This window comes from Pleionea sp. CnH1-48, assembly GCF_024124665.1.
In the GTDB taxonomy this organism is placed as follows: domain Bacteria; phylum Pseudomonadota; class Gammaproteobacteria; order Enterobacterales; family Kangiellaceae; genus JAMXSB01.
In genome coordinates this window covers 230,687-288,357 of record NZ_JAMXSB010000008.1, presented here as the reverse complement: position 1 = coordinate 288,357, position 57,671 = coordinate 230,687, and the positions used below count along the sequence as shown (strand labels likewise).

Below are 57,671 nucleotides of genomic sequence, written 5' to 3'. Positions count from 1 at the left end.
TTATCATCGTGTGATGCCCGATAACGCAAAGAAATATTTGCCCAAGCTGAACTTATCTAAGTATTTTCTAGCGCGTATGTTTCCTTTTATGCGTCACTCTAAAGTGTTGGAGTTTCCTGCTATTACTGCGCTGCCTGGTAGTGATGCGATGTCATATAGCTACATGATGCTTTCTGGGTACAGCGTTAAGAACTATCCTGAGTTGTTTTCTGCTATCGATATTCCTTGCAGCATTTTAGTAGGAGAGAATGACGAAGTTATTGATCACAAGGTACTTGAAACCTTATTCAAATGGTATCTCTCTCCTTCGTTAAAAAAGTCCCTGGTGGTATTGCCCAAAAGCAATCATATGAGCGTTATTTCTGCCAGTGCTACTGAGTTAACTCGTTGGTGCTCAGAGATCAATACCTTATCGACTAAGCAGGAGATGGTTGCATGACAGCTCAAGCATCGATTCCTCAGAACAATAAGCAACAATGCCTATGGCATGAAGCACTAAGCTTGCACTTCTCTACACTAGCCAATGTTGATGAGGACCTGATTTACTGGGGTGACATCACTAATAAAGAGTATTTGCGAAACAAACTGAATTTATCACAGAGTGCCGGGACTGCCATGATATTAGCTGCTGCTTATCAGCAGTGGCAGTCAGCGTGTGTTGAACACATCTTAGGTGATATCTCTTTTGTTATTTATCATGATACTGATGCGACTCTGTTAGTGTTCAGAGGTCGTCAATCGAGCTATCCCATTTATCTAACAAAAAAGAATCAGCAACTCCATCTATCCGATCATATAGCGACATTGTCTGCAAGCCAAGCCGCGAGTGTTGACCCTGAAGCTTTGTTTGAAATGACAACATGGGGCGCAATCACTGGAGGAAAAACCTTATTTAAAGGTATTGAGCAACTGAACATTGGTGATGCTCAAACTTTTAAATTATCAAATTCTTTGGCATCTGATTATAAAGAGTCATTGTCGGTCATACCTTCACATTCATGGCTAGAGCAGCTTGATGAAAATCTTGAAACAGGTGATCTTGAAACTTTAAAAGCTGATCGTTTCGACCATCAGCGCTTGTTTAATCTGTTGCCTGAAATGAGCACGAAAATGGCAATGCCAGTATTTGATGTTGAACAGGTGATGGCCTATTCGGCTGCTATTGAAGAAAACGTCGATGTGGTTTCTAATCTGGGTTGTCAATCCTGGCTAAATACCAGAGTTAATGGCGGTATGGAGTTTTGCTACGATAAGGTGTCCTCAATGCTTCTAAGACACTTTAAAAAACGAGTGCAAGCGGACACTTATCTATCCAAAAAGCGAGAAGAACTGCTCGAACTTTATCGTAAGGAAGAGTCTCCGATACGTTTTGATCAATGGTTTTCGCTTAAATTTCGAGTCCCTGAGTATCAGGCAAACCTACGTGCAGCTTTAGCTTCTTCTGGAAGAGATATTGAATTCGCTGCAAATTCCGTTTCTTGGCAATTGAAAGCATTGTCTGACGATAAGCCTAGCTTGCCTGAGATTTTTCGATGGCGCCTGGATGATGCGCCTATGCAAAATATTTATGAAGCAATGCAACGGCTTTTTTGGCATGCCAGCAAGCCGGGGCTTTCTAGCTTCATTCACCTAGCACCTCCAATGGCTTCCAAAGTTGTGAGAGGAGTAGACGAAAGTCATGTGTTTGTTGATCGCTTTTGTTTAACCATGCTGACTCTGGATTGTTTGTTCCGGTTTAATCAATGGTCGATTGATGAAGTTGTAACTAAAGAGGAAATATCAAATGTCTGAAATAATCGAATCAAATCTTGATGAGTTAAAAGTTCAAGTGGCACAAATGCTCAACAAAGATGAAGTGGATGGAGATACCGCATTGGCAGAGCTGGGTGTTGATTCACTGAATATTGTCGAAGTGATTCTTATCTGTGAGCAGCTTTACCCTGGCGTAATGAATCCTGAGAATCTGGTGTTTGATGAGCATACAACTTTGAAAGAAATGGATGCTCAGCTAATTGAAAATTCTGTAGAGGTATAGGGAGTCTGCTGTGTTAGCAAAAAAAATCCTGTCTTTTGTTGCAATTAGTTTTGTTATTGGAAATACCATTGCCTGGTTATCGGGTGCTGCACCGATTGATTTTGCTCCTGTTCCATTTTCTGAAGCTGATAAGCAAATGAAGACCGAGTTGGATGGTGTATTGTCAGTAGAACCTGATGACGTTGATGCGATGGCATGGTTGGGTTCTTTGTATTCTAACCACAACCATCTCGATGAAGCTGACGCAGTGCTGAGCCGAGCTTTGACTTTGCAGCCTGAAGACCCTCTTGTTCTTGCATTTTATAGTGCAAATCAATCGAAAAAAGCTGGGGCGATGATGGACTTTTCGATGGGGATCTACAAGTTAAATAAGCTTCAAGATGCCATTGATGGACTCAATAAGGCCGTCGAGCTTGCTCCTCAAGATATGTTTGTTCGCATCAGTCGTTTAATTACTTTTGGCTTCCTTGGAGATATTAATAGCGACTTTGATAAAGTCTTTGAGGATGAACAATGGGTCATGGAACATTTGACTGGAAGCAATGTTCAGCTGCCTAATGAAGTGTATCAAAGCGTTTATGTTGCCCTGGCCAATGCCTATAAAGTAAAGGCCGATAGTGGTGAGCAAAGTGCTCTGGTTCGTTCGAAAGACTACTTAAATAAGTTAGAGCCTATTGGTGGATGTCCTGATCTTTCATTAACGGAATGTCAGAAGCTTACACGCGAGCTAGGTAAAAGCTAGAGGTTTATATGCTGGTTGTTGCTGATTCATTATGTAAATACTATTCGCTGGGTGAAAACCAGGTGACTGCGTTAGATAACGTCAGTTTTAGTATTGATAAAGGTGAGTTCGTTGTTATCAAAGGGGCAAGTGGTAGTGGTAAAAGTACTTTGCTCAATATTCTTGGTGCAATGGATGAACCTTGCAAGGGAAGTCTGGCTATTGATGGAGTTGAGCTCAACCAGCTAAACGAACGCCGTCGTTCTCATTTACGTAGAGACCAAATTGGTTTTATTTTTCAGGCTTTTAATTTGATTCCGGTTTTAACCGCGGTAGAAAACGTCGTTTATCCACTTTCTCTTAGCCGAGCAAAAGATGCTAAGGAGCGTGCGATGGACGCTTTGGATAAAGTGGGGCTCAAAGCATTTGCGGCCCATAGACCAGGGCAGTTAAGCGGTGGGCAAATGCAACGGGTGGCAATAGCTCGAGCCATCGTTACCCAGCCTAATATTATTTTGGCGGATGAGCCGACGGCGAATTTAGACTCTGAAACTTCCGCCAACATTATGTTATTGATGGAAGAACTTAATAAACAAAGTGATATCACTTTTATTATCGCGACTCATCATGACTATGTTATGAGTCTTGCCAGCCGAATCATTGAAATGAAAGATGGTCGTATTATCAGTGACCTTCAGCGGCCCAATACATCGGCAAGTCAGTTTGCCTCCGATACTCATGAAAACGAACTAGAGGTGTCATAATGAAAGTTATCCTTCTTTGTATCATTCTTACTTTATGTGCTTCTGTGATTGCTCAGGATATTACCGCTCCTACTCTGATTCCTCAGAGTGAGAAAGAGCAGCTTGCTTTGGTCGACTCGTTTTCACAGGGCAAGCAGCAAGGTCATGTGGATTATCCACTCGAAAAGAAAGTTTTGCTAACCAAAATTGCTCTCGTCACAGCAAATCCAGATGTTAAATTAGAGCAGGCTCAGATGGTTTATGATGAAGCCAAAAGTTTCGCACAGAAACACAAGGAGGACATGGAGGTTAAAGCTGCGTTGGGTTCAATCACCTCTTTCATGACCATTTTTCATTTAAATAATTATGCCAAGATGGCGATCTATTCGCGCAAAGGCACTCGCTTAATGGATTATGCTGTAAAAAAAGCACCCAACCATGTTGGTGTCAGAATGCAACGAGGTGTCTCAAGTGCTGCTATGCCTGCCTTTCTAAATAGAGCTCATCTGGCCGTTGAAGATCTTGAGTTCGTTAAGAAACACTACCCTGTTAAGCAGGCCAATGGCTTCAATGCGTTTATTGACTTTTATCTGGCAACGGCTTACTCAAAGAACAACCAGCTTGATCAGGCAAAAGAGCTGTTGTTGAAAGTCCAAGCGAATGATATTCAGCCATGGTCTGAGCGAGCGAAACAAAAGCTTGCGGAGATATAGTTGTGCTATTGAGTTATAAAATTGCTTTACTGAATGTTTTCCGTAATTATCGCCGTAGCCTTATTACGTTAACAGCGATTGTTTTTGGTTGCGTCAGCCTCGTCGTATTTGGCGGGTTCGTGGCTTCTATGTATGAAGGCATGCGCGAGAACCTTATTCGCTCGCAACTCGGCCACATTCAAATTTATGCCAAAGGTTATAACCAGTTTGGACAAAGTGAGCCAGAAAAATATTTAATTTCTAAACAACAGCTCGACAAAGCAACAGAAATTCTAAACTCTACTCCTGGCATTCTTTTAACTACTGCAAGGTTGAATTTTTCTGGCTTGATCAGCGATGGCAAAAACTCTGTCGCCGTGTTGGGCGAAGGCGTATTAGCCGAAAACGAAGCCTTGCTGAGCTCTGCTATTTCGTTGAAAAAAGGCGAAGATCTGTTTGAGGAAGATGAAAGCGGTGCGCTGTTAGGTGAGGGGTTGTTTGGCTCTTTAGATACTAACACGGGAGAATACTTAACCTTGCTCTCGTCGACCGCAGATGGTGCTATTAACGCAACTGATATTCAGGTCACTGGTGTAATATCGACTGGGATCCGTGATGTCGATAGCCGTCTGGTAAGGGCGAACCTTGCTTTGGTTCAACAGCTCATGTACACCGATAAAGTGACTCGTGTTGTTGTGCTGCTTGAGGATACAGAGTTAACTGATTCAATGATAGCGGAGCTCGAAGTTGCTTTTAATGAGGCAGGCTTGAAATTGGAAATGAAATCCTGGTCTGATCTGGCTGGGTATTATCATGAAGTAGTGAATTTATTTAATGGTGTTTTTGGTTTTATCAAGATCATCGTTCTATTTATTGTTGCTCTTAGCATTTCCAATACGATGTTGATGGCTGTAATGGAGCGTACTCGAGAGATCGGTACTATCCGAGCGATGGGCGGAACGCCAGGAGAAGTGATTCATTTATTTTTGTTAGAGGCTCTTTATCTAGGAGTCTTGGGCAGTATTGCCGGTGTTCTTGTTGGTGCTTTATCTGCTCACCTTATTACTTTGTCTGGATGGATGATGCCTACGCCTCCTGGTAGCAGTCAGGATTTTCCTATTCGAGTCTTTATCGAAACAGAGGTTTTGCTAGAGACGTTGCTATTAGGCGTAGCAATTGCCTTATTATCAAGTTTGTATCCGGCTATTAAAGCATCCCGGTTGCAAATAACAAATGCTTTACGGTTTGCTTAGGAGTTGATATGAAATATGTTTTACCCGTGTTGCTAACCGTGATGAGTGGTTATATAGCAGCAGAGATGAGCGCAGACGAGTTCGTTAAGCATATTGATGGATTTCGCGGTTATCAAGACAAAGGCTTCTCTTTTAGCGTAGTTAATATCAGCTATCGACCCGACAAAGAACCTCGGCAGAATCAGCTGCAAGTGAAAGTGCTTGATGATAAGTCCTTAGTGAAGTTTTTGTCTCCAGCCAGAGAAAAAGGTCGGGCAATGCTTAAAGAGGGAAAGGATATGTGGTTACACATTCCTGGTACTCGCAGAGTCATTCGCGTTGCTCCTGCACAGCGTTTGTTAGGCGAGACAAGTAATGGGGATGTGGTAGGGATTAAACTTCATCAGGACTATAGTGCTAAAGTTCTTGGACCAGCAGAAAATGATAAAGAAGTCGAACTTCTGTTAACGGCTAAAGATAAGAAGTCGCTCTACTATCAAGTTAAGTTTCGCGTTGAAAAGGATGCGCCTTATCGACCTGTGAAAAGTGAGTTTTATTCACTCAGTGGTAAATTGATAAAAACGGCTTTTTATAAAGAGTTTAAGTCCTTTGAAGGCGAAGAGAAGTTACATAAGTTATTGTTGGTCGATCCCATTCAGGAGGGGCGCTACACCTGGATGATGTTCGATAATTATCAAGAGCAGAGTTTGAATGAAAATATTTTTCAGAAAGAGTCATTAACAAGGTTATAAGCTAGATGAGATTCGCCCTATGTTTAGCTTTGCTACCTTCGTATCTGGTAGCACAAGAATTTGATGATCCTTTTGCTGCACCGGATTTTCGGTTGGAAGAAGAAAATAAAGCCGTTGATTTTCAAGCCAATTTATTCGCTTATTGGCAGCGGCAGGAAGTTCGCTCAACTTTGTTTAATCCTGGTTTGATTGATTTTTCTGAACGTGAACGTAAGTATGCTCTGGATGTTCAGTTAGAATCAGAAATATCAAGCCGTATAAAAGGGTATTTTCGTGCTGTCACTGAGCATGGCCAATTCAGTTTGAATCGCCGTTCAGAGAGTCAAGATACTTTGTTAGAAGGTTATATAGAAACCCATTCTGACGATAATAGCTGGTGGTTAACCGTTGGACGCAAGAAGCTTCAATGGGGTAATGGGTTTAATTGGTCTCCTGCTAACCTGATGCAGCCTTATTTTGACCGACCTAGCAGTGATGTGGATAACCTTAAACAATTGAAAGGTTGGGATCTGATTGAAGTTCAGCGCCAATTTGATGGAACCTCTTTATCTTTTTGGGTAGCGAAGGCTCCAGAGTCCATTGAGGGAGACTTTCAGGGAGCTGTTCGTTGGTCGATAGAAGCGCCGATAGATTTGTCACTTATTCTACACAAAGTAGAAGAAGGGGAAATAAACTCAGCCCTTACATGGAGTCATCTATTAGGGGAGGTTACCACTTTACGAGCAGAATGGTCTTATCAAAAACAAAGAGAGCTGCCGCTTTCTACACTATCTGATGAGGTTCAGAATGAAGGCTATCACAAAGCCGTTGTGGGCATGAATTATAGCTTCTCGAACCAATGGAGTTTTGTCGCCGAATATCTTCATAACGAGCATGGATACGATAGCCAAGAGTGGCAAAGTCTTGTTAACGAAACTCAACTAGCCCGTGATAACTATTTGAACGGAGTGGATGTACCTATGTCTCTCCGTTCTTTATTTTCAGCAAATAACATCTTGAGTAATGGTCAGCTGAGACAGCGCTATGCCTTCCTTATGCTGAGTAATACTCAAGTTGATCAGTTTTTTCAATTTCGTGTCAGCAATCAGTTTAATCTGGATGATGATAGTTATTTTTGGCGCGTCGAGTTGTTTCAAAACTGGACTCAGCGTTTTTCCAGTCGGATTGAATATGAAGCTTTTTCGGGATGTGAGTATTGTGAGTTTGGCTTAACACCTTATGAAGATCAGTTACGTTTTGCCGCTTACTATGTTTTTTAATTGGTCTGGTTTATTTTAGAGATACGTAGATTTATGTTAGTACTTGGACGCCCAGAAATCCGTTTTGGCTTCTACTGTTTAAGTGTCATTCTGTTGTACTTATTATGTGTGGGAGTTGAGAGTGACCTTCCTGCCTTAAGCCAGAAAGTCACTGAATATGGGCATTTCTTTTTTATTGGTTTACTGGCGGCAACGGTTGCAAACTCAACCGGAGCGGGTGGTGGCATTATCTTTTTACCTGCCTTCATGGCTTTGGGAGTGACGCCTCAGCAAGCACTTGCTACTAGCTTTGCTATTCAATGTTTTGGTATGACATCGGGTGCCTTGGCCTGGCTGAATTTTTCTCGCAGCGAGTGGGAGAGTCGTCAGAGTCGATGGCATGGATTTAGTGGGATTCTTTTTGTCAGTAGTTTAGGCTCAATTATCGGGCTTGTTTTGGCCCAGCAGTTCATACCGAGTGCGCCATTTAATATTCATGTGTTGTTCTCGGTTTTTTCACTGTTTGTTGGATTTGCTGTTTTATATCGTACGTTACGCTACAAGGAAGAGGGCTTAGGTCGACAGACTGGACTTAGCCATAATGAAAAGGTTGTTTTGTTTTTTATTTCTGTTGCCGGAGGTGCTATCACTGCCTGGTTGTCTATTGGTATTGGAGAAATATTGGCCATTGTTTTATTAAGATTAGGCTATCGAGTCCATATTGCCGTTGCTGCGGCAGTGTGTGTCTCATCCATCAGTGTTTTGACGGGAGTGATTTATCATGCCAATCTCGGTGATGTTATCAACTATAATATCTTGTTGTTTGCTGCTCCTGCGGCAATGATAGGTGGTGCTATTGCTCGGCGTGTTGCTGTTCTTTTGGGGGCTAAACGGCTTAAGATAATGATGGCTTGTTGGATAATTATCAGTGCCATCGTTTATTTATAAAAGTGCCAGGAACAGAAATAAAAAAGCGCCAAAATGGCGCTTTTTTATTGACTGTCATCGTCCCTTAACTTGGGCCAGAGCTTAATGCTTTTGACGATATTGTCTTTGATATGAAGTATTTCCATCGGATAACCAGAAATTCGTAATCCTGTTCCTGACTGTGGAATAGATTCCATATATTCAATGATCAAGCCGTTCAGAGTTTTGGGACCATCGGTAGGAAAATCGAGATCCAAAGCTCTATTTAATTCTCTGATGGTAACGGTTCCATCAATAAGGTAGCTGCCATCATCCTGAGGGTGAATGTCTCTATTGGTGGTTGCGGCAAAGTCAGTGGTGAACTCACCAACGATTTCTTCAAGAATGTCATCAATGGTAACCAATCCTTGAATCTCGCCATATTCATCGACCACCATGCCAATACGTTGCTTATTGCGTTGGAACTTTAGCAGCTGAGTATTAAGTGGAGTGCCTTCTGGAATGTAATAAACAGGAGTAATGTATTCCAGGATGGTTTCTTTGGTAACTTCTTCACGTTCACGATTTAATAGGTTGATGATATGTCGGGCATGGAGCAATCCTTTCACTTCATCAATGCTTTCATCATAAACCGGCAAGCGAGTGTGTTGTGAGTTACAAAGTAGTTTTAAGATATCTTCAAGATCATCGCTTAAATCAATTCCAATAATCTCATTGCGCGGGATCATAATATCTTCTACAGATGCTTTTTCTAGATCCAGAATACTCAGCAACATGGTCTGGTGACGTTTGGGAATGAGGTTGCCAGCTTCGTCTACCACGGTTCGTAATTCGTCTGAACTCAAATGATCATCGCTGGAATCTTCGGGGTGAACACCAAATAGGCGCAGAATACCGTTACACATAAAGTTAACCAGCATCACAATCGGCAGAATCAACTTAAGTAAGGTATAGAGTATGTAAGACGCTGGAAACGCAATTCGCTCTGGATAAACGGCCGCCAGTGTTTTTGGGGTGACTTCTGCAAACAATAAAAATACGATGGTCAGTACTGCTGGTACAACCGCAAGACCCCACTCTCCAAATAAACGCTCCGCGACGGCGGCCGAGATCAATGTAGCGAGGATATTGACCAGATTGTTGCCGATCAAGATGAGTCCAAGTAATCGATCGGGGCGTTTTAGGAGCTTGCTCACAATTTTGGCAGAACGATGGTTATTTTTTTCGAGATGCTTGAGCCTGTATCGGTTCAGGGACATCATGCCGGTTTCGGAGCTGGAGAAAAAAGCGGATAGGAAGATTAAACCAACCAGACTAATGCTTAAGCTGGTTGTTGATATGTCGTCCAAAGAAATTCGAGCCTCATGCTGCTAAACAAAATTCCCTGATTAAGCAGGGCTAAGTATCAATTCTAAAACTAATTTACTGCCAAAGTAACCTAAACATAGCAAAATAAATCCACTGATCGTCCACTTGGCAGCCACCACACCACGCCAGCCTCTTATTTTATGACCAAGAAGCAGCCCTGCGAAGGTTAACCAGGCCATAATAGATAACAAACGCTTATGTAAGGGCTGGCTAGCCATTTCGTCTGCCAAAAACGTGAATGCTGTCAGTAAAGACACACTCATTAATACAAAACCAACCACGAGTAATTTAAATAGTAGAGACTCCAGACTTTGAATCGGCGGGAAATAGGCTGGAATTTGCGTGGGGTGTTTGCGCAGGCTGTGATCGGCATAGGCCAGCATAGATGCTTGAATAGTGGCGAGAAGCATAAACCCTGTTGCTGCTATGGCCGAGAATATATGGGTAAGGCTTGCCCACTGACTTTTTAAATACCAGATGTCCTGGCTCTCGGTAACGAAAGGTAAAACGCTGGCTATGGCACAAACAAAGGCCATCAGGGCAACAATCAGTGGGGATTCGCGTCGTAGAGCATGGTAAATAATCACCATCATGGCTAACCAGGTTGTCATGGACAGCATATTGAAGATGCTTAAGTTTTGACCATCGCTTGCGTCAATTAATCGATACAGCAAGAAACCCTGAGCCAACAACGGAACAAGACACCACAGGTAGAAACTTCGGTTGATAGGATGACGGGCTTTTAGCTGCTTGACGATAAAAAGACCTATTGCGCCAAAGCTGAGTGCGGCGGTCATTCCACTTATCAGTGCCAGATTCAAAGATTTCCCTCGCTGAGCTGGTTTATATTTTTGTCTACTAATGCTTTAGGTCTATAATACCGACCTTTGCAATGTATCATCAATGATTGACTTGTTTAAAATAGGCTTTTAGAAACGTTGCCAGCTACCAAATTGAGTAGTTAGTGTGCCGTTAGTCAATGCCGGGCTTTAAAGTATTAAACTTTGCCCCTATTATGACAAGTTATTATTTCACTAACACTGAATACAATAGAGAGTTCCTTTCTTATGTTTGACAACCTCAGCGAACGTCTTAATCGGGCCGTAAAAAACATCAGCGGTAAAGGACGTATTACCGAAGATAATATCAAAGAGACCCTACGAGAAGTGCGTATGGCACTACTTGAAGCCGACGTTGCACTGCCCGTTGTCAAAGACTTTGTGGCACGTGTTAAAGAACGTGCCCTGGGACAGGAAGTTTCCACAAGCCTATCGCCTGGCCAAGCTTTCATCAAAGTCGTTAACGACGAACTGGTTCATGCGATGGGTGAGGCTAATGATGCCTTGAACCTGTCGGCTCAGCCGCCTGCGATTATCTTGATGGCGGGTTTGCAGGGTGCGGGTAAAACCACCAGTACTGGTAAACTGGCTCGTTATCTTAAAGAGCGCGAGAAAAAGTCGGTCATGGTTGTCAGTGCCGACGTATACCGTCCTGCTGCTATTAAACAGCTAGAAACCGTTGCCGGACAGGTCGGGGTTGAGTTCTTCCCAAGTTCTGCTGATCAGAAGCCCATCGAAATTGCTAATGCAGCTATTGAGCAGGCCAAAAAGAGCTTTGCTGACGTTATTATCGTCGATACCGCGGGTCGTCTGGCGGTTGACGAAGAGATGATGAGCGAGATTAAAGAGCTGCATGCAGCCATCGAGCCTGTCGAAACTCTGTTTGTGGTAGACAGTATGACGGGTCAAGATGCCGCCAATACGGCTAAAGCCTTTAATGATGCATTACCATTGACTGGGGTTATACTGACCAAGGCTGACGGTGATGCTCGTGGTGGTGCTGCGTTATCGATTCGTCATATTACGGGTAAGCCGATTAAATTCATGGGGATTGGCGAAAAGCTCGATGCTCTGGAGCCGTTTTATCCCGATCGTGTAGCTTCGCGTATCTTGGGCATGGGGGATGTACTCTCTCTTATTGAAGAAGTTGAGCGTAAGGTCGATAAGAAAAAGGCCGAAAAACTGGCTCGCAAGGTTATCAAAGGCAAAAACTTTGATTTGGAAGATTTCCGCGAGCAACTGGTACAGATGAAAAGCATGGGTGGTATTGCTGGGATGATGGATAAACTGCCTGGCATGGGGCAGATCCCTGACTCAGCGAAAGCGCAGATTATGAATGACAAGAGCACCGTGCGTATGGAGGCTATTATTAACTCCATGACACCTCATGAGCGCAGACACCCAGACTTGATTAAAGGCTCTAGAAAGCGCCGTATCGCTATGGGCTCAGGTACCGAGATTCAAGATATCAATCGTTTGCTTAAGCAGTTTAAGCAGATGCAAAAAATGATGAAGAAGATGAGTGGCAAAGGCGGCATGATGAAAATGATGCGCGGTATGAAAGGGATGATGCCTCCTGGTGGTGGTTTTCCGCCAATGGGCGGAGGAATGCGTTAGTTATTACTAACTAATAGGCTGATATAGGCAAAAAAACGGCCACTTCCTGCTCATGAGCAAATACTGATCGTATTTTCTTATGAAAAAGGTTTCCAAAAGCTCATTTTGGCGCTAAAATGCGCGTCCTTTGTTTTTAGGGCCATTTTTGCGCCTGTAAGAAAGAATTTAACTCTTGCCTCTTTGGGCAAGCAAATATTGTAAGAGGAGTAGCGACGATGATCGCCATTCGTTTGGCTCGCGGTGGTTCTAAAAAGCGACCATTTTATCAAGTAGTAGTAGCTGACAAAAAAAGCAAGCGTGACGGTCGTTTCATCGAGCGTTTAGGTTTCTTCAACCCTGTTGCTAAAGGTCAGGAAGAATCATTACGTCTAGATATCGAGCGTATTGAATACTGGGTAGGTCAAGGCGCACAGCCAACTGACCGTGTTGCTCAGTTACTTAAGACTTTCCGTAAGCAAGCTGCCGCTTAATTTAGTCTGGTTTATTGCTTACTATGGCCGAAGAAATTGTCAAACTGGGCAAAATTACTTCGGCTTTTGGCGTTAAAGGCTGGGTAAAAATTTTTTCTTATTCAGAACCGCGCCTAAACATCTTGAACTACTCGTCTTGGTTGTTAAAGCAGGATGGGCAATGGAGGACGGTTAAAGTCCTCAACGGGCGTCAGCAGGGCAAGACCATTGCGGCGCAGCTGGAAGGGGTGAGTGATCGTAATCTGGCAGAAGGTTTGTCGGGTGTGACTATCGGTGTTTACGAAAGTCAGCTTCCAGAGTTACAAGATGATGAGTTTTACTGGCGTGATCTTGAAGGCATGTCAGTGATCAATCAAGAGGGTGTTCAGTTCGGCACCGTTACTCACTTGATTGAAACAGGCTCAAATGACGTATTAGTCATTAAAGAGACATCAGAGCAGGCAACGGGGAAAGATCGAAAAGAACGAATGGTTCCTTTTATCCCCGACGTGATTGTTCATGTTAATGCTAAAGAAAGGCAAATCGCTGTAGAGTGGGATGCCGATTTTTAACTTGAGTGAAGGGAGTGCGTTGTGCATTTTGCACTGGTAACGCTGTTTCCTGAGATGTTTCAGGCTATCACCGAGTATGGGGTGACTGGTCGAGCGATTCGCCGCGGTTTGGTTGATGTGAGTTTTGTGAATCCACGAGACTTCACACAAGATAAGCATCGAACCGTTGATGACCGACCTTATGGTGGTGGACCTGGTATGTTGATGCTGGCTGAGCCTTTATCTAAGGCCATACAAGCCGCTAAGTCTCAAGTTGGTAATGATGCTCATGTTGTTTATCTCTCGCCTCAAGGGCGACCCGCTTCACAGCAGGTCATTGAAGAGTTAAAACAGCGCCAAAATCTGGTTTTTGTAGCTGGTCGATATGAAGGTGTCGATGAGCGAGTGATTCAACGAGAAGTTGACGAAGAAGTATCACTGGCCGATTTTGTCTTAAGTGGTGGTGAAATTGCTGCCATGGCTTTGATGGATGGTATCATTCGATTAGAGCCAGATGTGTTGGGTCATAAAGATTCAGCCGTAGAAGATTCGTTTGCAGAGGGTTTGTTAGACCATCCGCATTATACTCGCCCCGAAGTATTCGAAGGCGAGTCAGTACCGGAAGTGTTGATGAGTGGTAATCACGAGTTAATACGCCGGTGGCGCTTAAAGCAGTCACTCGGACGAACCTGGTTAAGGCGTCCCGACATGCTCAGCCAGTTGGAGTTAACCGAAGAGCAACAACGTTTGCTTGATGAATTCCAACGAGAACAGAATTAAGGGTATTTTGTAATACCTATTGTTTTTTTAATTTTCAATTTGTTATCAGGAGTGGGCCATGAGCAAGATCATCGCTGAACTGGAAAAAGAACAAATGAGCAAAGAGAGCCCTACTTTTGGTGCGGGTGACACTTTGGTTATTCAGGTTAAAGTAAAAGACGGCGACCGTGAGCGTCTTCAAGCATTTGAAGGTGTTGTAATTGCTAAGCGTAACCGTGGATTGAATTCTTCATTCACCGTTCGTAAAATTTCTTCAGGTGTTGGTGTTGAGCGTGCTTTCCAAACTTATAGCCCTCTGATCGACAGCATCACAGTTAAGCGTCGTGGTGATGTTAACAAAGCGAAATTGTATTACTTGCGTGAGCGTTCTGGTAAGTCAGCGCGTATCAAAGAGAAGTTAGACAAGTAATATAAACCGTTCAGGTTTAAAAAAAGCGTCATTATGACGCTTTTTTTTTGCTTCAAAATCCATCATTGCTTTATTATAAAAATGAGTTAAAACATTTTTATTAAAAAATAAAAAACGATATACGGACTAAAAATATGCGGATTTTATTATTGTTTGTGGGATTATTAATGCTGACAGCATGTACCACACGCCAAGTCGGCGGTACTTATGTTGGCTCTACCGAGCAGCGTCTGGTTACTTACAGTATCGATAAGTTAGTGGCTCAATTACCAGCCGAAGATTTTGCTGGTTTAGCCGGAAAGAAAGTTTTGTTACGCAGCCACTTTATCGTTGCTAACCAAACTCTCAGTTACGCAGATCAAATGATCAAGCTTGACTTGGCTCGTCGCTTTCAGATCGACTTCGTTGAGCAAAAAGAAGATGCAGAGAGTGAAGTTGATGTATTCTTTACCTCTTTAGGTACTGATAATGACACTTATGGGTTGTCTATTCCTATTGTGAATCTTTCGGATACATCACAAGCTAGCCGAATTGATATATTAGCTGTAGATATGTATCACGGGATTTCTGAATGTTTATATTACATTAAGGATGCGGATACCCAAGAAGTGACTCGAAAAGGTAAGATCCTGGCAAGAGTGAGAACCGATAAATTTGCCACGCCTATCTTTAGCTTTCCGATCTCTAACATCGATTAGGTTTTTGGTCGTTTCAAAATCTGATAGTAAGGGTAAGGCTCGTTGTTCATACGCTTAGAGCAATGGGCCTAATTAAATTGCCCGACATATTCCGAAATAAGCGCTCGTTTCTCTGCATCTTCATCCATAAAGATCACTTTAGTTTGTATGAATTCACAATCAGCCTGATTGTTTGTCGCACTCATAGACTGAATAAAGCCGTTCATACGTAAAACTTTTTTCTCTTCACCCCGCGTAAATTCTAAATCCATTGATACCTGACTTAACAGTTCTGGCATGTAGTCTGAGTACTTAAAAACGCCCAACATACTGGTTAAGTCTAACTTTTTGAGAGCGCACTTTACTTCACCCTCAGAAGTTCGTAACGAAGCGACACCCTTAGGCAGCGGGCCTGAAGGTTTCTTCTTTGCCGGAGCTGGGGATGAAGGCTTGCTGCTTCCCGCAGTTAATACAGCCAAAGAGTCGCCGCCTCGTCCTGTCATAGGTTTTGCAACGGTTGCTGATTCGGGGACTTTCATACCGTGGCGTTTGAGCGCTTTATGAATTTTTTCCAGAAATTGCTTATTGTTAAAAGGCTTTACCAGATAATCGCTGACACCTGACTCAATCGCTTTGACCACAAACTCTTTGTCACCGCGACTGGTCACCATGATAAACGGTGTATTTTTAAAATTGTCTTGCTGACGTGTCCATACCAGTAATTCTTCGCCATTCATTCCTGGCATTTCCCAATCACAGAGAATCAAGTTGATAGGGTGGGTTTTTAAAAGGGTTTTACCTTGTTGGCCATTGCTGGCATCAAAAATTTTGGCTTGTGGGAAATTCTGTCGAATAAACTTTTTTACCAGGTCACGGATCATGGTGGCATCGTCAATAACCGCCACGTTCAAAGTTTGCATTATTTTGCTTCCCCAATTGATTGGTTTTGCTCAAAAAAACTCCAGTCGAAATTGGCTAACTGCATGATGTGAGATAGGTTTGGAGTTCAGTTGGCTATGCCATAGCACAATGTTTGCCTTTCTAATTAGTGTAGACGATATTAGCTGAAATCAGTAAATGTGCCGAAAAAGCAGGCGGAAGGAATAATGTGAGGAAAATAGGGCGTAAAAATAAAAAAAAGCCTGAATAATCAGGCTTATAAAAGCTTAGGTTTAGCACTAAGTCGTGCCAAAACGTAATAACCAAAGCAACACACAAGTTCGACCTAAAGCTCAGCAGAACACTAAGCCAGCACTAGGTTTCTCTAGTAACGGGACTAAGAATATCAATGTAAGCGGCCTCTAATATAGGTAATTAATTAACCAACTGATTGGTAATATTACACTCAATGCGTGTATTTGGGGCTTCATGCCAGAACGCAATCAGCGGGCTTCTCTCGTTGGAGGTGCTGACGAGATGAGTTCCAAATATGTTAGGATGACGTAACTTATTGAGTTTTAGACATATTGCAATGCAAAAGCCTGTTGTCTTCGTTGGATCATTGTAGAGGAGCGTTATGATTGCCACCTTTGTTTGCAACACTCCTATTGGAGCGTTGGGGTTTGTTGTAGAGGATGATTCAATTACTAAAGTTGAGTTTAACTTTGAGGGTGAAGTACTGGACAAAACCAGTGCTCTAAGAAAAGAAACTGAGAATCAGATTCAGGCCTATTTTGATGGACGTTTAAATCACTTTGATTTGCCTTATACGTTAGCGGGTACCGAGTACCAACAGCGAGTGTGGCAAGCGCTCACTCAAATACCTTTGGGCAGTGTTATGACTTATGGTGCGCTTTCAGATCAATTGCAGTCATCAGCTCGGGCAATTGGCGGTGCCTGCCGACGCAATCCTGTACCCGTGATTGTGCCTTGTCATCGTATTGTCAGTGCTTCGGGTATCGGTGGGTTTGCTGGGCAGACAAGCGGCATACTTATCGAAAACAAACAGTGGTTGTTAAACTGGGAAGCGCAGCTGGTAGCCACATGCAGTTAATTGAGCGTTTTTTAGATCACTTATGGATGGAACAGGGACTGAGTGATAATACATTGAGTAGCTATCGAAGCGATTTGGTTAAGTTTGCTCAATGGTTAGAAAAAAGCAGCTCTTCTGATTTATTGAAGGCGTCGTCCGCCGATATTCAAAGATACCTGCAACGGCGTTATCAAAAGGGATTTAGCCCACGTTCCACCGCTCGCTACTTATCCACGGTAAGGCGGTTTTATCAGTTTTATGTGCAAGAAAACCAGCTCGATGAAGATCCCACGCTCATGATCGAGTCACCCAAGCTGGAACGTCCTTTACCTAAAGTGTTGAGTGAATCAGAGACTGAGCTTTTACTCAACAGTCCTGATGCCGAAACCATTATGGGGTGTCGAGACCTTGCAATGCTTGAGCTCATGTACAGTAGTGGATTACGGGTCTCTGAGCTGGTTAACTTAGAGATGAGCCAAATGAGCCTGCGGCAGGGGGTTGTGCGTATCATTGGTAAGGGTGATAAAGAAAGATTGGTTCCAATTGGTGAGCAGGCGCTTGAAGCAGTTGAGCGTTATTTATCGGCATCTCGTCCTGATTTTTTACCAGAGCAAGGAAGCGATGTGGTATTTTTGAGTTCACGTGGAAAGAAGATGACTCGCCAAACCTTTTGGCATCGGGTGAAACACTATGCCCAATTATCAGGGATTTCGACCTCATTGTCTCCGCACACCTTGCGTCACGCATTTGCAACGCATTTGCTGAATAATGGAGCCGATTTGAGAACCTTGCAGTTGCTGCTAGGCCACTCTGATTTATCGACCACGCAAATCTATACCCATATAGCCAAAGAAAGACTAAAAAATTTGCATCAGCAGCATCACCCAAGAGGGTAAAATTGCAGCGTAATTACCAAAAGAATATGTTAGTCTTGGCTTACTATGTAGAACGCATAAATATAGCAATTAGAGTTGTTAAAACATGAAGATATCACAGTTAACAAAATACATTGGGCTAAGTGCTGGCGCTTGCCTGATGGTTGCCTGCAGTGAGGCGACAAATGATGTGGCAAAGGCTGACATCAAACAGGCCAGCGTAGAAAAATCTCAACCTGCTCCAGCAACCTCTACGGATACCGGAGTTTCCGCAAAAGTAGATGCTGAGATTCGTCAGGCTATCACGACCCACCTAGGGCCTGCTCCTATCTCCAAGATAATGCCAAGCAACATGCCTGGTTTTTATGTGGTTGCAGTTCAGAGTCAGCTGATTTACATCAGTGACGACTATAAATACTTATTCCCAGGTCCTCTTCTGGCCGTTGAAGAAGGCAAGTTAGTGAATTTGTCTCGTGCTACTCAAGCCCAAATTGAAAAAGAGCGAGAGCCTGAGCGTGCTAAGCTTCTTGCTGGCGTTGAAGAATCCAACATGGTGGTGTTTAAAGCACCAGAAGAAAAATACGTCGTCAATATCTTTACCGATGTTGATTGCCCTTACTGCCGTAAATTACACCAAGAAATGGACGGCTATTTGAGTCGTGGTATTACCGTGCGTTACTTAGCATTCCCGCGCGCAGGTGTTGGCTCTTCTGCATACAATAAGCTGGTTTCTATCTGGTGTGCGGACGACAAAGCCAGTGCCATGGACGATGCTAAATTGAGCAATAAGTTTGATCCTAAAGAGTGTACCAATCCGGTATCTGATCAATATCACTTGACGCGTCAGCTTGGTCTTACTGGAACACCTGCGATCATTTCGGAAGATGGTTTTCTGATTAGCGGTTTTCTTGAGCCTGAAAAATTATTGAATGCGTTAGAGCAAAATAAGCAGGGATAATTTTACCTGCTTCAGTTCGGAAAAAGCAGAGCAACCACTTTACGTTGCTCTGCTGCTAATATGGCAAAAGTGCGGCATGCGGCTGCTGTTGTCATCGTATCTATAGCCAGCTGATATTGAGCGCAAAAAGGCTCAAGGCTCATCGGCAATAACTGTTGCTTACTACCCGTCCCGGCTAATATCACATCGGGTTCAAGCGCGACGACCTTCTCTAAGCTTTTCGCATCAAGTTGCAAAAATGTCTCTGTTAACCAGTCTGTATAGACAGCGTTTGGGGTCACCACAAGCGGTTGCTGGTAAGTTCTGTCATTGATGTGTAAGCACCCATCTTCAAAACGTTTAATATGGACACTGTGATCACCACTGTCTTGTTGGATCAACATGATTGTTTCCCCCTGAATCCGTTAAGCCAAATATTAAATTCATAGCGCCTGAAGTTGAGCCTCTCGGAGAGAATAAAAGACTTTTGGAGCATCGTCGACCTTATATCTAAAGTATTTTTAAATTGTAGGCAAGGGGAGCACTTGAGCTTAGGCGCATTAAAGGATTAGACCAAGTGCGTACTGCCAACTCCCATGTCGTTTGAAAGATGGCATGGTCTCCCAATGTCTTGAAAGACGACCCTGTATTGCAGCTAACTTGCTGCTACCAAAGGCTATTCTATTAAAAGTATTAGAGGTTGCTCTGATGGACAGAGCCATTATCTGGATTTTGAACCGCTTTATTTTCGACAAAACGAATGATAAGACGTAAGCTATTGAGAGGGACTCATCGTTAGTGTAACTGTAGAGAAAACACCGGATTGCTTGTGTCTTTCATTCTTGTTGGAGCAAAAGGGCTGAAAGCCGGAAGTCGTTAAAACGTTATGAATTACATCATTCGCCATTTGGAATTATTGTTAACAACCGAGGTTGAAGCTGCCAGTAGTTGGCAGCGATTGTTACGCTCATTTCGTGCTATTAAGTCGGTACCTGAGTCAAATTATGATTTAGAGCTGATCGATGAGTATTTTAATCATCTAACGGGCGTTTCTGGCAAACGTTGGTATCGATTAAATTTAATTCAGCAGGTACCCGATCATGCGGGAATTTTGGTGAGCACTGGCCTTAACAGCTATCTCTCAATAGAACAAAATCAATACCTGTTGGAAGCGCTTAATGATTATTACTCTGAGCAAGGCATTCATTTTTATCAGCAGGATCATGACTGGTTTATTGCTTTGCCCGCAGAGAGAAAATTAACCGCTCTAAGTTTTCATGAAATCAGAGGTAGAAACCTGCTGCATGTCTTGCCAGAAGGAAAAGACAGAGTGTGGTGGCATGCTCTGATAACCGAAATGCAGATGTTTTTGAGTCAACAAAATATACAGACTCAACGTTTCTTTAAAGTCAATGGGGTATGGATTGAGAACATCGAGTTTCCTTGTGATCTGGTGCAAACACAAATCAAAGAAACTGATGCCAGCTGGCTGCAAAATATACAGTCCGAGCAAAGCTCATTGTCAGACAACCGACCTGCGGTTTACCTTGAGCATGGATATCAATATTATTGTGATGGTCAGTACGAACGATTGAATGATTGGCTGCTGCAAAAGCAAGCGTTAATCAATGAGTCCATCGCTGAATACCCTGTTGTTCAGGTGTCTGGTGAACATCAATGTTGGTCGTTGTCATCATGGCGACGATATTTTTATCAGTGGTTTAAAGCCTGATTACAAAAGCCATAATGGCTCAATCAATTACAAAGCTATGTTTTATAAAAAAATCAAAAGACGTCCTTCTTATTCTTCCGACTCACTTAATTCGCTTCCACCACTATTGGCCAGGCTTTATGGCAGTCGTGGTGTGGAGAATGTGGAAGAAGTTGATACTGCATTAACTCACTTACTTGATTATCGTAAGTTGAGCCACATAAACGAGGCCGCCGAGGCGGTTGTTGCGATGATTAAGCAACAGCAAAAAGTCATTGTGGTGGGGGACTTTGATGCTGATGGAGCAACCAGTACTGCCTTATTAATGAGAGCTTTGCCTGCTTTGGGTCTTACCTCTCTGAATTATATTGTCCCCAATCGTTTTGAATATGGGTATGGACTATCGGTAGAAATCGTTGAAGAGATCGCAAAAGATGCTCCCGATTGGATCATCACCGTTGATAATGGCATTTGTAATCATGATGGTGTAGCTCGTGCGAAAGAGCTAGGAATTCAAGTGTTGATTACCGACCACCATTTGCCGGCGGAGACTTTGCCTGAGGCAGATATCATTGTGAATCCTAATTTGCAGGGCGATGACTTTGCCAGCAAGTCTTTAGCCGGTGTTGGTGTTGCGTTTTACTTGCTCATTGCCGTGCGTGCGAGTTTACGTGAGCAAGGCTACTTTGATACACATAAAGTAGCAGAGCCAAATTTGGCGAGTTGGCTCGATATCGTCGCCCTTGGTACCGTGGCTGATGTTGTTCCGTTGGATGCTAATAATCGACGCTTAGTCGCTCAGGGTTTGCAAAGGATCCGTCGTGGCCAATGCTGCCCTGGCATTTTGGCTTTGTTAGAAACCGCTAAGCGCAAGCATGAACGGACTGTGGCAACGGATTTAGGATTTGCGGTTGGTCCAAGATTGAATGCTGCCGGGCGTTTAGAAGACATGTCGGTGGGTATTGAGTGTCTTATTACAGACTCAATGGATAAAGCTCGACAATTAGCTTTTGAACTCGATGGCCTTAATCAATATCGCCGAGAAATTGAAGTGGAGATGGTTGATGAAGCGATGGGGGATATTTCTCGTGAGTTAGAACTTGCTGAAAACGAACGCCCATTCTCCCTGTGTTTATATAATGAAGACTGGCACCAAGGTGTTGTTGGGCTCGTTGCTTCTCGTATTAAAGACAAACTGAATCGTCCAGTCATTGTATTTGCTAAAGAGTCCGAAACGCGCCTTAAGGGATCGGGGCGCAGTGTCAGTGGTGTTCATCTTAGAGATGTTCTTGCTAATGTTGCAGCGAAATCTCCTCACCTTTTAACCAAGTTTGGCGGTCATGCAATGGCGGCGGGTTTAAGTATTTCTATTGAACATTTAAATGATTTTCGAAGTGCCTTTGATGCTGAAGTAAAAAGCTGGTTAGGCGAAAAAATGTTTGATGAGCATATTGTGACTGATGGCCGTTTGGAGACACAAGAGTTGACCCTTGATACGGCATTGTTGCTTCGTCAGGCTGGACCTTGGGGGCAATCGTTTCCTGAGCCTTTATTTGATGGTGAGTTCTCTGTTGTTCATCAACGTATTGTTGGACAAAAACATTTGAAACTGGTTTTACAAACAGAACAAAAAGAAAATTTAGACGCTATTTATTTTAATCCGCCAGAACATCATTTAGCACAGTCTTTTGAGCGTGTTGAGCTGGTTTATAAATTAGATGTTAATGAATATATGGGCAATCAGTCTGTACAGATGATTGTTGAGCAATTAGAAGAAAAATAAAAAAAGGGGTCAGGTTAAAGTATTGGGAACATGCCTGACCCAAGTCTCTCGTATCCAGGGATGAGAAAATTAGTAGCCGTAAAGATCTGCGCCTTTTACGCCAAGACTTCTAAACATTTCAATTTGGTTGGGCGATAAACGAATCACAGAGCCTTTGTAAGGACGGCGCATGAAGAACTCTGCGTTAGTTCCGTGGCTTCTGTAGTTACTGTATCGGTTAGAACGATCTTCTCTGCATTGATCATGAGTCGGCTCAAAGCCTAATTTTTTTTCGTAAGCTTTTAAGTAATTAGTGTCGAGTTGTGTTTTTTCTACTCGCTTTAGATCACAATACTCACTAACACTGTATGTGGTATCTCCTGCTAATGCACTACCTGATAACAATGCGATTGCTAATGCTGAAACAACTTTCATTGTATTACTCCTTCAAGTGTAAAAGACAGACTGGAAAAGTCTTTTTAGTGTTATTAAAACTTAGACAGAAGACAAAAACGTTAAGGCTTCATGTCGCGTTGAGTTTTAGTATGGAGGAATATTCTCAATTTGTAATTTGACAAATGTAAATAAAAGTTTGTCGAAGTTTTTTCTGAAAAAGAATGTTACTTCCAGTCATGTTTTGAAACTTATAGCGAAGAAGTGCGTCAGATTTGTTACAAGTTTGGAAGGATTTCTATTGAGTTTATTTATTAAAAACTGATTTTTATTCTGAGTCGAGTTATAGATTCAATCTTTTAAACAAGCGTAAAAAAATGTTTCTTGATGACTCTTCGGTAAGATGAAAGAAAGATACGATGAAAGTGATGAGTTGGCAAGTTTTTCTTTAATGAAGATTTAAATTCAATATTCTTCCAATGAAAAAGCCAACCTATTTAAGATAAATATGTCGAAAGCGACAATCGATACAGTCGTAAAAGGATTTCTATGAGTTATTTTTACGAAGGTTTGTCAGCAACTTCTTGTGATAGGGGCTTGATCAATTCTCCACATAGATCGGAGTCACCTTCCCATTGAAGATCTAGAACCTGCTTTTTATTTTGATTTAATATGGCGCGGCGAACACAAGTGTCTTCGCTGCTATTAATAGGAAGTGTTACTCCCAGGCCACCAAACCAACCTCGACCACTGGTTGATGTGCCGAGCGAAAAGGAAGTTGTGTGCTGGTTATCAATGTTATGCCACTCTACATAAAATCGATTGTCCAGTTCGTATTGTTTGGTTGGCACTCCCCACAGTTGGAGCAACTTAGCAAACTCGAAGGTTTTATACTCAGCCAAGCGCTGATCGACTTCTTGCGGAGAAAAAGAGGCACACCCTGTGAGCACTACTAAAGCAAGTAGTGAAAGTGATTTGTTATAACTTCTAATCAGGACCATGAGAATTGTCCTCCTTTTATGTCGAGAAGATCTGTCGTTATCAGGCTCCATTTTGTACAATAGCGCCTTTTGGCCATAAAGAACAGCCATAGATAAGGGTAGTTATGTTAGAAGTAAACATGATTCGTGAGAAAATCAAAGACTTAGCGTCACGCAGCAGTGCGCTTAGGGGGTACCTTTGACTTCGAAACCAAAAGCGAACGCTTAGTCGAGGTTGAAAAAGAATTAGAGCAGCCTGAGGTTTGGAACGAGCCTGATAAAGCACAGGCCTTGGGTAAAGAGCGGGCCTCACTAGAAATCGTGGTGAATACGTTACAGAACTTGTTTTCGGGCGTTGATGACTGCAGTGAGCTGTTGGATATGGCCGTCGAAGAGAACGACGAGGACAGTGTTCAGGATGTCGAAGACGAGTTGGCTCGGTTAGAAAAAGAGCTAGAGGTATTAGAGTTTAGACGGATGTTTTCGGGCGATATGGACGCAAACAACTGTTATGTGGACATTCAGGCCGGATCCGGTGGTACCGAAGCACAAGACTGGGCAGACATGTTGTTACGCATGTACCTGCGTTGGTGCGAAAGCCATGGCTTTAAGGCTGAGATTACTGAGAAGTCACACGGTGAGGTAGCGGGCATCAAGAGTGCAACGATTCTGGTTCAGGGTGAATATGCCTATGGCTGGTTGCGTACTGAGTCTGGTGTTCATCGATTAGTGCGTAAGTCGCCTTTTGATTCAGGTAATCGACGCCATACATCCTTTGCATCGGTGTTTGCCTTCCCAGAAGTGAATGACGATATTGATATTGAAATCAATCCGGCAGACTTGAGAATTGATACCTATCGCGCCAGTGGCGCTGGTGGTCAGCACGTTAACAGAACCGACTCTGCTGTCAGGATCACACACTTACCCACTAATACGGTGGTTCAGTGTCAGAATGACCGCTCACAACACAAGAATAAAGCGCAAGCGATGAATCAGCTAAAAGCGAAGTTGTATGAGCTGGAATTGCAGAAACAAAACGAAGAAAAGCAAGCAATGGAAGACGGCAAATCTGACATTGGTTGGGGCAGTCAGATCCGATCTTATGTTTTGGATGATGCCCGTATTAAAGACTTGCGAACCGGGGTTGAAAACCGCAATACCCAAGCGGTATTGGATGGTGCCCTCGATCCATTTATTGAGGCGAGTCTAAAAGCTGGACTGTAAACATTATGTGCCGCAGGTCGCTACTGCGGAAACCAAGTTTGAACTTAGAGACAAAAACAATGACAGACAATCAATCACCAGAAAACAGCGCATTAGAAGAAAACAAACTTATTGCTGAGCGTCGAACCAAATTAGAAAACATTCGTAAAGAATGCTCTGCAAATGGACATCCTAACCAGTTTGATCGCGAACATTATGCTGGCGATCTGCAACAGGAATTTGGTGAGAAATCAAAAGAAGAGATCCTTGAGCTTAATAAAATCGTCAGTCTTGCTGGACGTGTGATGGCTAAGCGTGGTCCATTTTTGGTATTGCAGGATATGAGCGGACGTATTCAGGCTTATGCGAATAAAGATGTTCAAAAAGATATTAAAGCGCGCTGGGGTGAATTGGACCTGGGCGATATTGTTGGTGTTAAAGGACAATTGAAGTTATCTGGCAAGGGTGACCTTTTCGTTAATATGGAAGAGTACCAGTTATTGACGAAATCTCTGCGTCCTCTGCCTGACAAACACTCTGGCTTGAAAGATCAAGAAATTCGCTATCGTCAACGTTATATCGATTTGATCACCAGCGAAGAAACACGACGTGACTTTTTGATTCGCTCTCAGGTTGTCGATGGTATTCGACGTTATTTAAGCGAGCGTCGCTTTATGGAAGTTGAAACGCCTATGCTGCAGGTGATTCCTGGTGGCGCGACAGCTCGTCCGTTCGTGACTCATCATAACGCGCTAGATATTGATATGTATTTGCGTATTGCACCAGAGCTTTATTTGAAACGTCTGGTTGTTGGTGGCTTTGAGCGTGTGTTCGAAATCAATCGTAACTTCCGAAATGAAGGTTTATCGACCCGCCATAACCCAGAGTTTACCATGCTGGAGTTTTATCAGGCTTATGCTGATTATAAAGATCTGATGAACCTGACCGAAGATATGTTACGTACTCTTGCTCAAGATATCTTAGGTACAACCATCATCAAGAACACAGTAAAAGACGAAGAAGGTAATGTTCTGGAAGAAGTTGAGTATGACTTTGGTAAGCCGTTCGAGCGTTTATCCATGGTTGATGCGGTATTAAAATATAACCCTGATTTTGATGCTGCTGTATTCGCTGATCCCGAAAACAACATCGAGCATATCCGTGCCTATGCAAAACAGGTTGGTGTTAAAGAACCCGAAGATGTTAATGTCTGGGGGCCTGGTAAATACATCACCGAAATTTTTGAAGAGACTGCTGAGCACAAGCTTATCCAGCCTACTTTTATTACTGAGTACCCGTGGGAAGTTTCTCCGCTGGCAAGACGTAATGACGAAAACACATTTATTACCGATCGTTTTGAGTTCTTTGTCGGAGGCCGTGAGCTGGCTAACGGATTCTCTGAGCTTAATGATGCTGAAGATCAGGCGGCACGTTTCCGTAAGCAGGTAGAAGAAAAAGATGCCGGTGATGATGAAGCCATGCACTTCGATGAAGATTACGTTACTGCATTAGAATTCGGCTTGCCGCCAACGGCAGGTGAAGGTATCGGTATCGATCGTCTTGTTATGTTGTTTACTGATTCGCCGACGATCAAAGATGTTATCTTGTTCCCACACATGAAGCCGCAAGGTTAAGCTCTATGATAAAGCGCTCTTTTTCTAGAGCGCTCGTCACTGCTTTTTAGTAATTTTCAGGAGTCTTCTGTCGATGAAATACGTGTTGTGGATCAATACGCTGCTAATAGCGATAGGTATCTATTCACTCTACTCTGCATTTTCTCAGGGCGTTGGTTTTAACATTACTTTGCTGATTGAACAGCTAACGGTAGCAGGTTTGATCTTGGTACAGATAATGTTGTGGCTAAGAGTTAAAGCCTTGTTGGGTTTTGCTCAAGTTCTAATTTATGCTCTGGCATTGGCTCAAGGATTGGGGCTTTTTATGCAAGGGGGAAGCTTATTAACACTGGCTGGTGTGGGATTGATTCTGTTTACCTTTTTAAAAATCTTTTATTTCATTGGTTTGCGAGGCTTCTTGCGTTCAGAAAAAACGATGAAGCTTTTTGGCATTGATATTCCTGCTGAATCTCGTGCCAACAATGAATAATTGGCTCTCGCGGAGCATTAAGCCTCAAGAGCCTGTGCACCATGCTTTACTTTCTCGATGTCAGATTGGCGTCGGGTTTGTCATTTCTTTTGCTGTTCTTTCCTTTTACAATCTACTGCAAACGGCTGTGGTCGTGCTTTATTCTCAATGGCTTGGTGGTGGCGTCAGTCTTGGTGGGTTTGATGGTAATCTACTAACGCTTGTTATTGGTGTATCCACACCTATTGCTTTATTGGTTATTTGGCAGGTGAGTCGCTTACAGATATATGAGGCGCCTGTTCATTTTGGCTGGTGCCGATTTTCATTGGCTCGCCTTATGTTCTGGCTAGTGGTATTGGCTGGGTTTATCTTATCCTATCCGTATATAGCACAATGGTTTGACCAGCCAGCCGTCAATGATTTTGTGATACAAGTAGTATCATCTTCCAACTATCTGGCGTTGACTGCACTAGCGGTTGTACTTCTGGCACCTGTTTTCGAAGAAGTGTTTTTTCGGGGATATTTAATTTCTGTTTGGCAGCAAACCTCACTAGGAGCGTGGGGAAGTATCCTGCTAACTTCACTCATATGGTCTTTGATCCATTTTCAGTACGACGTGTTCGAAATATCCGTTATTTTTGTTTTTGGTTTGATACTGGGTATGGCCCGCATCCATAGCGGCTCAATATGGGTTCCACTGATTATGCACTGTGTGTTTAATGGCGTCACTTTGGTGTTGGTGATGTCGCATCTTAATCAAGGTAATTGAACGACTGCTTTATTTAGCCAATCAGCGTCAATAATCCGACGCTTTCATTATAGAGATAAGCACCCAAAGATTTTTGAGCTGTTAACACTTGTGGCTTACACTTAAGTTATCTTCACCGCCGAGGAAGACTGTGTGAGCAAATCATTAGTGATTTTGGCAAATGACCAAAGCCTGCTTCAGCCATTATCTGAGATAGCTTCGACTCAGGCTGAGTTGCTTGTGGTAAGCAGCGAATCACTGCTGGATTATCAAGAGTTTGCTTTACTCCTATGGCAGTTTTCGGAAGGAGATGACCATCAGCTGCCACCGCTGGCCGATGGCTACTGTGGATTGGTTGTGGCCTCTCATTATTGCGAAGGCGTTGATTTAGTTCTTACCCCTAAAATGCCTCCTTTGCAGTGGCAAACAATATGGCAGACTGCCATTAAGTTTTGGCAGGCTTACCAACAGCGCAGTGTTCTGGAACAGGAAGTCGCAGAGCATATTGATCAAAAACATGAGATCGCCCAGATTGGCATTGCATTGTCAGCACAAAAAGAGCTGGCACAATTGTTGGACCTCATCTTGACCGAGGGACGTAAACTGGCTCACTGTGAGGCAGCATCCCTTTATCTGATAGAGACTCTGGAAGATGGGCAACGACAGCTTCGGTTTAAGTTGTTTCAAAACGAAAAGCTTGCTCTTGAAGTCCAAGAAAAATCATTTCCTCTCAATTGTTCATCGATTGCTGGCTACGTTGCCACGACCGGAGAAATTCTAAATATTCCAGATGTTTACCAGCTTAATGATTCGGCACCTTATCAGTTTGATGCCAGTTTTGACTGTGAGCATGGTTATCGCACACGAGAGGTGATTGCGATTCCGATGTTGAATCATAATCAACAGATCATTGGTGTGCTGCAGTTTCTCAACAGAAAGTCAGAAGAGCTACAGGGGCTACCTTTTGATGAAGCCGCTTGTGAAGTGTTAATGGCCCTAGCAAGTCAGTCGGCCGTTTCTATTGATAACAGTCGTCTGTTAGAAAATATTCGAGAACTGTTTGAAGGTTTTGTTTCTGCTGCGGTAACGGCCATTGAAGCTCGAGATCCGGTTACCAGTGGGCATTCGTTTCGGGTGGCTGAGTATACCTGCTTGTTGGCTGAACATTTGCCTCATGTGCAAAAAGAGCTGGAGTGTTCCATCTTAAGTGTTGATCAAATGCGTGAACTTCGTTATGCCGCATTACTTCATGACTTTGGTAAAGTGGGTGTTAGCGAAAGAGTGTTACAAAAGTCAAAGAAGCTCGAACCTTCACAGCTAGAATTGATTGAACTAAGAGGCGATTTTTTAAAAGAAAAGTGGGAGCGAGAATTTTATCAGGAAGCACTAAGACAGCGAGAAACTTCATCGGATCAGAATTATCAATCATGGTATACCCACCACTATTCTCTACTGGATGAGCAATTAAAGCAGCTGTCTTTTTATCAGAGCTTGATTCGTCATACCAACGAACCTTCTGTATTACATAAAAATCATCGTGAGCAGCTAGAGCAGTTGTCGACGTTTTTAGACGAACAACAAAAAAAGAAAGAAAGCCTGTTGCTATCGGATCAAGAGCTGCTTTCATTGTCTGTAACCAAAGGCAGCTTAACCACTGAAGAACGAGATGAGATTCAGTCTCATGTTAATCATACCTTCGAGTTTTTGCAGAAAATTCCATGGACTCCAGATTTAGCTGGCATTCCTGAGATTGCCATTGGACACCACGAGAAGTTAGATGGTAGTGGCTATCCTTTTGGATTGAAAGCCGAACAGATACCCGTACAAACGCGCATTATGACCATCGCCGATATATATGATGCGTTAACGGCCAGAGACAGGCCCTACAAACCCGCTGTACCTAACGAGCGAGCATTGAATATTCTCAATATGGAAGCCTCAGACGGTAAGTTAGATTCGCATCTGGTCAAACTTTTTATCGACGCCAGGATATACGAAAAAGTCAGGGAATAGAGAGCAGCTGCCCTTAATTTAACGATAAAAGCGGTATTTTTCTTTGAGATTGCTAGACTGATTAAAGGGTGTTTGAGAAATTCGCGTTTAAGGCTTTGAAAGGGGAGGAGCCAATAGCCGCGGTTATTATTTAGCATTAGTTTCCAATCAATGGCGTCAGGGATATCAATGTCAAAGAAACGTGCTTTTATTATTGCTATCAGTGCTGGCTTACTGAGTGTGTTATTACAGCTGTCACCGCTGGCAATTCGCTTGGATTATACCGTCATGGACAATGGGTTACGTTGGAGTGCTATACGCCAGAAGCCGTTAGATGATGTTGTTATTGTGCATATCGACGATGTTAGCCTGGCGAATATGGGGGTGGGTAAGTGGCCATGGCCACGTAGTGTGCACGCCAGTCTTATTGAGGGGCTTGCAGACTATCAGCCCAAGGCTATTGTCTTTGATATTATTCTATCGGATCAGGATATTTATCGAATAGATTCTGACGCCTATTTTTATGAAGTGGTTTCTCAATACCCTAATATTTATTTTGCCGGAGTCGAACTCAATGATAATGCGCACATGCGACAGTTTTCGTTATCGGATTATGCTGAGGTATTAAGCTTAACGAAAAACAGTCAAACAGCGGCAGAAGCGACGGCTACGTTGGCTTTACCCTGGGTGGTTATTCCTGAAGCTCAACAAACTTATTCATGGATAAAACCGCCGGAAAAGTGGAACGTCGGCAGTATTAACTTTACTCCAGACATAGATAAAGTTGGGCGCAGCTATCAGCTTCACCGAGATTTGCACGGGTGGCAATGGTTATCGTTACCAGCATTGGTTGCAAGTAACTTGGGAGCGCAGTTACCGCAGCAATCAACGATTCGATTACAGTGGCTGGGGCGTCAGCGTATTCCTTTTGCTAATGTTAGCTATGTTCACCTTTTTAATGACGTTCATCAGCCTTATTCTGAGACGACCGAGTCTTTAGTGAAAAATAAAATCATTGTTATTGGTGCGACTGCCGCAGGTTTGCATGACTTACGAGCAACGCCGATGAGTAAGAACTATCCCGGAACTTCTATATTAGCAACAGCTATCGATAACTTAATGTCTGATCGATACTTAAAAGAGTTGCCGAGGGACTGGACTCTTTATGGTGCCTTTGTTTTGGTTTTTATGTTGACTTATAGCGCTCTCAACGCAACTCATTATCGTCAGTTAGTGACTCGGCAGTGGCCTGTTCTGATCTTGATATCTATTTCGGCTGTGTGTTTAAGTTTATGGTTGTTAACTCAAAGCTACATTCTTTACGTTGGTTTTTTATTATTGAATCTTTGGTGTTGGTGGGTTGCTCTTACTTTATGGCAGGGCTTTTTAGAATATTCCAGAAGGCGCAAAACCGTCAATTTGTTTAGTCGCTTTATGGACCCAAGAGTTGTTCATCAATTAATGGGAAAAAACGAACTAGAGTTGTCGACACAAACACGGTCGTGTCAGATAACGGTTTTGTTTTCTGATATTCGAGGGTTTACCTCGTTATCAGAAAAACGCCAGCCTCAAGAAGTGGTTAGCTTACTGAATGATTACTTTTCTTTGCAGGTAGACACTCTGTTTCAGTTTGGCGGCACTTTGGATAAGTTTATTGGTGATGCTGTGATGGCATTTTGGGGGGCTCCCATTGATGACGATAAACAAGCCGATAATGCTATTAAGGCGGCTGAAAAAATGGTTGAAAACTTATTAACATTTCGTAAGCAGTTGCCAGAAGATTTGCAGGAGTTTGACATTGGTATTGGGCTTCATACCGGCGAAGCAGTGGTCGGTATGATTGGAGCAGAAAAACGTTACGACTATACGGCGATTGGAGACAGTGTGAATCTGGCTAGCCGTATAGAAGGTTTAACTAAGAATAGAGCTCGAATTTTAATATCGGAACAAACGTTACAAGCATGTTCTCAATCGCTTGAAGTTGTAAAAGAAGGCGACTTTCAAGTAAAGGGGCGCGAAGAAGCGGTTACTTTGTATCGATTAGCAGGAGATACACTATGAAGAGATATTCTTATTTGGCTGTAACTATCCTCATATCCAGCTCAGTAAGTTGGGCGAGTGACAAAGGATCTATGATTAAGCCGACTGAGTTAAAAACGATGCCGAAATCTCAGGCAAAAGTTATTCGAGTGCTGAAAAAAGACCAGTCGGTCGTCGTCAAAAAACGACAGGGTGGTTGGTATTTTGTTGATACATCAACCAATCAAGGCTGGGTTAAGATGTTTTTCGTGCGCTTTGAAAATCTATCAAAGCAGCGCGGACGTATTGGCTTAAGCTCGGTTCTAAAAAGCACTCAGTCAGCACACAGTGATATCACTATGACAACTGGGGTTAGGGGCCTCTCTGAAGAAAGTTTAAAAAATGCCAAGCCAAACTTTGTTCAACTCGCCGAGCTAACGCGAAATAGAAGTTCGAAGAAAACGGCAACGGAATTTGCTCGTCAAGGTAAGCTAAAAGCGCGAAAGCAACAATACGTGACCAATAAGGAGCAAGAAAAATGAAAAAGTTATTCATTTTATGTTTGAGCCTTATCTTGGTTGGATGCAGCGGCTTGGTTATTCAAGGGATCAACGTCGGGCGTGTCGCTGATATTGGCAAAAAAGTATTAACTTCTGGTGACGTTTCTTACGAAGAAGAACAAAATATTGGTGCACAAATGACTGCGGTTATTTTAGGCGGCGCATCTTTGCATAAGAATGAGTCAGTGCAACAGTATGTGAATCGAGTTGGGCGTTGGGTTGCTCTGCAATCGGAGCGCCCTGATATTTTTTGGCAATTTGGCGTCGTTGATTCTCCTTCTATTAATGCGTTTGCAATGCCGGGTGGTTATATATTGGTGACGACTGAGTTATTACAGACACTCAGTTCTGAAGCCGAGCTAGCGGCGGTACTGGCTCACGAAATTGCTCATATTAATGAACGTCATCATTTGGTGGCTATGGAAAAGAGCAATCAATTGTCGCTAGTGGGCGATGTTGCCATGTTAGCAGGCGATGTTTATCAAGCTAAAAATCCCGGTTCCGCCAATAGTGATTTTTATAAAAATAGAGCTATCGCTAAGCAGCTCATTAACACTACTCACAATCTTTATACCAAAGGGTTGAGTAAAGATGATGAGTACAAGGCCGATGCGAGTGCTGTGGTTCTTTTGGTTCGCGCGGGTTACGATCCTTATGCATTAGTTAGTGTGTTGCAGAAACTGGATCAGCTGAACCCTGATGACAGCGCGTTGCAAATGTTATTCAACTCGCACCCCAAGCCCGTGGAACGATTAGATGCCGTGTCTCATATCTATGATGGTTTAAATGAGGAGACGGGGCTATCTTTGCCTCAACGGTTTTACGATATTGTTATGTGAGGTAACGCAAAGCCAACTGCCTGATTGAGGATGAGAAGTCATTTAGATGATTTGGAGCTATTGCTCTAGTTACAACTGAGACTGATAAATAAAGAACAACGGGCTCTCGTGAAAACTGATATCGAAACATCGCCTAAATGACGTTCGTTGACTATATTTTTTAGAACATATTCTAATTAATAGAAAGTTTTTTATCTCAAAGAGGATTAAGAAAAGAGAAGAAACTAAAAACTCAATATGAGAATGGTGGTGCTTGTTGTGAGCTTTGTGCATAACACTTTGTTATATCGTCGTTCCGTAGTACTAGAGCAGAAAATTCTAAATAAGCACGCTTATTATGTTTTTAAGCGAGGCTTTTTATGTTATTAAATAGCTTAAAATAATTAGTCTATACTTAGCGTTGCTGAGCTAAAGTTTGGATTTTAAAGAAGAAATCGCTATTTTAGGGGCTTAAAACGTGTTTAATGTTGAAACAAAAGTTCTTATTGTTGATGACGTATCTGAAAATATTCAGGTAGCGATGAATATTTTAAAGGAAGAAAGCTACACCTTTTCGTTTGCGACGGACGGTCAGCAAGCTATTGATTTATGTAATAACGAAGCCTTTGATTTAATTCTTCTAGATATCATGATGCCAGTTGTTAATGGATTTGATGCCTGTCGTGAAATCAAAAAAAGCCGTTATTGCGCAGATGTTCCGATTATTTTTTTAACGGCGAAAGTGGATGTTGACTCAGTCACCAAAGGCTTTGATATTGGTGGGGTGGACTATCTAACCAAACCTTTTCACTCCAATGAATTGCTGGCTCGGGTTAAAACTCATGTTGAGCTATATCAAACAAAAAAGTTATTGCGGCAACACAACATAGAGTTGGGTAATAAGGCACAATTAGAAAAATCTCGCCTGATTAAAGAGATAGAAGAAAATCAGCGCGAAATGATCTATGTCTTAATGGAAATGATGGAGTCTACGTCGGATGAAACTGGAAAGCATATAAAGAGAGTGGCAGAGTATTCTCGCTTGCTGGCTCATTATACTGAGTTTTTATCGGGCGAAGATGAGGTTCTTATTTATCATGCCGCACCGATGCACGATATTGGAAAAATTGCTATTCCAAGAGAGATATTACACAAACCATCGCGTTTAACCGACGATGAGTTTGAGATAATGAAGCAGCATACGCTTAAAGCGAGAGACATTCTTAAGAGCTCCAACCGAAAGTTTTTAAAAGCGGCATCGATTATCGCCATGCAGCATCATGAAAAGTGGGATGGAACAGGTTATCCATTCGGACTTAAAGGTGATGAAATTCATATTTTTGGACGCATTGTGGCTCTTGCTGATGTGTTTGATGCGCTCGTCCATAAGCGATGTTATAAAGAAAAATGGCCCCTTGATGAGGCTGTTGAGTACATCAAAAATAACACTGGAACTCAGTTTGACCCTCAGTTGGTTGATATTTTTATGGAGCATCTGGATGAGTTCGTCACCATTGCAAAAATATAGCCTATGACTTGCCGTTTTCAATCACTCTTCTTTATCATTCTACTTTTTCTTTCTTCATTGGTACTTGCGGAATCCGAAGATAAAATTAAGTTAAGTCCAGCTGAAGAGTTATGGATGAAGAATAACCCAGAAGTTAAAATTGCGGGAGCTGACTTTTGGGAACCTTTTGAGTTTAAGAACGATAGTGGTGAGTACAGCGGGTTTATTGCTGATTATATAGATTTGTTGGCTGAGACCACTGGCCTTAACTTCGTTGTAGATATTCATACCTGGAGTGAGTCTTTTAATCGTACGATCAATAAGAGAGCTCACTTATTACCGGGTGTTTATCCATCAAAAGAGCGAGAAGCTTTTTTTCTTTTCTCGAATACCTATGCAAGCTCTCTGGACTATTTTTTTACTCGAAAAGATGTGAGGTTTTCGTCAAACATCGACTTTGCAGGGAAAAGGCTTGCCCTCGTAAAAGACTATTTAGTGGAAGATGAAATAAGAAAGCAATATCCCGAGCTATCCATTGTCTTGGTTAATTCCATAGATGAAGCCATCACCATGCTTCTCGAATATAAAGTTGAGCTGATCTTTGATTCTTATGCTGTGATTCAATACAAACTGGATAAGAATCAGATTACAAATTTTGTTCCTTTTCAATCGATCGAAGGAGCGAGAATATTTGATTTGAAGATGGCAACGACAAAAAATAACCCCGAGCTGATGTCAATAATTAATAAAGGAATGGCTCTGATTTCTCCTGTCGATATAGAAGCTCTCAAGAACAAGTGGGGATTATCGACTCAATCAAAGTTCAGACCTCGGCAAGAAGATCGAGGTTTTTCCCTTACTCCAGAAGAAATAAAGTGGATTAAGGAACATCCTACTATTAGAGTCGCTTCTGATTTGCTATGGATTCCATTCGATTTTGTGAATGCAAATGGTGAGCATGTTGGTTTGTCTCATGATGTAATGAACAAAGTATCAGAGATAACGGGACTTAAGTTCGAATATCACTCAGCACTATGGAAAACCTCATTAGATAAAGTTAAAAATAAGAAACTAGACTTATTACCTGCAGTTTATAAAAACCCTGAGAGAGATAAGTATTTATTATTCTCAAAGCCCTATTTTAGCTCTCTCCACCATTTTTATGTTCGAAACGACTTGCGCATTAACACTTTGGCTGATTTGTCTGGTCTTACTATTGCTCTGGTACAAAACTCGGCAATGGAACAAGACATCAGAAAACATGTAAAAGGCCTTAACTATATTTATGTCGACTCAGTGCAAGAGGCACTTTCTAGCGTTGATCGTCGAGATGCTGACGTGACTTTTGAATCTCATGCGGTTGCAAGCTTTTTGATTAAACAAATGAACTTACACCGAATAGAAAGGTTTAAGCCGCTTCCTGGAAGCGTTATTAACGACTTAAGGATTGGGGTTAGAACTGATTACGACGATCTTGTTAGTATCATTAATAAAGCGCTGGATGCCATCTTGGAAACCGAGCGAGAGGAGATTTATCAGAAGTGGGGCATCAGCCGGCAAATAACTGATAGCTCAAAGTTAATTTTAACCGATGAAGAAACGAGATGGTTAAGGAATAACCCTGTCGTAACCATGGTCGGTGATCCTGACTGGATGCCTTATGAGTCTTTTGAGGAAGATGACAACTATGTAGGTGTGGTTCCAGATATTTTAAAACTTGTTGAAACTCGGCTTGGTATTAAGTTTCGCGTGTTGCCCACATCAAGCTGGGATGAATCTGTTGAGTTATTCAACAGTAAAAATGTTGTCATGATTTCGGCTTCCATAGAGCACGATACTTTCCCAGAAGCTATCTTTACTGAGTCCTATATCAGTGCACCTTTCGTTATTGTAATGAAAGAAAACGACGACTATGTAGAAGAGCTGTCGGATATCATGGACCGAAAAATTACCTTGATAGGTGGTTATTCAAGTTCTAATGAAATTGTTCGTCGCTTTCCAGGAAAAGAATTTCAGTTTGTCCCTGATACATTTGAAGGCTTGAAGTCCGTCAACGGTGGAAAATCAGATGCCTTTGTTGCCATTCTTGCCCAGGCAAATTACGAAATAACCGAAAATGGTTATGATAGTTTACGTGTTGTCGGACAAACAAAGCACACCATGAGACTAGGGTTTGGTGTTAATAAAGAAAATGCCATATTGGCATCTATTCTTAACAAGGCATTAAAAACTATTCCTACTTCTCAGAAAAAGAGCATCTTGTCCCGTTGGGGACAGCAGGATGTTGTAGTGACGACTGATTATAAGTTGATAGCTAAAATCAGCCTGTTAAGCCTTATTGTATTATTAGCTATTTCTTACTGGAATGGCCGACTCAGGAATGAAGTAAGCCTGAGAGCTAAAACTGAGCGTTATTTAAAGCAAAGTGAACGAAATCTTATTTCTCTCATTGATAATATGCCGGTTATTGTTTTTGTTACTGAAAGACGTTCGAAAACTATTCTTATGGCGAATCCCACCGCTGTAGAAGAACTGACTCTGACCGTGGATGACTCTGGAAAAATAGAGAGCCAGCGCTTCTTTCAAATAAACGAAAATGAAGCATCGGTGATACAAGCTGTACAGGAGTTAAAGAAGTCTGGTCGAGTAAAGGAGCAAGTGGTTAGAGTCAATTCCCTATCTGGGACTTCTATTGACGGTATTCTCTCCATCTTACCTATTCAATTTTCTGGCGGTGATGCATTCTTAAACATGTTGATCAATCTTAATGATCGAATGGCAATGGAGCGTGATTTACAACAAGCAAAAGAAACTGCTGAATATGCGAATCGTGCTAAATCGGAGTTCTTGGCCAATATGAGCCACGAAATTCGAACACCTATGAATGCGATTATTGGCTTTACTGAACTATTGGATGAGCAAGTAAAAAATGACAAGCATCGAACATTTATTAAGACGATAAAGTCTGCGGGCAATTCGCTCTTAATGCTTATTAACGATATTCTGGACTTATCTAAAATTGAAGCTGGAAAGCTGGCCATAGAGCTTAAGCCAACAAATCCTTATGCTATTTTTGATGAGATAGCGAATGTGTTTGTTATGAGTGCACGTAAGAAAAATATAGATATCATTATGGATGTGGCACCGGATATTCCTGAGTCCTTGCTTATGGACTCAACAAGAATCAGACAAGTATTATTTAATCTGGTCGGAAATGCCGTTAAGTTTACAGACAGCGGTTTTGTAAAAATTCGTGCTGTTAGTGAAAATGAAGACAAAATAGAAAGCTCCGTAGACTTGCGTATCGAAGTCATTGATAGCGGTCGAGGCATTGAAGAGAGCGAACAGGAAAAGATCTTTGAGAGCTTTCAGCAGGCAGAAGGACAAAGTATTAAGAAGTACGGTGGAACGGGACTGGGTCTTAGTATTTCGAAACGGTTAACTGGATTGATGGGAGGTGATATTCACCTTACCAGTGAGCCAGGAAAAGGCGCTTGTTTTGCTATTGTTCTAAAGAAGGTAGGTGTCTCTAGCATGAAGGCAGAGGAGCCTCAACACGCTTCTAGTGATAAAAACAATCAAGTATTGTTTGATAGTGCTAAGGTCTTAATCGTTGATGATATAGAAAACAATCGCTTACTTTTGAAAGAAATTTTTGACGAAATTGGTCTGCAGTCTGAGCAGGCTGAAAACGGCAAGCTGGCTGTTGAGTCCTGCAAAGATAATCACTATGACTTAGTTATTATGGATATTAGAATGCCCGTTATGGATGGTTACATGGCGGCCGAAAATATCAAAGGGATCAATAAAGATATTCCTATCGTAGCCCTGACAGCTTCTGTTATTCGTGATGAATATGAATCGAAGCGCAGTCGCTTCTTTGATGGATATCTGAGGAAGCCAGTGTTACGGCAAGAACTTTTTGTCGAACTTCAACGTTTCTTGTCTTATCAAGAAAAAGAAGTACAAGAAACCAAGCGGGAAGAGTCTGATTTAAGTCACTGTGAAAACAGCGTGCTTAGTGAGCTTGGCTCACGTTTCTTGGAAGATTGCAAAGAGCTTAGAGCAACGAATAACTTATCTGGCATTGCACAGTTTGCTCAGAGTTTGCAAGAGTATGGCAAGGAAAACGATGATGCCGCTGTATTGGCCTACTCTAATCGTTTGGCAACGGCAGCTGATATTTTTGATATTGATGCTATTAAGCAGTTGATGGGGCAGTTCGAAATGGCCGTTTCGCAAAGCTAGGGCCTGATATAGATTCCTTATTGAGAGCTAAATAGTATCGAATAGTTATCATGAAGCGCTCTTGGCCCTGTCATAGATATTTACACTTGGCATTCAGTAAGAAGTGTTAGCCACTTTATCTTATTGAATACTATCTAAAAAATCTCATCGGAATATAAATTGCTTTAAATTCATACAGGCTTGTGATGGAAGGATTGAGTGATGAAATATTTAAAACTGATTTTATTTAGCTTTATTGGCATGGCTTCTTTACCGGCCTCGGCCTCTTTTATTACTTGGACTGACTGGGTTGCGGCGACTACAGGGGTTAGTGGAAGTGCCTCTGGAACCATGGGCAGCGTGGGCATCTCCTACACCGGAGATGTCACCTTTGCTCAATTAGGAGCGGGTATTAACTATTGGACAGAAGGCACACCTGCACCTTATACCGGCAATTCCGTAGTTGATAATGCACCTACGGCAGCCGAGATGATTGCAATGTCCCGTGCTGACATTTTTAATACGATTACCTTTTCTGAAACCGTTGTTAATCCTTTAATGGCCATTGTGAGTCAAGGCCGAACCAGTTTACCAGTTCAATACGATTTTAACGCTTCTTTTACCGTGTTAAGTGAAGGCCATGGCTATTGGGGAGATGGTTTTTATAACGTTTATGCGGATGATATTTTAGAAGGTTTTGAGCTTCACGCCGTTATTCAATTTAATGGTTCTTTTGATTCTATTAGCTGGGTTGCGGACGAGCCTGAATATTGGCACGGCTTTACCTTTGGCCTGGCTCCTCAAACTTCGATTCCAGAGCCTATGAGTTGGCTGGTATTTGTTGTGGGGTTATTGGCGATTAATCGATTTAAACGTACTTAATGGATAACTTCGTTTTGTTGATAAATGTATTGTGATAGTGATTAAACAAGGATGTTTCGTTTATTTTCTGTTAATGATTAAAGGTCATTATCTATTTCGGCATTCTGTGAACTAGGCAACAGGCATTCGCACCTTGGGCATTGTCACTTTAATTTGTCGATGTGCTACTATGACTAAAAGAAAAATAATGAAAGGGTCGAGGCACTATGAAATCTTTTATCATCTATTTAAGCTTCTTTATCACTGCTGGAGTCTACGCGTCTGAACCAGTAGGAGGCAAAGTGCCGTTAAAGGCCATTAAATTAAATCCCTCCCTGTTAACTGCTAACACTCATACTACCAAAGTTTCTGAGAACTATATAAACAATGCTCCAAAAGCTATGCAGCTGACCACGAATAAAAAACTCGAAAAAGCATTGAATTTTAATAAGCCAAAAAATGTAAATTTCTCTAATGTCGTTGGCTCTTCTACATTTAATGCAAAATTAACTGCGCGAAACCCCTACCATAATAGAGGTTTAGTGGCTGCTACTTATCCCAGCATTGCGAATCCTTACCACAATATCTGGGTTTTCTCTAATGAAGTTAAAGTTGGAAAGTTGAGCTATCAGTTTCATTTAGAGAAAAATAAAAAATACCTACTAGAAATAATAGCTGGATACATGTGGGGGGATGAGGGTGTACTTATTCATAATGTAGGAGACGATATTTCTCAGCATCAATTGACTGCTGACAAAAAAGGAGATGTAAATATTGCTCGCGTTATTACCGTATCTAAAACGGGTTGGGTTTCTGGTTTTCTTTCTATGGGTAATCCTGCCCCAGGGGTTTGGAGAGTTAAAGAAATGACTATTCGAGAATTATAAAACGCTCACAACTAAAAGCGAGGCGGGGTCAAGAAACCCGCCATATCACTTTTATTCCATTATATATTTTGCTGAAATAATAGCGTCATTGCCGACACCTTTTTCTCGAGCGTTTTCGTAAGCATCCATTAATAGACCTCCCAGACTTACTCCATTCGCTGGAGGAGAGTTGGTTACTAAAGTTGCGGTATAACCTCCTTGCAAAGAATAAACCTGTGACCGAGTGCTTCCCCAGGCGCCATTGTGACTGAAGTGTGGTCGTTGATTGGGGCCTACTCGCCACCAACCAAGACTGTCTTCCCAACTGGACTCCATCAACTTATAAGATTCACGGCTGAGAATATCTTCGCTGTTGCCTAGTCGACTGAGTACTCGAGTCATTTCGTTGCTCGACATGATCCACCCTCCTGATGAGCAATGTCCTGATTGATCAGAAGGCATGCTGCCAGAAGAATCATTAGCCGAAGAGTACCAAAGTGTGTAGTTGCCTCCAGCGTTATCCGCCATATTACAGGTGGCAGAGACGCCGACGGGCGCTAACACATTGTCTTCTACGTAGTCGTTATAGATACTGGCGGTATAACCTTGAATAACCGAGTCATAGACTGCGTCACTGTGATTCTGATAACCAAAATCAATGGTGTGCATAAAATCCGGTCGGGTCATATAAGCCAGAATGACGTAGAAGATACCGGGCCCCGTATTGGAGTATTGTTTTGTACCAACACTGGGGCGAGGATTGCTGCCAGAGCAGCCGTTAACGGCGTCACCTTCCTTCAACCTGTCTCTCAGTGGGCGTCCACAGCCAGAATGTCTGAATCCTGCTTTATGCTGCAATAGCATTGCCAGGGTCACGTCTTGAAATCGAGGGTGTAGTTCTGAGCGCCAGCGATAGGGCAGGTAATCCACTAATTTATCGTCGAAATCAATCGGGTTGTGATCCACTGCATGAATCGCGGCTGCTGTTGTTAACAGTTTGCTTACACTGCCCCAAGGGGTTTCTGTGTTTAGAGAAAATGTGCGTTCGCCATCGTTATCACATTGGGTCCTCGCAAGACCATGAGTGACGCTGGCTACGGACTCTCCCCAACGATTGAAAACATTGAGCGCGTATCCTTTAACATTACTTTGTTGCATGGCTGCGGCGACTTCATCAACCATGACATTACTGTCAAAACCAGGCGCTTTCTGAGCGACTTTTACATCGTTATTTACTTTAACATTACACGCAGCAGCCAGACTCTCACTGAGTGGAGTCAAGGCTCCGAGTGCAGTAAAAAATAAAGTACCCATTGCCTGTAGGGAGCGCTGTTTCAAGCGTTTAGATTGCTTTGTTGTATCAATCATAATGATATCCCAAAAAAGTTAATTAGCGTCCACGTATCCAGCGTAATTGCTCCGTTGTCGTACCTGACTTACATGAACCTTCACCTTGAACAGTGAGAGAAGCGTTAGTAGACCAGGCGAGTAATGCCATGGCGTAGGCTTGCTTGCCCTCATCAGTAGTGCCATCGAAGCGCAATGACCAGAACCCACTGGCACAACCTGGCTTGTTGGCATTATCGTGTCCATCTAAGCGAATAACGACGTCTCCATTGTAGGCACCACCTGACGCAATATGAGTGATTTTTGCGGGATGATATTGAGTTGCAGACGCCGAAATCGACAAGGCCGCTGTTGCGGTTAAGATGATTCCTGTAGCCATGTTCTTTAGTTGTTTCATTGTTTTTTCCTTGTAAAGTTAAATGATTTTCATTGTTTAAGTTTTAAGAATCAGTCATGAATCTTATCTACTCAGGTGATCAATACAGGGAATGAAAAAAATAGAGGTCATGGAAACTAAAAAAAATATAATGGAAGATAAGGTGAGCAGAATTAGAGCACTTAAAGAGCATTCGTTAAAAAAATAGAGCAAGTTGTTTGTCCGGTTTATTTTATTATTTCTGTATCAGAGTAGTAGAGTTACAAACATGGTAATGACAAGGAGCTAGTATCATGAAACATCTAATTGCACTTTTCTGCGTGCTTTTAATCGGAGCTAAGGCCTACGGACAGCCGCTAACAGTATCGAACTATCAACTGATAAAAAACAGTGGAGCAGAGGTCAGTTTGGACTCACTAAAAGTGAGAACCCGTGATTGTCCTGAGGGATTTCGTTGGTTAAGTTCTTTTAATCTTTGTTTGGCCGATCATCTTACTACATTGGCTATCTATCCATTGGCTAGTAGTGGTGAGTGTCCTAGGTACTATAATGAGGTAACTGGCATTCAGACATTCTGTATCCGAGACCAGCTATCTCTAGATATCCAGGAAAAACGTTATTTCATTGATGGCCATTTTGAAGATTACTGTCGCGAAGGTTTTACTCGACCTCCTGGTCTTGTAGTTTGCGTGGCAAAAAAACTGGCGCTTATTGTTGGAAGAGAAGGTGTTGTCGAGTTAATAAACCCCATCGATCTTCTTAAAGAAAAACGTAAGGCGCATTATCTTTCTGAATCTTTCGAAACAAAGACAAAAGAAGCTTCTAGCCAGTTTTTTATAGCAAAAGCAGCTTTGTGTCCCCCCGGCTTTATTAAGCCTCCTGGTGTTCACTTCTGTGTTGCAAATAGTCTTGCTCTGTCAGAAAAGCCTGGCCCCACCGGAATTCCTGTTCCTGATGTTGAATGTCCTGAGTTTTGGAGTAAGAAAAACGAAGAGGCATTTTGCTCGCCCATGTTTAGTTTGAAGGTTTGTGGGAGTGATATTCCTTGTGATTCACAGTTGGGCGATTCATTCCGTCTGGAACCAGGCATCATTGAGTGTCCAGGCTTGCAACAAGGTATTCAGACCAATATACCTACTTACAATCCTTTTAATGTCAGCGAGTTTACAACGGTGCCTGTTTACGCCTGTGCACCACCGGATAAGATCGATCCACTATAAACCTTAACTACTAATAAATAGATATATTAAAAAGAAATATGCATTTCGCATCGAGTTTTATCGGTTTTACTCGATGCGAAAGTAAGACGTGTATTCTTGATTTGAGTTTTTGACAGTTTAAGTTTTTTTGTCTAGTCGTCATATATTGTTTATAAAATAAAGTTGAAAAAAATATGCCAAGAAAAATTCTTTATTTAGATATTTTTTTGATTTTTCTTAAAGATTATCTCGGTTAAAAATCCTTTCTTAATCTCTATTTGATTTATATCTCATAAAAAACAAGGTTTTTATGGTCCGACCTGTTGAGCAGGGGGGATTTTTCATGTTTATTATTTATCCGTCATTGCGTTAGAAAAAATTAATCTGCCAAAAGGAATTTTTATGGATAAGTTTCTTGAGCGGGTCAGTCAATTATCAAAAATGTCTATTGATAAACATAATCTGGCATTTAGTAGATTTGATTGGCCCGAAAAAATTGAAGACGATTGTTGGTGGTTCTCTCCCGACTCTTTAACGATTGCTCAATCAGAGGTTGAGTCTGACTTTTCTGAGGAGCAGAAGAAAAGCCTGGCCAAGTGGGAGTGCATTAATATATTTAGCCTCAACAATACGGGCGAGTTAGAGTTGAAAGAAAAGGTATCTGAACTATCATGATAAGCAATGGGGAGTAGGAAATAGATAGTGGACGATAACTGTATCTTTTGCGGAATAATTCGTGGGGACTTTACTTCTTATGAGCTACTGTTAACGCCAAGCTACAAGGTTGTGCTAGATATAAAGCCCGTCACACCAGGGCATATTCTGATTATTGCTAGTGAGCACAGAGAGAAATTACACCAACTTTCTGAAAGTACTTACCAAGAGCTTTCTCTTGCAGTTCGAAAAATTTCTCAGATGTTGCCTGATCTATTTCCAGATGTATTAGCCTGCAATGTCATTGTTAATGATGGCCGTAGCTCTGGACAACATATTCCCCACGTCCATATTCATATTATTCCACGCCGTCGTTTTGATTCGCTGGGATTTTATTGGCGAGTGATGACTCGATTCATAAACCCTTTTAGCCAAATGAATCGAAAGAAAAGACTCGTGGATGTTTATGATAAGCTTATTGGTAAGTTGCAGTTTTAGAGTTATCCAAAGGTAGAGTAGAGCGTTTTATTTTATCGAGTAGACTTTGGGTTTGCTTGGTAAGCGAGTGTTCTTCTCCAAGATTTTCTCTTCTCAGTTCTAGTAGTTGTTCCGTTACTTCTTGAGCTTTGGGGTAATCTCTAAGATGAAAGAGTAATTTTGCATAGCCATGGTTTATAAAGGAAGTCTTAATTGTTGTTGTCTGTATATCACTCAGGGCCTGTTCGTAGAGCTTTTGGGCTGTAATATGTTCTCCTCTGCTATGAGCCAGTGATGCTTGTCGTCCCAAGCTTCGAGCGATGACTTTTTTTCCAGCTCCTAACTGCTCATAGGTTTCCTTCATTAATTGATAGTATTTTTCTGCTTCTTCAAGTTGCTTGAGATCTTGACTAACAAAGCCCAGGTATTCATAGAGAATAGCCGTAATATAGTTATTGGATTGCAAGCTGTTCTTATTAATTGCCAGTGCTTTGGTTAGCAAGTTTTTTGCTGGTCTAAGGTTATTTTGGTGATATTCAATCATGGCTCTGGAGCGATAGGTGGCTGCAAAATAAGGGTGGTCCTCGGGTAGTACTCTTCGTTGAATAGAAAGGGCTTCCTCACTGTATTTTTCTGCTTCTTCAAAGCGCTCCATTTTTGTCAGCAAAATACTCAGATTATTGAGGTAGATCGACAGATAAGAATGCGATGTACCTAATACTTCTCTGTGGATATCGATGGCCTCCAGCATGTTCTTTCGGGATGCTGTGTAGTCGCCTATCGATGCTTCTAAGTTAGCAAGACCATTGAGAGCGACGGCAAGTTCGGAGCGATCATAATCGGGGTTGTCTCTAAGTATCTGTATGGCTTTTTCGAAGTGAGCTTTCGCTTGTTCATATTGCCCTAGCTTTCTTAATAGCTGACCATAAGTTGTATTGGTTTCTGCATATTCCATTGATGCCAAGGAATTTGCATTGAGCATGCTTTTTTTATGCAGGAGTAGGCTTTCTTCAAAAAGGGCTTCGGCTTTTTCTAGCTGTTTGGTATTGGTATAAGCCACACCCAGCTGAGTCAGTGTATTTGCCAGACTCAGCGGATCTTCTATTTCTTCTAGTCGATGAGTCGCTAGTGCCTGCTCAAGCAAGGTAACGCTTTGCTCATAGTGTCCTTGACTAAAATAGATCTCGCCAAGTTGAGTTAACATGTGAGCCTGTATATCTGGAGTAGTTCCAAGGTCTGAAAGTATTTTGTCGTAACCTTTATTGAGCAGTTGGTGCGCGGTTATTTTTTCTATTCCTGACACATTAGGATCGGCTGCTTTAAAAATATTAAGCATAAAGTTAGAGACAGACTGAGCTTTTCTTTGTTCTTGTTTGCTTACCAGTAGGGCATGGCGTATTTTTTGCGATTGTAAAGTAACCGTGACCATATAACTGATACTCAATACAATAAATACGGAGGCGATGGTCAGGGGCTTCCAGTTACGCCAAACAAATTTCCTTATACGATAGTATAATCCCAGATGTTGAACGCTGATTGGGCGCTTATCAAAGTAGGCATTGACGTCTTGCAGTAATGCATCCATAGAAGCATAGCGAAACTCTGGCTTAGATTTGAGCGCGGTTATTAAGATGGCATCAATATCTCCTTTTAGCGAGTTTTCCCATTGTTTCCGTTCTTTATGAGACAAACTTGCAATGAAGCCGTCTTTAGGTGTTTGTCCGTGATTAACTATTGTGCTTGGTAATCCAGGCTCTTCCGAACTTTTCTTTTTTAGCAACTCGACATAAGACAATTTGTCATCTTGAAAAGCATGATGCCCTGTTAGCAGGGTATAGATAACTAAGGCGAGTTGGTAGATGTCTGTTTGTACAGTTGCGGTTTGGCTATTTAGTTGTTCTGGCGCTGCGAAGGCGGGGGTCATCATCTGTGCAGCTGTTTGTGTGTGTTCCAGCTGATAGTCCTGATGCAACCATTTAGCAATACCAAAGTCGAGCAACTTCACTTGACTATCATCGGTGACCAGGAGGTTACTGGGTTTTATATCGCGATGAATGATCAGGTTCTTATGCGCAAAACTGAGTGCCTGTATGACCTGTTTAATGAGAGCTAAGCGTTGTGCTATGGAAAGTTTGTTTTGTTCGCAGTAGTGATCAATAGGCACTCCCTTAATGTATTCCATAATAAAGTAAGGTTGACCATCATCAGTTTGAGATCCATCGTAAATCCGTGCGATATGAGTGTGTTGTAATGAAGCGAGATATTGTTGCTCGCGTTCAAAACGCTCTAAAATATCTCCGTGGTTATTGGCTGTATTTAACAGCTTTATGGCGACCTCTTGCTCAAAGCGACCATCGTTTCTTTCTGCTCGATAGACTACCCCCATGCCACCACGGCCTATTTCTTCACACAAACGATAGGGGCCTATTGATTGAATGGATGGAGTGAATGCCACCGATGATGATGTTGAACTATCCAATTCTGCTAGCTCAATGGCTAGACCTTCCAGTTCATCAGGGGCCTGGCTTTCGGCATCTAATAGCTGAGAGACTTCTTCAACCAGGCGTTTGTCTTCTCCATAGCGAATTTTTAGCTGGGCGAGTTGTTCATGTTCGGGTAGCTCAAGAATTTCGTCTAATACAGGCTGAATAAAAGCCCATCGTTGTTTAGACAGTTTGATTCCCATTGCTATCAGGCCATCGCCTGAGCAAGCAGCGCTCGGGCTTTTTTCCAGTTACGGCGGATAGTACGAGGCGATACTTCAAAAAGGCTGGCTAGCTCTTCTTCTGTCATACCTGCAAAGAAGCGCAGCTCGACCAACTTACAGAGCTCTTCATCCAGAGTCTCCAATTCTTCTAGCGCATAATGTACTGACAATAGCAGTTCGATATTATGTTGAGTTGAAGAAAGTGAGTCATCTTGAGTAATTTTTTGCCACTCCCCCCCTCGTTTTTGAGCTTGTTTCTGTTCAGCGTAGTTGATCAGTATTTGTCGCATAGCTTTGGCGGCAATCGCAAAAAAGTGGTTGCGATTATTGGCTTTGTTGTTATCGAACTTGATGAGCTTTAGATAGGCCTCATTAACAAGAGCTGTTGTACATAAGGTTTCAACAGCCCACACCTTTTGCAGTTGTTGATGGGCGATTCGATGCAGCTCATCGTAAATAATAGGATAAAGTTCCTCAACGGCTTTCGAGTCGCCACTTTGACTATCGGATAAAAGTTGAGTGATGTCCATATAGTTTATTTCCCAGTAAATATCTTTGTTTAGGATATCTATTTCGGCCAATAATATCAATCGGATAGAGATCGATTGTGTCGCAATTATATAAATAGCTAAAGCTTTGTTTTTTATAAGGGTTAAGTCATTGATATTACATTCACTCAATGAGTTGTTGGGTATTTCTTTATAAGTTTCTGTTATCAAAGTGACAAAAACTTGACGCATTTTTCAGACGATTTGTTTTCCAGAAATTAGACGCTTATGACTTCTTCGACTATACATTAACCTGAAGTTTTTGTACGTGTCGTTTGGTTGTAAATAAGTAGCGGTGAACAATAGTGCGCCCATTGGAGGGCCTGATGAAAAAAGTGTTTAAGCTGAGTCTTGTGGCAGCTTGTATTTCTATGTCTTGTGTTAACTCCTCATTAGTTCATGCAGAAGAAGCTGAAGAAGATGATTTAGGTTCTATCTCTCTGGAAGATCTGCTCAATATAGAAGTTGTATCGGCAACTCGCTCTGAATCAAAATTGAGTGAATCTCCTGCTCCTATTTCTGTTATTACCTCGCGAGAAATTGCGGCGAGTGGTCTTGATAACATTCCTGATGTTTTGGCCCGATTAGCTGAGATTGATGTTTTGAGGATCGGCGCCTCTCAAACAGAAGTGTCGATTCGAGGTAAAGGTATTATTTTCAATCGTCGTTTGTTGGTGATGATTGACGGGCGCACCGAATACAATGATTTATTTGGTGTGACTTTGTGGAATGCTTTTCCGATTGCGATGGATGATATCGAACGAATTGAGGTCGTTCGAGGGCCTGCGTCTGCTTTGTTCGGTGCAAATGCTTATTCGGGTGTGATTAATATCATAACCAAGAGCGTTGATAAATCAGGTGGTTTTGTCAGACACCATATTGGCGAAGACAATCGTCATTACAGCAACGTTAGAGGCCAGTTTAAAGGCGAAAAAGTGACGGCTAAGTTGAGTGCGACCTTACAAAACCTGGACAACGAAAATTCGGATGTGTTTTTCGAAGGGTATAACCGTTTTCAGACTAGCTCCAACTTTGCTGCCGATGAAAACAGTTTAGAGTGGGTGAGTAAAGCTAATGGTCTGGTGACGATGCAGGCTACCAAAGAGATGGACTTTAAGCTTGGTTTTGGAATGACCGAAGGCAGCTATGAGCTGTTTCAACAACCTGGTTTACCTAGAACCCTATGGGATATCGATACTGACTACGTTCATTTTATTTCAAATTATGTGGTAGAAGATGGTCCTGCATTTCAATTGAATATCTATCAAAATACTTTCGAATATGCGACGCCTCTGGTTCCTTCGTCAGCAGCCGTAGCTGCTTTGCTCGCCAACGATCCTACAAATGGGTACGCCTATTATCCTCACCTTGCCACTGATGGCATTTTTATGGGAAAAGTCGATACCTTTGATGCGACCATTCAAGCGGTGGGAAGTGCGCTGGAAGACCGAGTGAAATGGGTTGCTGGTGCTGAAGTTCGAGAAATTGAAAATCGTGGTGGTTTGGTTCTTGACCGAGATAAAGATATTACCTCTTACTTTGCTAACTTTACTTATAAATTTAAGGAAGATTGGCAAGTTGGGGCTGGTTATCGGATTGATGACGATTCTATTACAGGTAATGATGACGGTTATACTCTGAGCTTGTCTCATTTTATTAACGAGACCGATTCCATTCGAGCCACGGCCAGAAGTGCTTTCCGAGCGCCAAGCTTATTTGAACTGTTTTCGCAAGTGAACTTGGTTGTTCCTGGCCAAAACCAAAATGTTTCTTTTGTTGGAGCGGCTTTAGTTGATGGCGGACCAGCACTAGAAGTAGAAACCATTACTTCATTTGATATTACTTACACCACTAACTTAACCGATACAATGCAGCTAACGGTAGAGTGGTTTCATGAAGAATACGAAAACATTATAGGAAATCCCGACTCAGGTTTACTGCAAAATGTGGTTATTGATGGGGCTAACAATCAGTTCTTTACCACAACTTCTTTCCAAAACCAGTCGATCACGGCTGAAGCAGATGGTTTACAAGTAAGCGTGGTCTGGATTGCTAGTGAGTCTTTGAGTACTTATGCTAACTATCGATTCGAAGATCCTGAAAATCTGAACAGTGTGGCTGGAGAAACTTTCTTTACTCCTGAGCACAAAATCAATTTTGGCGGTAACTGGAAAGTCAGCGATAAGCTAGATGTTGATTTTGGCTATAATTATGTCAGCAAGACAGATAGTTCTGAGTTTGAAACGGGCAATATCTCTCCTGACGGGCCTAATTTTACCCGTGACCGCCAAGAAGCTTATTCAATCTTAAATGTTTCTGCACGTTATAGACCAATCGAAGATCTGAGTCTTTACATTACGATCAACAATGCGCTTGATGATGAGCATGTTGAATATTTTGAGTATGACCAGGTCTTGAAAGGTGCTGGAGAGAAGTTTGGTCGCTCTGTTTGGGGAGGTTTTTCATGGACATTCTAAAAAACATATTACGATTGAGTCTATTGACCGTCGCCTCAATGACGACGGCTTTAGCACTGGACGTTCGTCCTGGTTTGCAGTTAGAAGTTGTCTACTGTGAAAATAGCGATGGATCCAATGGGTGTGCCGAAATTACTCATCTCTCGGGTAGTGTTGGTGATTTAGAACTGGATCCTTTAACGGGTAATCTTTTTATTGCGCAAGCATTTGATGTGTCGATCATTGCGGAAGGCGGCAATATTATTGCCATTGATCCAAGCAATGGCACTGTCGTTGATTTGCAAATGCGCAAGCGTGTTGGTTCCGAGTTTATCGATGTTCCTTACATTCCTTTCTTTAGCCGTGGAATGGATTTTAGTCCTGATGGCACTTTGTATTTTGGTGTAAGTAACTTGATGTTGGCCTCCTGGCGTCGAACCAGTGCGACAGATACTGGCGTTTTTAGAACGCTCAGTAGTATTCCTTTAATCATTGATGTTGAAGCGACTTCTAACGATGATATTTATGTGGGAGTTGATGCTCGTGGTGGGCCTCAGTCTATTTACCGTGATGCTATTTTGAAAGTCGATCCTGGCGATGGTTTTTTTGAGCCCGTATTGCAGCTGGATGAAATTTTAGCCTTGAATTTGCCTATTGATCCGCCCTCTATTATGTCTCGCATCGCAGTGGATGCCAGCGGCGCATTAACGGCAGGTTTTTCGAAAGGCGACATTTTTAGGAAAGCCGCAGACGGAACCATTTCTCTGATTCATAAGCGCGACCAAAGTGCAGGCGGGGTAAACAATGTTGGGCTAGAAATAGTCGGCGACATGGTCTTTGAATTAGACAGTGCATCAGGGCATTTGTATGCTGTGATGTCTGATGGCAGCCTGGTTCTGGTGGCCAGTGGGCCAGAGTTATCATCAACTTCTAACACCGACAGTGCATTAGTTTACGATGGTACCTCTTTATTTTTCATTAATGCTAACCGCACGTTATACAAGTTAAGTGCTACCAGCGGTACTCTGGCGGAGGCTTTAAACGCGAGTTTAGGAACCATTGATATTTCTGGTGAAACCCGTTTTCGTGTTAATACGACAACAACAGCCGTCATTCCTGAAGCGACGGTAACGCTTGGCTCTGGGCAAACAACAACCTCGGATGCCAATGGTTTGTTTAGTTTCACTGGAATTCAAGCCGGTCTGATTGAGATCATTGTGACCAAAGAGAACTTTAACCCAGGTTATTACACCGCTTTAGTGACGGCCAGTGGTACAGTGCCTGTTGCAACGGAAGCCGTTGTTAGTCAGCTACCAGCTTATGTTGCACCTGGTATTGATATTGAAGTGTTGGCGAACAAGGTTGATGACGGTATCGATGGCTCTTCTGATATCACGATGGATGTTAACGGTGATCTTTATGTGATGAATAACTCCAGTGCAACCATCTCAAAAATTGATCTGGACCCTACAACGCGGGTTAAGTTAGGTTCTCGAGTGGTTGTTGACGGCGTCGGTGGTGGTAGCAGCTGGTTCGTTGCGGTTGACCAAAACTTAAATATCTATTCTTCTTTCGCCAATGATGGTGTTTTTCAGGTTCAGGAAATACCGGGAGACATTGTCCATCTAACTCAGTCAACCTCTGATCCTTCCGTCGTTACCGATCAAAATGGTACTAATCGAATGATATCAACGGCAAGAGATGTTGATGGCGGCTCGGTATTGAGTAATGGTACTTTGATTATGTCGTCTGGTAGCGGTGGTACTGACACATTCAACAGTCTGGTGAGTTATAACAATGGCGTCGAAGCTATTTATAGCCGTGGCATCCCTGACGGTGCGACAAGTCCTGTTTTTGCCAACAATGACTTGGTTAAGACGGGGTCTAACGACACGGTGTATGTCACCAATGCTAATGGAAACTTGGTTCAGGTTTCTTCCAGTGGTACCGTCGAATTGGTCTGGCCCGGTGATGGCAGTGGCAAGCCTGAGGGGATTGGCGGTTTCTCAAATTTCTCTGAAGATCTTAATGGCAATCTGTATGTTCGTGGAACCTTTATTGGTGCTCCAACAACGGTTGAAGCCAGTGGGTCATTACGTATGATTTCTGCTGATCGTTCGCAATTGATCACCGCCGTGGCCGGAATTCGCAGTTTTAGTGGCGTCGCCTGGGAAGCCGATGGTAAAACAGCTTTCATTGCCAATAAGGATTTCATATACAGAATCCGATCCATTAATGATCGTTTGATAGCGGAAGAGTTGACGAGTTCGAATTATGTTCCGCCTTCAACGAGCCTTTCGGTTGAGCCTTTTGATGCAACTCGACCAACAGAATACGACCCTTCTTATTACGATAAACTTATCGTACAGACTGATCTGCTAACGGCCAGCAATCCTACTGAGCCTCCTGCAGTTACTCCCTCCGGTGGCTCCGGTAGTATGCCACTGTGGATGTTTGCGGTTGTAGCTTTAGCTTGGATGCGTAGATATCGCACTGCTTAGAAAGAAATATCCCACAAAGCCTCACTGAGGTTTTGTGGGCGTTTTTTCGAGGCAGTTTGCTGGCAGCTTAAGCAGTTGCTCTACTGTTGGAAATACCTTGTCATATCCTTCTGTTTGAGAAGGGCTTGTACGGTACTGATAGTTAACCAGCAGATCGGGAACCGTAGTAATCTTGTAGCGCATTAATAAATTAAAGTGATTGTTCAAGCGCGCTTGAATATCAGCTTCATCTTTCAGAACATCTTCTACAGCTTGAGCCGTTGAACCCGCTGCCAATAATATCTCACCTACTTCCTGTGGACTGTTAATGCCTTTTTTATGTTGATGAATGCGCTCGAATAAAAGTGGCTTAACTTTATCAAGTATGCCGAGCTTTTCTGCCAATACATGGACATAGACAAATGGCCGAAAATTTTTATCCCCCAGATCCGTTGGCACCTGTTTGAAGGTTACGCCTTTAGGTGGGGACCACTTTTCGATATGGTCTTCCAATGTATAGCAATGAGGGCATTGGTAGGCAAAGAACTCTATGACGATAGGTTGCGTGCAAGAATCTTTTGGAGAGATACTTTCGTACCTATTATCAGGTATGCCTAATTTAGAAATATTTTCAGATGTATCTTTTTCTGGGCCTGAGTGATTAGAGTGTGAATCACACGAAGATATGAGTATTGTGCTGATAATCGCTATGAGTCGAAATGGAGAGAATTTCAATATTTAAACCTCTAAAGGAGTGATTACATAACTACTTTGAATATAAGAGCAATAAGTTAAAATATAGAATCATGATTGTCATCATGATTTTAACCCACCGGGTGTTTTCTGAATCTCAACGGTATAGAGCAACCTGTAAATCTAGGCTTAAATGATAATTTCATATTCATATGAACAATTGTTGGCTCGTACATTGTCAGAGTTTGAGTTAGTTGCTAACTAGTTAGTTTATGCCATAATTTATCCACTTATTGATTGATCGGTAAATAAAATGGATAGAGTCAAGTCGATCGCTAAATATGTACTTATTGCACCCATCTTATATGTAAATGTCCTAATCGCAGAGGAAGAGTTTTTAGAGCTTTCTTTAGAAGACTTGCTTAACATTAAAGTAACCTCTGTTTCAAAGGAAGCCCAAAAACAGTCGGAAGCCCCAGCAGTTGTTTCTGTTATTACTCGAAGTGATATTAATAATTGGGGATATAAATCGGTCGCTGACGCATTGGTTCAAGTACCTGGGTTTTATGGCGTAGACGATTACGTCAGTGTCAACTTTGGTGTCCGAGGCAGTAATGGTGGCTTACGAGCCTATAGCCGAAACTTGAAAGTGATGATTAACGGACAGTCGATAGCTTTCCGTTCAGACTCCGCAAACTATCTCGGGGAGGAATTGATATCGATGGAAGCGGTAGAAAGGATTGAAGTGGTGAGAGGACCTGCTTCTGCTCTATATGGAGAAAATGCGTTTTTAGGGATCATTAATATAATCACCCGTTCGGCATCAGAAAACTGGGATGGTGATGTTAAGTTCCGGTTAGATCAAGATGCTGATAGTGCTATATCTGGTTGGGTTGCATATAGTAATGAGCAAACTCAATTTAATTTTGCTTATTCTGCCGCAAATGATGAACGAGATGGAAATCAACTTCCTTCAACATCACCGCTTTATGCTTCTTATTTGGGTGCTAACAATCTTGAATCCGTTAATGATAAATCAAAGCCAGAGAATATCTATCTAGAAACGAAACATCAGTTTAGTGAGCAAGTGAATCTTGAATTTATGTATCATCAGAGCACTTTGGATTCTTACGCTGAGTTTTTGGATTTTGGGATCCTGAGTCATGAAAACCGTCTATCTATTGAATCTGAGACCATCAGAGTTAAAGGTGGGTGGGCATTTTCTGATAATTTGGAGTTCAATGTTTCGTTGACCAAAGCCGAGGGTAATCCCAGTGACAATGAGCGGTTAAGCTTTGGTTCCGATACTTCCTTTCCGCGTAGAAAATTCTCGTATGATGCTAATGATTGGTCACTAGAGGGACGTTATAGCTTTTCCGAAAAAGGTTCTATTACTTTTGGTTATGATGTCACTGATAATGATGAAGAGCTGTTAGAGATATTTAATGTGGCTATTGATACTGGAGAAGAAACCTTAGTCAGTGCTGAGCAAGGTATACAGAATTTTGAAAATAAAGGCACTTATGTGCAGTTTGTTTCTTATCCTACTGACTCTATGGGCATTACTTTAAACGTACGTAGAGATGATCACAATATATATGGTGCCTCTACCAATTACAGAGCGGGTGTAGTTTATGTATTCTCTGACGAACTGTCGATTAAAGGACTTTACGGAACTTCCTTTAAAGCGCCAGCAGCGATGCAGTTGTTCGCGCAGCCCCTCTACGCTGGAGAAGTTATCGGCAACCCTAATTTGCGAGCAGAAGACGCTTCTACATTTGAAGTGGAATTGAACTGGACCATTACTAAAAGTCTGGGACTTGTATTAAATGCATATGATAATGAAATTGAAGACAGAGTAGAGTTGGTACCTGTTGGAAACAATAATCAACCGCAAAATGTCGGGAATCAAAAAGGTAGGGGAGTCGAAGGCGAGTTAAGGTATGTTTATTCTTCTAGCCATATTTTTGCCGGAAATTTTTCATATACAGACACTGAGAATACTGTTAATGACCCTATTTTTGGAGCGATAAAAACTGCTTCGGATATGTACCCGAAGCTAACCTCTCAAATACGTTGGCAATGGCTACACAGTCCCGCACATACTTTTGGTCTATCTGGTCGTTATATTTCTGAACGACGTGCCACACGCTCTAACATTCAATTAACGAATGATATGCCTTATCAGCTAGATGCTTATTTTGTTCTAGATGCTTCATATAATTATCGACTAGAAGAGCATCAACTTGGTATTAAAGTTCAAAATATACTGGATGAATCCTATGAAGACCCTGGTTTCTCTGGAATTGATGTGCCTGGACGTGAACGAGAAGTTTACGCATCGTATTCCTACAGCTTTTGAGGAGAAATGTCATGTTCAAAAAGTTGTTATGTCTTATTGGTGGCCTCATAATCGTTGCTGGATGTGATACGGATGTAAACGAATCCGGTCGTACTTTGTCGAGTGACTCAATTAAAGTGGGGATGATTATTCCGACCACTGGTTCTTTAGCGAGTTTGGGACTTACCAGTCGAAACTCGGCACAGTTGGCTGTAAAAGAAATTAATGATGCTGGTGGAATTGGAGGCCAGCAGATTGAGCTCATCATAAGGGATTCTAGAATTGACGGACCGACAGGAGTTGCCGCTGCACAAGAGCTGAGAGATCTAGGGGTTGTTGCAATCATAGGCGCAGCAGCCAGTTCTGTGACACTTTTTACCTCTCAAAATCAAACCATTGCCGATGGGATACCATTGATATCCCCATTTTCAACCTCGCCTCTAATCGCTGAATTAAATGATAATAATACTGTTTGGCGAACCATCGCGTCTGACGCTTTTCAAGGAGTGATTCTCGCAGATTTGTTGATCAGTGATAATGTTTCGACGGTGAGTGGTTTTTTTCGAGATGATCCTTATGGAAGTGGGTTGTTTGCAGCATTCAAACAGCGCTTTGAATCTCAGGGGGGAACGGTTCTCGCTGAGGTATCCTATCCCGGTTCTAAAGAGTTCGGATTTAATGCCGAAATTCAGGCATTGCTTGCCAATGGTACACCCGAAGCTATAGTCGCTATTACTTTCTTTACTGACGGCGGTAATTTCACCCGAGACCTTGTAGCTGCTGGTCAAAATAATATCCAACTTTACGGCGTTGATGGTAATTTTGGGGTTGCATTGATTAATAATGGAGCGCCTCAAGTTTTAGAGGGAATGAAAGGTACAGCGCCTGTCCCTCCTAAAGAAACTGCGAATTATCAAACGTTTTTTAACAATTTTGAGTCGACATTTGGGTTTGAGCCAGACGTATTTGGAGAGTCTTCTTATGATGCTGTCTATTTAATTGCTCTATCCATGTTACAAGGTGGGGCTGCTACTAAAGAGTCGATTATTAATAACTTGCAATCGGTTTCTCGGCCTGATGGTTCCAGTGCTGTTATTATTACTCCGAATCAGTTTGCAACGGCTATTTCGGCCGTAAGTTCCGGAAGCGATATTGACTACGAAGGAGCATCAGGGGCAATTGGATTTGATAATAATGGTGACGTAACCAGTGGTACCTATGTTGTTTGGCAAATTCAAAGCAACTCTGGTAACTTGGAATTTGCTGAACTGGAAGTGATATCTATTCCCTGATGTTCTCAATCAGATATGTTTTTTTCTGTGAACAGGATTGAAAAGCTTATATCGAGCTTTTCAATCTTAATATTGTTCGAAGAGTTTGAAATTGGTCTTTTGTGTACCATAATTTTTATAAGTTTGGTAAAAGAGAAGGCACGGTGCGCAAATTTAAGACCACCGAAATAGTCATAACAATATTTCTTTTAAGTAGCTTTTTCCTATATGCTGAAGAAGAGCTTTTTGATAAATCTCTTGAAGAACTACGTAATATTCAGGTAACTACCGTCTCCAAAGGCCTGCAAAAGCAATCAGAAGCGCCTGCGGTTATCTCTGTCATCACTCGAGAAGATATTAAAAACTGGAATTACCGTTCCGTTGCTGACGCTTTGCAACAAGTTCCAGGCTTTTATGGTGTGGATGATTTTGTGAGTGTTAATTTTGGTGTCAGGGGTAGCAACGGTGGATTGAGAGCTTATAGTCGAAATCTCAAGGTAATGATTAATGGTCAGTCTGTAGCATTTCGTTCTGACTCAGCAAATTTTCTGGGGCCTGAACTCATTGCAATGGAAGCGG

At 42.2% G+C, this 57,671-nt stretch carries 52 protein-coding genes (2 of these 52 running past the window's edge); 41 read left to right on the top strand and 11 right to left on the bottom strand.

The window, feature by feature from the left end:
* The 10 genes in view from NH399_RS14615 to NH399_RS14570 are tightly spaced (at most 33 nt apart) and all read left to right on the top strand, a layout consistent with a single transcriptional unit that may run on beyond the window.
* Positions 1–439, top strand: the 3' end of a protein-coding gene (locus NH399_RS14615) for an alpha/beta hydrolase (protein ID WP_253041313.1). It extends 473 nt beyond the left edge of the window; 439 of the gene's 912 nt are visible here — the last part of the coding sequence; the start codon falls outside the window, past its left edge; it ends in the stop codon at positions 437–439.
* Complete coding sequence (locus tag NH399_RS14610; protein ID WP_253041311.1) at positions 436–1,791, top strand: hypothetical protein; 1,356 nt, start codon at positions 436–438, stop codon at positions 1,789–1,791. Before NH399_RS14615 ends, NH399_RS14610 begins: the two co-directional genes overlap by 4 nt.
* Positions 1,784–2,035, top strand: coding sequence for an acyl carrier protein (locus NH399_RS14605; RefSeq protein ID WP_253041309.1), 252 nt, complete (start codon positions 1,784–1,786; stop codon positions 2,033–2,035). Before NH399_RS14610 ends, NH399_RS14605 begins: the two co-directional genes overlap by 8 nt.
* A 10-nt stretch (positions 2,036–2,045) precedes the next feature.
* Positions 2,046–2,777, top strand: a complete 732-nt coding sequence (locus NH399_RS14600) for a tetratricopeptide repeat protein (RefSeq protein WP_253041307.1) — start codon at positions 2,046–2,048, stop codon at positions 2,775–2,777.
* 8 nt (positions 2,778–2,785) lie between these two features.
* Positions 2,786–3,520, top strand: a complete 735-nt coding sequence (locus NH399_RS14595; protein WP_253041305.1) for an ABC transporter ATP-binding protein — start codon at positions 2,786–2,788, stop codon at positions 3,518–3,520.
* Positions 3,520–4,212: a hypothetical protein gene (locus NH399_RS14590; RefSeq protein ID WP_253041303.1), complete on the top strand. Its 693-nt coding sequence runs from the start codon at positions 3,520–3,522 to the stop codon at positions 4,210–4,212. The genes NH399_RS14595 and NH399_RS14590 overlap by 1 nt, the downstream gene beginning before the upstream one ends.
* A gap of 2 nt (positions 4,213–4,214) precedes the next feature.
* Positions 4,215–5,444 (top strand): FtsX-like permease family protein, encoded by a 1,230-nt coding sequence (locus NH399_RS14585; protein WP_253041301.1) that lies wholly within the window; start codon positions 4,215–4,217, stop codon positions 5,442–5,444.
* A gap of 8 nt (positions 5,445–5,452) precedes the next feature.
* Positions 5,453–6,175, top strand: a complete 723-nt coding sequence (locus NH399_RS14580; RefSeq protein ID WP_253041299.1) for an outer membrane lipoprotein-sorting protein — start codon at positions 5,453–5,455, stop codon at positions 6,173–6,175.
* Between the two features lie 5 nt (positions 6,176–6,180).
* Positions 6,181–7,434 carry a hypothetical protein gene (locus NH399_RS14575; RefSeq protein WP_253041297.1) on the top strand — a complete coding sequence of 418 codons (1,254 nt, stop codon included), beginning with the start codon at positions 6,181–6,183 and terminating at the stop codon, positions 7,432–7,434.
* A 33-nt stretch (positions 7,435–7,467) separates the two neighbouring features.
* Complete coding sequence (locus NH399_RS14570; RefSeq protein ID WP_253041295.1) at positions 7,468–8,361, top strand: sulfite exporter TauE/SafE family protein; 894 nt, start codon at positions 7,468–7,470, stop codon at positions 8,359–8,361.
* 44 nt (positions 8,362–8,405) lie between these two features.
* Here the strand turns inward: NH399_RS14570 and NH399_RS14565 are convergent, their stop codons facing one another.
* Both NH399_RS14565 and NH399_RS14560 read right to left on the bottom strand, forming a co-directional pair.
* The gene (locus NH399_RS14565; RefSeq protein ID WP_253041293.1) at positions 8,406–9,689 is read right to left on the bottom strand and encodes an HlyC/CorC family transporter; all 1,284 of its coding nucleotides are present in this window, start codon (positions 9,687–9,689) and stop codon (positions 8,406–8,408) included.
* Positions 9,690–9,728: 39 nt separating this feature from the next.
* A complete protein-coding gene (locus NH399_RS14560) occupies positions 9,729–10,529 on the bottom strand; it encodes an inner membrane protein YpjD (RefSeq protein ID WP_253041291.1) in 801 nt (266 codons plus the stop codon).
* A 246-nt stretch (positions 10,530–10,775) separates the two neighbouring features.
* Here NH399_RS14560 and ffh point away from each other — a divergent pair, with 246 nt between their 5' ends.
* The 6 genes from ffh to NH399_RS14530 all read left to right on the top strand — a co-directional run bounded on the left by ffh (position 10,776) and on the right by NH399_RS14530 (position 15,051).
* On the top strand, positions 10,776–12,164 hold the full coding sequence (ffh, locus tag NH399_RS14555; protein ID WP_253041289.1) for a signal recognition particle protein: 1,389 nt from the start codon (positions 10,776–10,778) through the stop codon (positions 12,162–12,164).
* Between the two features lie 215 nt (positions 12,165–12,379).
* Positions 12,380–12,634, top strand: a complete 255-nt coding sequence (gene rpsP / locus NH399_RS14550) for a 30S ribosomal protein S16 (RefSeq protein ID WP_253041287.1) — start codon at positions 12,380–12,382, stop codon at positions 12,632–12,634.
* 23 nt (positions 12,635–12,657) lie between these two features.
* Positions 12,658–13,185 (top strand): ribosome maturation factor RimM, encoded by a 528-nt coding sequence (gene rimM, locus NH399_RS14545; RefSeq protein ID WP_253041286.1) that lies wholly within the window; start codon positions 12,658–12,660, stop codon positions 13,183–13,185.
* A 21-nt stretch (positions 13,186–13,206) separates the two neighbouring features.
* On the top strand, positions 13,207–13,944 hold the full coding sequence (gene trmD, locus NH399_RS14540) for a tRNA (guanosine(37)-N1)-methyltransferase TrmD (RefSeq protein ID WP_253041285.1): 738 nt from the start codon (positions 13,207–13,209) through the stop codon (positions 13,942–13,944).
* A gap of 58 nt (positions 13,945–14,002) precedes the next feature.
* The gene (gene rplS / locus NH399_RS14535) at positions 14,003–14,353 is read left to right on the top strand and encodes a 50S ribosomal protein L19 (protein WP_253041284.1); all 351 of its coding nucleotides are present in this window, start codon (positions 14,003–14,005) and stop codon (positions 14,351–14,353) included.
* 134 nt (positions 14,354–14,487) lie between these two features.
* A complete protein-coding gene (locus tag NH399_RS14530) occupies positions 14,488–15,051 on the top strand; it encodes a hypothetical protein (RefSeq protein WP_253041282.1) in 564 nt (187 codons plus the stop codon).
* Between the two features lie 68 nt (positions 15,052–15,119).
* Here NH399_RS14530 and NH399_RS14525 read toward each other — a convergent pair whose 3' ends face one another.
* Complete coding sequence (locus NH399_RS14525) at positions 15,120–15,950, bottom strand: response regulator (protein ID WP_253041280.1); 831 nt, start codon at positions 15,948–15,950, stop codon at positions 15,120–15,122.
* Between the two features lie 596 nt (positions 15,951–16,546).
* On the opposite strand from NH399_RS14525, the gene NH399_RS14520 reads away from it, so the two are divergent.
* The 3 genes from NH399_RS14520 (at position 16,547) to NH399_RS14510 (ending at position 18,835) form a co-directional block, all read left to right on the top strand.
* Positions 16,547–17,023 carry a methylated-DNA--[protein]-cysteine S-methyltransferase gene (locus tag NH399_RS14520; RefSeq protein WP_253041278.1) on the top strand — a complete coding sequence of 159 codons (477 nt, stop codon included), beginning with the start codon at positions 16,547–16,549 and terminating at the stop codon, positions 17,021–17,023.
* Positions 17,014–17,898 carry a site-specific tyrosine recombinase XerD gene (gene xerD, locus NH399_RS14515; RefSeq protein ID WP_253041276.1) on the top strand — a complete coding sequence of 295 codons (885 nt, stop codon included), beginning with the start codon at positions 17,014–17,016 and terminating at the stop codon, positions 17,896–17,898. The genes NH399_RS14520 and xerD overlap by 10 nt, the downstream gene beginning before the upstream one ends.
* An 85-nt stretch (positions 17,899–17,983) precedes the next feature.
* Positions 17,984–18,835: a thioredoxin fold domain-containing protein gene (locus NH399_RS14510; protein ID WP_253041274.1), complete on the top strand. Its 852-nt coding sequence runs from the start codon at positions 17,984–17,986 to the stop codon at positions 18,833–18,835.
* Between the two features lie 11 nt (positions 18,836–18,846).
* Here NH399_RS14510 and NH399_RS14505 read toward each other — a convergent pair whose 3' ends face one another.
* On the bottom strand, positions 18,847–19,218 hold the full coding sequence (locus NH399_RS14505; RefSeq protein WP_253041271.1) for an Mth938-like domain-containing protein: 372 nt from the start codon (positions 19,216–19,218) through the stop codon (positions 18,847–18,849).
* Positions 19,219–19,700: 482 nt separating this feature from the next.
* Here NH399_RS14505 and NH399_RS14500 point away from each other — a divergent pair, with 482 nt between their 5' ends.
* Together NH399_RS14500 and recJ are read left to right on the top strand one after the other, a co-directional pair.
* Positions 19,701–20,546: a hypothetical protein gene (locus tag NH399_RS14500; protein ID WP_253041269.1), complete on the top strand. Its 846-nt coding sequence runs from the start codon at positions 19,701–19,703 to the stop codon at positions 20,544–20,546.
* Positions 20,443–22,308 carry a single-stranded-DNA-specific exonuclease RecJ gene (recJ, locus tag NH399_RS14495; protein ID WP_253041267.1) on the top strand — a complete coding sequence of 622 codons (1,866 nt, stop codon included), beginning with the start codon at positions 20,443–20,445 and terminating at the stop codon, positions 22,306–22,308. The genes NH399_RS14500 and recJ overlap by 104 nt, the downstream gene beginning before the upstream one ends.
* A 69-nt stretch (positions 22,309–22,377) precedes the next feature.
* Here the strand turns inward: recJ and NH399_RS14490 are convergent, their stop codons facing one another.
* A complete protein-coding gene (locus NH399_RS14490) occupies positions 22,378–22,722 on the bottom strand; it encodes a hypothetical protein (RefSeq protein WP_253041265.1) in 345 nt (114 codons plus the stop codon).
* 518 nt (positions 22,723–23,240) lie between these two features.
* Positions 23,241–23,681 carry a hypothetical protein gene (locus tag NH399_RS14485; RefSeq protein WP_253041263.1) on the bottom strand — a complete coding sequence of 147 codons (441 nt, stop codon included), beginning with the start codon at positions 23,679–23,681 and terminating at the stop codon, positions 23,241–23,243.
* A gap of 104 nt (positions 23,682–23,785) precedes the next feature.
* Between NH399_RS14485 and prfB the strand changes: the two genes are divergently transcribed.
* The 12 genes from prfB (at position 23,786) to NH399_RS14425 (ending at position 40,564) form a co-directional block, all read left to right on the top strand.
* Positions 23,786–24,884 (top strand): peptide chain release factor 2 gene (prfB, locus tag NH399_RS14480; RefSeq protein ID WP_253041261.1). Its coding sequence is split into 2 segments (ribosomal slippage): positions 23,786–23,860 and positions 23,862–24,884, totalling 1,098 coding nucleotides; the frame shifts between segments, so codons are not numbered across the junction.
* Between the two features lie 59 nt (positions 24,885–24,943).
* Complete coding sequence (gene lysS / locus NH399_RS14475) at positions 24,944–26,497, top strand: lysine--tRNA ligase (protein WP_253041259.1); 1,554 nt, start codon at positions 24,944–24,946, stop codon at positions 26,495–26,497.
* Positions 26,498–26,570: 73 nt separating this feature from the next.
* Positions 26,571–26,966, top strand: coding sequence for a hypothetical protein (locus NH399_RS14470; RefSeq protein ID WP_253041257.1), 396 nt, complete (start codon positions 26,571–26,573; stop codon positions 26,964–26,966).
* Positions 26,959–27,714, top strand: a complete 756-nt coding sequence (locus NH399_RS14465; RefSeq protein ID WP_253041255.1) for a CPBP family intramembrane glutamic endopeptidase — start codon at positions 26,959–26,961, stop codon at positions 27,712–27,714. The genes NH399_RS14470 and NH399_RS14465 overlap by 8 nt, the downstream gene beginning before the upstream one ends.
* Before the next feature lie 132 nt (positions 27,715–27,846).
* Positions 27,847–29,706: an HD domain-containing phosphohydrolase gene (locus NH399_RS14460; protein ID WP_253041253.1), complete on the top strand. Its 1,860-nt coding sequence runs from the start codon at positions 27,847–27,849 to the stop codon at positions 29,704–29,706.
* Between the two features lie 168 nt (positions 29,707–29,874).
* Positions 29,875–31,746: a CHASE2 domain-containing protein gene (locus NH399_RS14455; RefSeq protein WP_253041251.1), complete on the top strand. Its 1,872-nt coding sequence runs from the start codon at positions 29,875–29,877 to the stop codon at positions 31,744–31,746.
* Entirely contained in the window at positions 31,743–32,246 is a 504-nt protein-coding gene (locus tag NH399_RS14450; RefSeq protein WP_253041249.1) for a hypothetical protein, read from the top strand. Before NH399_RS14455 ends, NH399_RS14450 begins: the two co-directional genes overlap by 4 nt.
* A complete protein-coding gene (locus tag NH399_RS14445) occupies positions 32,243–33,103 on the top strand; it encodes a M48 family metalloprotease (protein ID WP_253041247.1) in 861 nt (286 codons plus the stop codon). The genes NH399_RS14450 and NH399_RS14445 overlap by 4 nt, the downstream gene beginning before the upstream one ends.
* Positions 33,104–33,560: 457 nt before the next feature.
* Positions 33,561–34,610, top strand: coding sequence for an HD domain-containing phosphohydrolase (locus NH399_RS25940; protein WP_253041244.1), 1,050 nt, complete (start codon positions 33,561–33,563; stop codon positions 34,608–34,610).
* 114 nt (positions 34,611–34,724) lie between these two features.
* Positions 34,725–38,837 carry a transporter substrate-binding domain-containing protein gene (locus NH399_RS14435; RefSeq protein ID WP_253041242.1) on the top strand — a complete coding sequence of 1,371 codons (4,113 nt, stop codon included), beginning with the start codon at positions 34,725–34,727 and terminating at the stop codon, positions 38,835–38,837.
* 201 nt (positions 38,838–39,038) lie between these two features.
* Complete coding sequence (locus tag NH399_RS14430) at positions 39,039–39,698, top strand: hypothetical protein (RefSeq protein WP_253041240.1); 660 nt, start codon at positions 39,039–39,041, stop codon at positions 39,696–39,698.
* 206 nt (positions 39,699–39,904) lie between these two features.
* Positions 39,905–40,564, top strand: a complete 660-nt coding sequence (locus NH399_RS14425; RefSeq protein ID WP_253041238.1) for a hypothetical protein — start codon at positions 39,905–39,907, stop codon at positions 40,562–40,564.
* A gap of 51 nt (positions 40,565–40,615) precedes the next feature.
* On the opposite strand, the gene NH399_RS14420 is transcribed toward NH399_RS14425, so the two are convergent.
* Both NH399_RS14420 and NH399_RS14415 read right to left on the bottom strand, forming a co-directional pair.
* The gene (locus tag NH399_RS14420; protein ID WP_253041236.1) at positions 40,616–41,911 is read right to left on the bottom strand and encodes a serine hydrolase; all 1,296 of its coding nucleotides are present in this window, start codon (positions 41,909–41,911) and stop codon (positions 40,616–40,618) included.
* 22 nt (positions 41,912–41,933) lie between these two features.
* The gene (locus tag NH399_RS14415; RefSeq protein WP_253041234.1) at positions 41,934–42,287 is read right to left on the bottom strand and encodes a hypothetical protein; all 354 of its coding nucleotides are present in this window, start codon (positions 42,285–42,287) and stop codon (positions 41,934–41,936) included.
* Positions 42,288–42,559: 272 nt separating this feature from the next.
* On the opposite strand from NH399_RS14415, the gene NH399_RS14410 reads away from it, so the two are divergent.
* The 3 genes from NH399_RS14410 to NH399_RS14400 all read left to right on the top strand — a co-directional run bounded on the left by NH399_RS14410 (position 42,560) and on the right by NH399_RS14400 (position 44,617).
* On the top strand, positions 42,560–43,486 hold the full coding sequence (locus NH399_RS14410; protein ID WP_253041232.1) for a hypothetical protein: 927 nt from the start codon (positions 42,560–42,562) through the stop codon (positions 43,484–43,486).
* A 381-nt stretch (positions 43,487–43,867) separates the two neighbouring features.
* Positions 43,868–44,140: a hypothetical protein gene (locus tag NH399_RS14405; protein WP_253041230.1), complete on the top strand. Its 273-nt coding sequence runs from the start codon at positions 43,868–43,870 to the stop codon at positions 44,138–44,140.
* Positions 44,141–44,167: 27 nt separating this feature from the next.
* On the top strand, positions 44,168–44,617 hold the full coding sequence (locus NH399_RS14400; protein ID WP_253041228.1) for an HIT domain-containing protein: 450 nt from the start codon (positions 44,168–44,170) through the stop codon (positions 44,615–44,617).
* Here the strand turns inward: NH399_RS14400 and NH399_RS14395 are convergent.
* Together NH399_RS14395 and NH399_RS14390 are read right to left on the bottom strand one after the other, a co-directional pair.
* A complete protein-coding gene (locus tag NH399_RS14395) occupies positions 44,595–47,282 on the bottom strand; it encodes a serine/threonine-protein kinase (protein WP_253041226.1) in 2,688 nt (895 codons plus the stop codon). The two genes, NH399_RS14400 and NH399_RS14395, sit on opposite strands and share 23 nt — an antisense overlap.
* Before the next feature lie 5 nt (positions 47,283–47,287).
* Positions 47,288–48,043 carry an ECF-type sigma factor gene (locus NH399_RS14390; protein WP_253041223.1) on the bottom strand — a complete coding sequence of 252 codons (756 nt, stop codon included), beginning with the start codon at positions 48,041–48,043 and terminating at the stop codon, positions 47,288–47,290.
* Between the two features lie 134 nt (positions 48,044–48,177).
* Here NH399_RS14390 and NH399_RS14385 point away from each other — a divergent pair, with 134 nt between their 5' ends.
* Together NH399_RS14385 and NH399_RS14380 are read left to right on the top strand one after the other, a co-directional pair.
* Positions 48,178–50,328 (top strand): TonB-dependent siderophore receptor, encoded by a 2,151-nt coding sequence (locus NH399_RS14385; protein WP_253041221.1) that lies wholly within the window; start codon positions 48,178–48,180, stop codon positions 50,326–50,328.
* A complete protein-coding gene (locus tag NH399_RS14380; protein WP_253041219.1) occupies positions 50,316–52,808 on the top strand; it encodes a carboxypeptidase-like regulatory domain-containing protein in 2,493 nt (830 codons plus the stop codon). The genes NH399_RS14385 and NH399_RS14380 overlap by 13 nt, the downstream gene beginning before the upstream one ends.
* 21 nt (positions 52,809–52,829) lie before the next feature.
* Here the strand turns inward: NH399_RS14380 and NH399_RS14375 are convergent, their stop codons facing one another.
* Positions 52,830–53,522 carry a thiol:disulfide interchange protein DsbA/DsbL gene (locus NH399_RS14375; protein ID WP_253041217.1) on the bottom strand — a complete coding sequence of 231 codons (693 nt, stop codon included), beginning with the start codon at positions 53,520–53,522 and terminating at the stop codon, positions 52,830–52,832.
* 271 nt (positions 53,523–53,793) lie between these two features.
* Here NH399_RS14375 and NH399_RS14370 point away from each other — a divergent pair, with 271 nt between their 5' ends.
* The 3 genes from NH399_RS14370 to NH399_RS14360 all read left to right on the top strand — a co-directional run.
* Positions 53,794–55,842 (top strand): TonB-dependent siderophore receptor, encoded by a 2,049-nt coding sequence (locus NH399_RS14370; RefSeq protein WP_253041215.1) that lies wholly within the window; start codon positions 53,794–53,796, stop codon positions 55,840–55,842.
* An 11-nt stretch (positions 55,843–55,853) separates the two neighbouring features.
* Positions 55,854–57,113, top strand: coding sequence for an ABC transporter substrate-binding protein (locus NH399_RS14365; protein WP_253041213.1), 1,260 nt, complete (start codon positions 55,854–55,856; stop codon positions 57,111–57,113).
* A 143-nt stretch (positions 57,114–57,256) separates the two neighbouring features.
* Positions 57,257–57,671 carry the 5' portion of a TonB-dependent receptor domain-containing protein gene (locus NH399_RS14360; protein WP_253041211.1) on the top strand. Its footprint extends 1,631 nt past the window's final position, so 415 of the gene's 2,046 nt are visible here — the first part of the coding sequence; its start codon is at positions 57,257–57,259; the stop codon falls past the right edge of the window.

Bases quoted from the DNA above. Each gene is read 5' to 3' on its own strand.
- NH399_RS14610 (WP_253041311.1), top strand. From the start codon at position 436: ATGACAGCTCAAGCATCGATTCCTCAGAACAATAAGCAACAATGCCTA.
- NH399_RS14605 (WP_253041309.1), top strand. From the start codon at position 1,784: ATGTCTGAAATAATCGAATCAAATCTTGATGAGTTAAAAGTTCAAGTG.
- NH399_RS14595 (WP_253041305.1), top strand. From the start codon at position 2,786: ATGCTGGTTGTTGCTGATTCATTATGTAAATACTATTCGCTGGGTGAA.
- NH399_RS14590 (WP_253041303.1), top strand. From the start codon at position 3,520: ATGAAAGTTATCCTTCTTTGTATCATTCTTACTTTATGTGCTTCTGTG.
- NH399_RS14580 (WP_253041299.1), top strand. From the start codon at position 5,453: ATGAAATATGTTTTACCCGTGTTGCTAACCGTGATGAGTGGTTATATA.
- NH399_RS14575 (WP_253041297.1), top strand. From the start codon at position 6,181: ATGAGATTCGCCCTATGTTTAGCTTTGCTACCTTCGTATCTGGTAGCA.
- NH399_RS14570 (WP_253041295.1), top strand. From the start codon at position 7,468: ATGTTAGTACTTGGACGCCCAGAAATCCGTTTTGGCTTCTACTGTTTA.
- ffh (WP_253041289.1), top strand. From the start codon at position 10,776: ATGTTTGACAACCTCAGCGAACGTCTTAATCGGGCCGTAAAAAACATC.
- rpsP (WP_253041287.1), top strand. From the start codon at position 12,380: ATGATCGCCATTCGTTTGGCTCGCGGTGGTTCTAAAAAGCGACCATTT.
- rimM (WP_253041286.1), top strand. From the start codon at position 12,658: ATGGCCGAAGAAATTGTCAAACTGGGCAAAATTACTTCGGCTTTTGGC.
- rplS (WP_253041284.1), top strand. From the start codon at position 14,003: ATGAGCAAGATCATCGCTGAACTGGAAAAAGAACAAATGAGCAAAGAG.
- NH399_RS14530 (WP_253041282.1), top strand. From the start codon at position 14,488: ATGCGGATTTTATTATTGTTTGTGGGATTATTAATGCTGACAGCATGT.
- NH399_RS14525 (WP_253041280.1), bottom strand. From the start codon at position 15,950: ATGCAAACTTTGAACGTGGCGGTTATTGACGATGCCACCATGATCCGT.
- NH399_RS14520 (WP_253041278.1), top strand. From the start codon at position 16,547: ATGATTGCCACCTTTGTTTGCAACACTCCTATTGGAGCGTTGGGGTTT.
- xerD (WP_253041276.1), top strand. From the start codon at position 17,014: ATGCAGTTAATTGAGCGTTTTTTAGATCACTTATGGATGGAACAGGGA.
- NH399_RS14510 (WP_253041274.1), top strand. From the start codon at position 17,984: ATGAAGATATCACAGTTAACAAAATACATTGGGCTAAGTGCTGGCGCT.
- NH399_RS14505 (WP_253041271.1), bottom strand. From the start codon at position 19,218: ATGTTGATCCAACAAGACAGTGGTGATCACAGTGTCCATATTAAACGT.
- NH399_RS14500 (WP_253041269.1), top strand. From the start codon at position 19,701: ATGAATTACATCATTCGCCATTTGGAATTATTGTTAACAACCGAGGTT.
- recJ (WP_253041267.1), top strand. From the start codon at position 20,443: ATGAGTCCATCGCTGAATACCCTGTTGTTCAGGTGTCTGGTGAACATC.
- NH399_RS14490 (WP_253041265.1), bottom strand. From the start codon at position 22,722: ATGAAAGTTGTTTCAGCATTAGCAATCGCATTGTTATCAGGTAGTGCA.
- NH399_RS14485 (WP_253041263.1), bottom strand. From the start codon at position 23,681: ATGGTCCTGATTAGAAGTTATAACAAATCACTTTCACTACTTGCTTTA.
- lysS (WP_253041259.1), top strand. From the start codon at position 24,944: ATGACAGACAATCAATCACCAGAAAACAGCGCATTAGAAGAAAACAAA.
- NH399_RS14470 (WP_253041257.1), top strand. From the start codon at position 26,571: ATGAAATACGTGTTGTGGATCAATACGCTGCTAATAGCGATAGGTATC.
- NH399_RS14465 (WP_253041255.1), top strand. From the start codon at position 26,959: ATGAATAATTGGCTCTCGCGGAGCATTAAGCCTCAAGAGCCTGTGCAC.
- NH399_RS14455 (WP_253041251.1), top strand. From the start codon at position 29,875: ATGTCAAAGAAACGTGCTTTTATTATTGCTATCAGTGCTGGCTTACTG.
- NH399_RS14450 (WP_253041249.1), top strand. From the start codon at position 31,743: ATGAAGAGATATTCTTATTTGGCTGTAACTATCCTCATATCCAGCTCA.
- NH399_RS14445 (WP_253041247.1), top strand. From the start codon at position 32,243: ATGAAAAAGTTATTCATTTTATGTTTGAGCCTTATCTTGGTTGGATGC.
- NH399_RS14435 (WP_253041242.1), top strand. From the start codon at position 34,725: ATGAAGAATAACCCAGAAGTTAAAATTGCGGGAGCTGACTTTTGGGAA.
- NH399_RS14430 (WP_253041240.1), top strand. From the start codon at position 39,039: ATGAAATATTTAAAACTGATTTTATTTAGCTTTATTGGCATGGCTTCT.
- NH399_RS14425 (WP_253041238.1), top strand. From the start codon at position 39,905: ATGAAATCTTTTATCATCTATTTAAGCTTCTTTATCACTGCTGGAGTC.
- NH399_RS14420 (WP_253041236.1), bottom strand. From the start codon at position 41,911: ATGATTGATACAACAAAGCAATCTAAACGCTTGAAACAGCGCTCCCTA.
- NH399_RS14415 (WP_253041234.1), bottom strand. From the start codon at position 42,287: ATGAAACAACTAAAGAACATGGCTACAGGAATCATCTTAACCGCAACA.
- NH399_RS14410 (WP_253041232.1), top strand. From the start codon at position 42,560: ATGAAACATCTAATTGCACTTTTCTGCGTGCTTTTAATCGGAGCTAAG.
- NH399_RS14405 (WP_253041230.1), top strand. From the start codon at position 43,868: ATGGATAAGTTTCTTGAGCGGGTCAGTCAATTATCAAAAATGTCTATT.
- NH399_RS14395 (WP_253041226.1), bottom strand. From the start codon at position 47,282: ATGGGAATCAAACTGTCTAAACAACGATGGGCTTTTATTCAGCCTGTA.
- NH399_RS14390 (WP_253041223.1), bottom strand. From the start codon at position 48,043: ATGCGTCAAGTTTTTGTCACTTTGATAACAGAAACTTATAAAGAAATA.
- NH399_RS14385 (WP_253041221.1), top strand. From the start codon at position 48,178: ATGAAAAAAGTGTTTAAGCTGAGTCTTGTGGCAGCTTGTATTTCTATG.
- NH399_RS14380 (WP_253041219.1), top strand. From the start codon at position 50,316: ATGGACATTCTAAAAAACATATTACGATTGAGTCTATTGACCGTCGCC.
- NH399_RS14370 (WP_253041215.1), top strand. From the start codon at position 53,794: ATGGATAGAGTCAAGTCGATCGCTAAATATGTACTTATTGCACCCATC.
- NH399_RS14365 (WP_253041213.1), top strand. From the start codon at position 55,854: ATGTTCAAAAAGTTGTTATGTCTTATTGGTGGCCTCATAATCGTTGCT.